Origin of the sequence: Acidithiobacillus sp., assembly GCF_023229925.1 — a bacterium.
Classification (GTDB): Bacteria; Pseudomonadota; Gammaproteobacteria; order Acidithiobacillales; family Acidithiobacillaceae; genus Acidithiobacillus.
Map to the genome: position 1 here is coordinate 222,879 of NZ_JALNYM010000001.1, position 57,671 is coordinate 280,549.

The window sequence follows — 57,671 nt, forward strand, 5'->3', positions numbered from 1 at the left end:
TGTACAGCACCAGAGATCTCCTGCAAGGCGGAAAGTACTTTGAGTAGTGTTTTACTGTCTTTACTGGACCACATGTCGCCAAGTGCCAGAATCACATAGCGCCAGTTCTTGATGCGAATGCGCAAGGCATGAAAACTGGCGGCGGTCTTGGCCGTAGCTCCCGCAGCCATTAATCGGCGATCCTGACGTCGCAAATGTATTTCCACGTAGTTTTGTAAGGATTGGTCACTATATAGCGCCGCACGCAGCAGCAGTGCCCACAGTTTTAGGATCGCGGCGGCAAACTGGCCGAGCTGTGCAGGTGTGGTCTCGGCTTGCGCGCTTAGCCAACTGCGCAGGGGGGCTATCTCGGTACCTGTCTCGGTGGCCAATGTCTCCCAATAAGTGGCGAGCACTTCATGGTCACGTCGTATATTTTGCTGATGAAACCAGTCCGCCAATTCCTGACGGGCAGAGTCGAGACGCTTGTCAGGATCCAGGGCTCGGCAGAAACGCAGCAGGGCGCGCAGGCTGCGGACGGTTTTGCGCAACTGATGAAAGGTATCCAGACTGCCGTCGGTCCAATGCTGCCTGGCAGCGGTGAGTGCCTGCTGAGTTTGCTGGATCAGCAGTTGGCTGAGTGCCTTTCCGGCATTTTCGTGATGGCGTAGCGGTGTTTTGTCCTGTATCGCACTAGTATCGACCGGTATTAATCCGGCGAGACGCAAGCCCCGGAACATCTTGCTCTCCCCGTCGGGCAGCAGTGGCAGATCACGGCACAGCTCCGCGCCCATCTCCAATACCGCGGCAGCCTCTCCTGTTACCAGTTCCAGCTCTACTTCGAGGATCGGTTCGTGCAAGCTGTTGGCAACGATTTCTCCACGATCCAGCGCGACCGCTATCTGGCTGCCATCCGCGCGATCCACCAGACTTTCCAGCCGTTCAAAACGGGTTTCGAGAATAACGTGCAACGCGGAATCCAAAAAAGGTGCTAGTAATGCCGCCGCATCTGTATCAGTAAACACCCGAAGATCCGCTTCGGAGGAGGAAACAGTGACGTTCCATTCGGGACGCTGATGCAGTCCGCCAGCGGATTGACCTTCGGCCTTGAGAGTGGCTACCCACTCTTTCCCTTCCCGACGCACACGATAGGCCAGTTTGGCGCGCCGCAAGACACCATCACGGCTATCATAGTAGAAAGCGTGAAGTGATAAAGGGGGGAGGGTGCCTAACGCCAGCAGGGGATGTCGGCAAATCTTTTCCCAGGCGGCAGGGGAGGGGGTGAGTATCTGCAGTTTAAGCTCTTGTTCCACGTTCTCCCTCCGTTACAAAGCGCAGGATCCGCGCCCATTGCGGTAACTCCGCTTGGGTTTCTGCTGCCCGTAAATCCGCTATGCCCGCGCCTAACTGCGCGGCCCGCACATAGAGTTGGCTTTCGCGCAGGGTGGCCACCACCGGCAACTGCAAATCTGCCAAAAATATGTGCAGTTGCTGTCCGCCCTTGGTACGCGTATTCACGCGGTTCGCAATAATGCCCATGCGCACTTTACCCTTACGAAAGCGTTTAATCGCATCCAGTTTTTCCAGGAAAAGACGGCTGGCGTCCATGTCGAAAGAAGAGGGGCCGATGGGTACCAGCAGCGCTTCCACCTTATCCAGCATGTCTTCCAAGCGCCCTTTTTTGAGACCAGCAGGGGCATCAAAGACGACGAAATCACTTGGCGGATAATCGCGAAAATCCCGATCAGCATCGGCAATGACAGATAGCTTTGGTAAGTGCGCCGACCGCCGCTCCGCCCAGGTGCTAGACGAGCGCTGCGGATCCAGGTCGGCGAGAAGTACCGAGCTGCGCAGCGCCAGCAAACTGGCGAGGTTTGTGGCGACTGTCGTTTTTCCAGTACCGCCCTTACTGTTGAGCACCAGAACCCGGATCACGACGAAACCCTGTCAGGCATGGTGACTACTCCTGTCATAGTGTTCCAGTAAGCGGTCCTGAGCGGATTTACAAGCGGTATCTGGGGTCTTACGCAGAAAATCATAAGCACCATCGGCACGCATGGCCCAAGCATTACAGTCATCCTCCAAGTATAGCTGAAGGGTTTCCCTGAGCACGCGTGCGCGCAAGTCGGGATCTAAAATGGGTATCGCCACTTCCAGGCGGCGAAAGAAATTGCGTCCCATCCAGTCAGCACTGGATATCCAAAGCTTGGGATGTCCGCCATTCCCGAAGTAATAGACGCGGCTGTGTTCGAGAAAACGACCGACAATGGAACGTACCCGGATATGCTCAGAAATGCCCGGTATGCCGGGACGTAAGGCACAGGCACCGCGTACCACTAGGTCAATTTCTACTCCAGCCTGGGAGGCCAGGTACAGGGCGCGGATCAGGTCTGGCTCGACCAGCGCATTCACCCGCGCGATGATGCGGCCTTTCACGCCGTGCTCGGTCTCCGCCACAATGGCATCACGTATCCCGCTGAACATTGTAAAAGGACTTTGCAGCAGGCAACGCAGTTGCGGCGCTTTGCCCATGCCGGTGATGTGCATGAACAGGTCATTCATGTCCGCCGTGATGTCAGGATTCGCGGTGAGCAGGCTGAGATCGGTATAAATCCGCGCATTGCGGGGATGATAATTGCCAGTACCCAGATGGCCGTAAAGGCGAATCCCCTCCTCTTCACGGCGCAAGATCAATATCATCTTGGCATGGACCTTGTGGTTGACCACGCCGTATACCACCTGCACACCCACCTCTTCCAAGCGCTCCGCCATGCGGATGTTATTGGCTTCGTCAAAACGCGCCTTGAGCTCGACCACGACCGTGACCTGTTTGCCCGTCATGGCCGCTTCTATCAGCGTATCTATAATGGGAGAGTCCGGGGTGGTGCGGTACAACGTCTGCTTGATACCGATGACCTGCGGATCGTTGGCCGCTTGGCGGAGGAAATCCAGAACTGGATTGAAGCTCTGGTATGGGTGGTGGAGAAGAATAGGTGCCTCGCGCAGTTGCGCGAATATATCCTCCGGGCGGGAACAAGCTGATGGTAGCCCTGGTACGAAAGGTGGGAAAAGCAGGTCTGGGCGGGGGACCATGTCGATGATGGCTGCCAGCCGTGACAGATTCACGGGTCCCAGCAGCGAATAAAGATTATCCTCACCAAGCTCAAAATGTGTCAGAAGATAGTCGACCACCGCGCGCGGACAGTTATTGGCGACTTCCAGTCGTACGGCCTCGCCAAAAGGGCGCATCGGTAATTCATCGGCCAACGCATTGAGGAGATTGTCCACCTCCTCCTCATCCACAAAGAGTTCACTGTTGCGAGTGACTCGGAACTGATAAAAACCCTGAATGGTCAGGCCCGGGAAGAGCGTTTGCACATGTTCATGAATGATAGAGGAGAGAAACACGAAATCATTGGGGCCCGCCAGATGTTCCGGAATCTGGATGATGCGCGGGAGAACGCGCGGCGCCTGTACAATGGCGATAGGGCTGCGTCGGCCATAAGCATCCTGCCCCTCTAGAACGATGGCGAAATTCAGCCCCTTATTCTGTACCTTGGGAAAAGGATGAGCCGGGTCGAGACTCAGCGGGGTGAGCAGGGGCATCACCTCGGTCTGGAAATAATTGCTGATCCAACGTTTTTGGGCGGCCCGCCATTCGCATCGACGCAGTAGGCGGATACCTTCTTTGGCCAGGGCGGGTAGCAGTCGTTGATTCAGGCAGCGATACTGCGCAGAGATGATTTCGTGAGCCATTTTGGCTATGGCTTCAATTTCGCGATTAGGTCCGAGCATATCCGGCCCCGAAGGGCCGGCGCCGAACTTGCGTCGCTGGAGAAGCCCGGCCATGCGTACTTCAAAAAATTCGTCCAGATTGTTGGAAACGATAGTCAGATACCGTAAACGCTCCAGCAGGGGCACGTGCGGATCATCTGCGAGGGCCAATACCCGCCGGTTAAATTCAAGGACGCTGAGATCACGGTTGAAATAGAGGTCGGGATTATCCAGAGAGGGCGCCGCATCCGCTTTTTGCGGGGCAGAGGTCTCATTCATGAGCTTGTTCCCATGCGTTGCTCTGCCGCAATCAGGGTGTTCTGCAAGAGTGTGGCTACTGTCATGGGGCCGACCCCACCGGGGACCGGAGTGATCCACGCCGCACGTTGTTCCGCACCAGCAAAGTCCACGTCGCCGGTAAGACGCCCGTCCGGCAGTCGATTAATTCCTACATCGATGACCACGGCTCCCTCACGAATCCACTCACCGGGTATCAGTCCAGGTTTGCCAGCTGCCGCGACGAGCAGTTCGGCGCGTCCCACATGGGCTGCGAGATCGCGGGTGAAGCGGTGGCAGACGGTTACCGTCGCCCCGGCCAAGAGGAGCTCCAGTGCCATAGGGCGCCCGACAATGTTGGATGCGCCGACAATCACAGCTTCTTTCCCCCTGAACTCTATGCCTGTTTCCTGGAGCAAAGTCATGATGCCGGCGGGCGTACAGGAGCGCAGCAAAGGCGCACGCAGCGCAAGGCGGCCCACATTATAGGGGTGAAAACCATCGACATCTTTTTCGACGGCAATGGCCTCAATGATTTCTTCAGGATCAAAATGCGACGGAAGCGGCAACTGTACCAGAATGCCATCCACGGCATTATTAGCGTTTAGTTCGGTTATATGGGCCAAGAGCTGTTGTGGCGTGCTGTCTACAGGAAGATTGGCAGAAAAAGAGCTAATACCTACAGAAGCACAGGTATCCCGCTTTTTTTTCACATAGACCTGAGACGCAGGATCGGCCCCGACCAGCACTACCGCAAGACCGGGGGAGCGTCCATAACGCTGGAGAAATGCCTGGCTGCGACGGGTGACATCCGCCTGTATTTTTTTTGCTATGGCTTTGCCATCAATGCGTTGTGCGGTCACCAGGACCTCTTTGCCAAGGTCTCAATGCTCGGGAAGAATTCATGACCCATGAAAAATTTACCTGTGTGCGAACAGCGAACGAGCAAACCCAGCAGCGGGCAGCGAATCGGGGTGCTTCTCAAAAAAGCTCCGCGAGAATGTTTGCTGGTATTCTTCTGACCACCTTCCGTCTTGTCAAGCTAAAAAAGCCGGAACCCTAATAGGTGTCCCGGCCAGATCCGTCGAGCAGAGCAGCAATCTCCCGTCAGGCATCCTGAGTGTTGCGGGGTTCGCGTAAATCCTTAGCGAGTATCATATACATGGCCGGCACGACGAAAAGCGAGAAGAAAGCGCCAATACTTAAGCCAGAAAATATCACCAGACCCATCTGGAAGCGACTGACCGCGCCAGGTCCGCCCGCTACCAGCAGGGGCAGAACCCCCAGTACCATTGCCCCCGTAGTCATGAGGATGGGGCGCAAACGAATGCTCGACGCCTTCTGCACTGCTTCACGCTTGTTGAGTCCTTCTTTTTTCTGGATCTCGTTGGCGAACTGCACGATAAGAATACCCTGCTTGGCAATCAGACCAATCAACGTGATCAACCCGACTTCCGTATAGATATTGATAGAAGCCAGCCCCAGGCTGATGAAAATCAGCGCCCCACTAATGGACATGGGTACGGTAATCAGCACGATCAGCGGATCGCGGAAACTCTCGAATTGTGCGGCCAGTAGCAAGTAAATCAGGATGATGGCCAACGCAAAGGTGGTCAGCAACCCACCCGTCTCTTGTATGTATTGACGGGATTGGCTCGCATAGTTCAGAGAAAAATCCTTGGGCATGACCTTTTCTGCCGCAGTCTTCAAGAAGCTCAAAGACTCACCCATGGTAACGCCGGGTTTGGGCACCGCCTCGATGGTTGTCGAGTTGAGTTGCTGGAACTGCGGCAAGAATTGCGGTTCCACCTTGGTCTCAATAGAAACCACGGTAGATAGGGGCACCATCTGACCGCTGCCGGTCGCGATGTAATATTGCTTCAAGGCTGCCGGATCGAGGCGGAAGTGGTCCGGTACCTGGGGAATGACCTTATAGCTGCGGCCTCCCATATCGAAGCGATTGACGTAGTTGCCACCTAAGAGGGGCTGCAAGTCCTCGGCGATTTCCGCCATGGTCAGGCCAAGATTGGCGGCCATATTACGATTGATCTTCAACACGACCTCAGGATTATCAATGCGCAAATCCTTGGTCACATAGAAAAACAATCCACTTTTATAGGCTGCTGCGATCACCTGGTCAGCCACTTGATCGATTTTGCCATAGCTGCCCGGGCTTTGAAGCACAAATTGCACCGGTAGACCGCCCGCCGAACCGGGCAGGGACGGCCGTAAAAATGAGGCTACCTGGAGTCCCGGGACGCTCTGCAGGGCCTGCTGGATTTGCGGTTGCAATTGCATCGCCGTGGTGGAGCGTTTGTCCCAATTTGTCATGCGCATTCCGGCGAACAGACTGTTGGAGCCGCCGCCGCTACCGACCGAAATGCCGGTGACCATGAAGGTTGCCTTTTTCTCCGGATATTTATCCAACACCTTCAGAATCTGTTTTCCATAATGGGCCAGTTGATCAGGTGTAATGGTTGGGCTGCCCGTGCCGGCATTAAAAATAATGCCCTGATCTTCCGCTGGCGCCAATTCTGATTTCGAGGTGCTATACAGAAAGTAGATACTCCCAAACACCACCGCGGCAAAGAGCATGGTGACTGGCACATAATTTAGTGTGCTACTTAAGACATGGTCGTAAGAATTACGCAGCGTAGTGAATCGCTGCTCGATAAAGTGTTCAAAGCCATGTTCCTTTGTCGGGCGCAATATCTTGCTGGAAAGCATCGGCGATAACGTCAACGCTACGATCATGGACATTAAAACCGCAGCTACTAGCGTAAACGCGAATTCACCAAACAGACTCCCCGTCAGTCCCCCCATAAATCCGATGGGGGCGAATACGGCGACGAGCGTAGTGGACATGACAATGATCGGCCCTCCTAGCTCTCGTCCGGTCATTAAAGCCGCTTCAAAAGGCGATTTTCCTTCATCCATATGCCGGAGCACATTTTCAACAACGATAATGGCATCGTCTACCACTAGCCCGATGGCCAAAACCACTGCCAACAGGGTCAGCAGGTTGATGGTGAAGCCCATGGACCAAGTAATCAGACCGGCGCCCACGATGGACAGCGGGATAGCGATCGCGGGTATGAGCACCGCACGGAATGAACCCATGAAGAGGAAAATTACCAGCACCACTACGGCAAGGGTAATTGCTATGGTGAGGACGACTTCATCGATAGAGGCCTTGATGAAGGTGCTGGCGTCGTAAGGAATCGCCATGTGCACACCAGGCGGCAGGCTTTTTGACAACTGAGCCAGCGATGCTTTTACCCCGGAAGCTACATCCAGAGAGTTGGCCGAAGGCGACTCCTGAATACCGATGAATGCTGCCGGCTTACCATCAAAAAAGGCCTGTGAGGTGTAATCCTGTGCACCGAGTTCTATTTTTGCCACATCTTTGAGCCGGATGAGGGTGTTACCAGACTGACGCAGAACCAGATTGCGGAATTCATCTACATTATGCAGGTTAGTGGTCGCGACAATGGTGTTTTGTACCGTCTTCCCCCGCGTTTGTCCGACTGCGGAGATGAAGTTGTTCGCGATTAACGCTTGTGAGACCTGCGCGGCGGTAATGCTCAATGCCGCCATTTTCTGTGGATTCAACCACACCCGCATCGCATAGGTATTCCCGTTGCCAGCCCCCGGCGGCAGTATTTGCGCTTGGCCTACGCCATGTACCGAGGCCAGTCGCGGCTGTGCTACGCGCAGCAGGTAGTCGGTAATTTGCTGCTGATTGAGTTCTTTACTGTAGAAGGCGACATACATCAGGTCCGTCGTGTCACCGACTGTTACGTTGATAACCGGTAACTGACTACCTGTCGGCAACTGATCCGTCACCTGTTGCACTTTCGATTGAATGTTGGCGACCGCCGCACTGGGGCTGTAATTCAGCTTCATGTACACGGTAATGGTCGAGTTGCCCTCCGAGCTGTTGGAGGTCATGTAATTTATATCCGGTGCGCTGGCAATCACCTTTTCCAGGCGCGAGGTGATGAAGCCTTGTACGATATTCGGGCTGGCTCCGGGATACGCGGTGGTTACGGTGACAACGGTGTTGACGAGAGCCGGATACTCGCGGACAGTCATCATCGAATAGGCATGCAAACCCAGTAGAAAAATGATGAGGCTAAGGGCTGTGGCCAGTACCGGGCGGCGAACAAAAATATCGGTAAAAGTCATGTTCTGCGCCTCACGATTCTTTCTCGTCGCTGACTTTGACGAGACTACCATCCACCAGTTTTACCTGCCCCGCAGTGATGACCATATCACCCGCTTTAAGGCCGGAGACGATGCTTACCTGTCCGTTGCGCTCCGGGCCAGGCTTGATGACTTGTTGATGGGCGACTTCCACTGTCTTGCCATCCTGCGTATTCTTTTCGATCACATACACATAATCGCCGAAGGTGTTATATGAAAGAGCGGAGACGGGCACCGTCAACACCTTTTCCTCGACGTCGCGGACTACCGTGAGTTCGCCAAAAAGTCCGGGGCGCAACACACTTTTCGGATTGGCAATGGTGGCCTGCACATCAATTTGTCGCGTCGTACTGTTCACGGAAGCCCCCAGCGCGGTGACTTTTCCGCTAAAAATCTGACCAGGGAGCGCATCTGTCTCCATTTGCACCGGTGTGTCCACATGAATGTCCTGTAGCGCACCCTGCGGCAAAGTGAAATTTGCATGCAGTGGATCCCAGGATTGCAGGTCGACAATCTTGGTACCGGGGGTGAGATATTGCCCGATATTTACTTGGCGGATACCCAGATAACCGCTGAAGGGCGCACGGATGGCCAGCTTGTTCAGCGTCGCGTGAATGTCTTTAAGCGTAGCCACACTACTTTGATACGTGGCCACAGCGGTATCCAGTTGCGATTGGCTGGCAGCTTTGGTGACGATCAGTTCGCGGGTCCGGCGTAGGTTGATCTGTGCCAGATGAAGTTGTGCTTCATCGCTCGCCAACTGAGCAAGCTGATTGCTGTCGTCAATCTGCACCAGTACGGTGCCTGCCCGGACATACTGACCAGAATGAAAATGAATGGCGGTCACATTACCGGCTATCTGCGGGGTGATATCCACCCCTTGCACAGCTGCCAGAGAAGCTATGGCCTGCAGGTGGGGATGCCAAAGTTCTATCTTGGCCGTTGTGGCGCTGACGGTCACGACGGGTTTTGGCAGATGCGCCATGGCCTCGGAAATCTTCTTGTTAACGAAAGCCTTAAAGCCAAAAATACCACCAAAAACAATGATCAATATGATGGTTACAATAATGAACGCTTTTTTCATGACCAGTCTCCACTGCGGATGGCTGTGCTGAATGCATAATGGCTCATGGGTTAGCCTGCGTCACCGGCAATGAGCCGGCATCTGAATGGGATTCCTTTTTGTTCCACCAGCCACCACCCAGAGCGACGAGCAGAGCCGCGGTATCCTGATAGCGCTGTGATTCTGCCTTGATTTCAGCAATCCTGGCATTGTCATACTGCACTTCAGAAGTCAGCAGGGTGAGATAATCAGCGGCGCCTGCCCGATAACTCGCCTGGGCCAACTGCAACGCCTGCGCGGCTGCCTGGAGAGCCTCTCGTTGAGCCGCGAGGGTCTGCGCATCATGCTCCACCGCGCGCAGAGCATTCGCTACTTGATCAAAGGCGTTGAGCACCGTGCTTCTGTAAGCGGCATACACTACGTCATAAGCAGCGTGCGCTTCGGCCTTCTGCGCCTCCAGTTTGCCGCCCTCAAAGATCGGTTGCGACATGGCGCCGACCAAGCTCCAAATGCTGCTGGCAGGGTTAAAAAACAGCCCCGGATGACTCGCTGTGGAACCGAATGCGGCGCTGAGTTGGACGGTAGGATAAAACTGCGCCCGTGCCTCACCGATGACCGCATTCGCCGCCCGCATCTGCGCGAGAGCGGCGCGAATATCCGGACGCTGCTTCAATAATTGCGAGGGGAGGCTTACCGGCAATTTCTCCGGGAGTTGCAACGCTTCGAGGGTAAAGAGTTGGCGTCTGGCGTTCGCAGGAAAGTCTCCCACCAGAATGGCGAGTTCATGACGATAGACGGCGAGTTGTTGCTCCAGCGTTGGAAGGGTCGCCATTTCGGTGGCCAGTTGACTGCGCTGATTGACCACATTGACATAGCCGATAGCCCCTGCCTGGTACTGGTTCTCCGTAAGCTCCAGAAGCTTCTTCTCCTGCGCAACGATGGCCATGGTGGCACGAACCTGACCTTCCGTCGCCGCCTCACTGATAGCGGTGGTGACGATATTGCCGGTTAGGGTCAGTCGTGCCGCTTCCAACTCCCACTGTTGATACTTCACCAAGGCTTCACTGTTGCGGTAGACCAGACGATTAACACCGAATATATCCGGGTAGTAGGAAACGCCGACACTGCCAGTGATCAGGGAATAGTGAAAGCCGCCGCTTCCACCAAAGGCCGCTGAACTGGACTTGCTACGATTGGCCTGGAGATTGCCCGTTATCTGCGGGTAGAAAATACTGGAGTTCACGCGCGCTGTGGCCTGAGCCTGTTTTAACTGCGCCTGAGCCTGAGCGATGGTCGGACTGTTTTTCAGGCCCGTGGCGATTAACTCGTCAAGGGCTGTGGAGTGAAAGAGTTTCCACCAGTCTTCATGCAGTTCTTTGCCATACTCAATCTCCTGAGCGTGGCCAGCAGGGCCGCCGGGCGCCACAGTTTGTTTGACACTTGCACCAGCGGTATAGGATGTTTTGTTCGGCGGTGCCTGGGGTACACGCAGTGGCGGCTCAAAGCTACAGGCCGCCAGGCCTCCCGCCAGCACAGTCGCCAGCGCCGCAGCAATGGGTCTTGGCAATGGTTTTTGCACAACAATACCTCTCACGAGCCTATACCGACCGGTCAGTATAATGGCGACAAACCCGCCTGCTGTCAAACGTAACGGTATTTTTCTTATACAACTGCAGGGAACCAGCGGCACGGTAATGCGGTCAAAGTTTCCTGATGAACGCTGTGTGTGAAGCCGCTTGATTTAGACGGGGTTTCACCGCATATTCAAACTACAACGTCTTAGTTGGAGGAGCGTATGCAGTTAAAAATTTTTGGAGCCATCGCCATTGCCCTGATGTTTGCGGCGCCGGCAGCGTGGGCTGAACCCAGTGTAGCGCAAGTCACGCAGGCTGTGCAGGCGGGACGTTTGGACCAGGCACAGAGCATGATGCAGGAAGTATTGGTTGCTCATCCGCAATCTGCAGAAGCACAGTATCTAGAAGCGCGTATTTCGGCTCGGCAGGGTAACTGGGCAGCAGCGGCAGCGGCCCTGCAGAAATCCGAGCAACTTGCACCCGGCATGCCCTTTGTAAAACCGCAGGTGCTGACCGCTTTTAAAAAGTCAGTGCAAGGTCATATGAACAACCCGGTCGGTAAAATCAGCAAAGAAAGTCGCTGGGGTACAGTGCTGGCTTTTTTCCTGGGGCTTGTCGCGCTTATCGCGCTGATATCCATGCTTTTGCGCCGCCGTCAGCGGGCGAACATGATATACCGCGGGCAGCCTTTCGGGGGGGGGGTGAACGGTTATGGTCCGATGAATCCCGGCGGAGCCATGGGCGGTATGCCGCAGCAGGGTGGTGGGCTGGGATCCAGTCTGGCCTCTGGTATTGCCACTGGTGTGGGTGTTGGCGCAGGACTGGCAGCCGGGCAGGCACTGGCCGGAAGTCTGTTTGGACACGGCAACGAATCGGACAATACCGCCAGTGATAACAACAATAATGATCTGGGGTTGACAGACGATTCCTGGGGCAACGACCCATTGGCGTCTAATGATGACTTCGGACTGGATGACGGCGGAGATAGTTGGGGCTAACCAGTTGGCTTGCGCAATCGGAGGGGCATCACTGCGATGCCCCTTTTTTTATTCTTTCAGGAGGTTATGGTAGCGGGTAACCGAGCTTGCGCAACCCCCGGCAGAGGGCGATCAGTGGCAATCCCATCAACGCATGAGGGTCCTCTCCTTCCATACGCTGCACCAGGCTGATGCCTAGCCCCTCGGAGCGGAAACTCCCGGCGCAATCCAGTGGCTGATCTCGCGTCACATAGTGCTCAATTTCCATGCTCGTTAGAGTGCGTAGGACGATCCGATAGGGTACCAGGAATATTTCCGTGCCGGATGCGGCGATGATGGCCATGCCGTTGAGAAATTCGACGGCTTGGCCCTGCATCCAGCCCAGTTGTTCCACGGCCCGTTGGGTATTCCCCGGTTTGCCGAGAATGCGGGTGCCGCAGACCGCTACCTGGTCGGCGCCGATGACCACTGCCTGGGGGTTGCGGCATGCCACGACCTGTGCCTTGGCCTTTGCCAGCCGACAGACGAGGGCTTCCGGCGTCTCGTCCGGCAGAGGGGTTTCATCGACCGCCGAACCTTCAACGCGGAACGGAATTTGCAGATGTTGCAACAATTCCCGGCGGTAAGGGCTGGTGGACGCGAGGATTAATTCTGGCAGCGGCACGCACCTTCCTCCTTATCCGGTATTGCGCTGGCCGGCAGAAATAGCATTGATGGTGCGCAACAGAGGGTCCAGCCATATCTCGCGGAACTCGGGCGGTGCGTCATCGTTGCGATAACGACGCAGCAAGGCGAGCTGAATATGGTTGAGTGGCTCCATGTAGACGTTGCGTCGTTGCAGGGAAAACGCCAAAGTCGGATTGTCGGCGAGCAGTTGCTCTAATCCTGCCATGGCGAGCATCTCGGCTAGGCTGCGCTCAAATTCCGAGCGAATTTTCTGATATATGCCGGCGGCAATTTCCCGATCTTTGGGTAAACTGGCATATTCGCCGGCAATAGCCATATCCGTTTTGGCCATGGCCATGGCGATATTGCTCATGAGCGCCCGAAAGAATGGCCACTGTTGGTACATGTCCCGCAAAGCCTGCAAGCGCTCCGGCTTGTCCTTCCGCCACTGGGCGAGCGCCGAACCTAGTCCGTACCAGGCTGGCAGAATATGCCGCGATTGCGCCCAGGCGAAAATCCATGGGATAGCGCGGATAGAAGACATGGAACGGTCTCCCCGCTGGCGATGGGAGGGCCGCGACCCGATGTTCATGTGGGCAATTTCGTTAAGAGGAGTGGCCTCGTAGAAATAATCCATAAAACCCGGCGTATTTTCGGTTAGGTCGCGGTAAACAGCCTCTCCGGTGCGAGTCAGTTCGGCCATAATCCGCAGGTAGTCCGGGTTGTCGCTCGATACGGACCGGACCAGACCCATACTCGCCTTGATGAGGCCGGCCGTGCCCACCGTTAGTTCATAAAGTGCTGTCTCCAGATTGGCATACTTAAAGGAGAGCACCTCACCCTGTTCTGTAATTTTGATTTGCCCACGTACGGTATCCGGCGGTTGGGCCAGAATGGCCTCGTAGGTGGGACCGCCGCCACGTCCCACGCTGCCGCCGCGGCCGTGGAAGACGCGCACCTGAATCCGTCGCTTGTCTGCCAGGGCAGCCAGCCGCATTTGCGCCTGATACAGGGACCAACTGGAAGAGAGAATGCCGCCATCCTTGCAGGAGTCCGAGTACCCCAACATGACCTCCTGGGTATCATCCTGGCTGCGGAGGATTTCGGTATAAACCGGATTGTCCAGCAGAGTGGACATCACCTTATCCATGCGTTCGAGATCGTGGATGGTCTCAAAGAGTGGGGTGACGGCAATCTCACTGTAGAGCCCCTGCCGTGACCAACCGGCCAGGCCGAACTCTTTGGCGAGTACCAGCACCTCCATGATGTGGCTGGCCTCGTGTGTCATGGAGATCACGTAGTTGCCAAAACCGGATGCGCTCACTTCACGACGCAATTGGGCGATGCAGCGGAACATGGCGCAGGTCTCGCCGGCCATTGGTGACAGCTCGGGCTGAATTTCCACCAACGGGCCGGGTCGGCGCAGCGCTTCGGAGAGCGTCAGCAGACGCGTCTCTTCCGGTAGTTCCAGGTAGTTGGCAAAGCCAGGCACTGCCGCGAAAAGCTCAGCGATAGTGCGGGTATGTACGCTGGATTCCTGACGGATATCCAGGTGGGCCAGATGAAAACCGAAGGTCTGCACCAGCCAGATAAGGTCCTGCACGTCGTGGTCGGCGATGTAGTCGTCGTTGTGGCCCCGCAGGGAGTCACGCACCAGCAAAAGATCATCAAGGAAATCCTCCGCGACCGCATAAGCCGGACCAGAGGACTCGTTGAGGACCTGGCCGTTTTCTAGTTGCCGGAGACGCAGATCAAGTCGAGTCATTATGTAGCGCAGCTTGCGCCGATAAGGCTCGCTGGGAAAACGTTGATCCACCCATTCGGCGAGTTCCGGGAAGTCATCGGCATCCCGCTCCAGCGAGGCCAGCAAGACGGGAGAAATAGCGCAGAAGCGACTGGAATGCCCGAGCAGTTGATAGAGATCGCTGAGTCGTCGCTGATATTCTCGCAACACTTCGATGCTCTGGGTGCGCAAGGCCCAACCGGTAATGGCCGCTGTCACATTGGGGTTACCATCGCGGTCACCACCGATCCAGGAGCCGAAGCGGATAAAAGCCGGGATATCGATATCGTCATTGCCAAAGACCCGTCGCGCTGCACGTCGTGCCGCCTGATAGGTGCGCGGCACCGCCTCAAAGAGGCTGTCGCGAAAGTAGAAAAGGCCATTCTCGACCTCGTCCTGTACCTGTGGTCGGTTGGTACGTACTTCTTCGGTTTCCCAGAGAATCTGGATTTGCGCCTTTAGATTGTCGATAATTTCTCGTTCTTCTTCATCATTGAGAGATGGGTCGTCGAGCATTTTACTGGCCACGAAGATGCGGCGTAAACCGTGAAGTACCGTCCGTCGCTTGGACTCGGTGGGGTGTGCGGTGAACACCGGTAGGTAGCGCGTCTGATCCAAAAGAAATTGTATTTGTCCGGAGTTGATGCCCTGATTTTGCAGTTCGCGGAAGGTTTCTTCAAAAGAACCGATCCACAGCCCATCCCTCTTTTGCAGCAGACGGAGACGATGCAGATGCTGGAACTCTTCTTCCGCAATGTTGACCAAGCTAAAATAGGTGTTGAATGCGCGTATCACCAGCACGAGATCATCTTGGGGCAGCGCGTCGATGAAGCGCGCAAGACGACCGCGCAGGCGAAGGTCTTCTCTTTTGTGCAAACGGATATATCCCTGGCGAAGCTGCTCTACGGCATTGAACACTCGGGTTCCGGCCTGTTCGCGCAGGACCTCGCCCAGCAAATTGCCGAGCAGTTTGACACGGGCACGGAGCGCCTTGTCGTCGATGGTCGTCTTTTCCACGGTTCCGTCTCCTATGAATGCCACATTCAGGGGCGATGACCATCGGGTCGTCCACTGAAACTGGGGGTGTCTTGGGGCCGCCTGGGAAAGGTTCCCGCTGCGGCCTTCTGCTCAGGCTGATGGAGCGGAATGGCGGCGAGAAATCGCTTTTGTCGGCTGGCTTTGCTTCTAACGTAATGGGAAGCGTGCTACAGGTCAATTCATAACAGCAGTTGATCTCTGCACAACCCCCAGCAGATGCAGCGTGTCGATGCTGCACAAGCATGGCATTCGATTTGTTTTTGAGTTAGTCTAATTGCCACGCAGTGTAAGGAGTCCCGCAGGCTTTTTCACTACCTAGAAGCGCCATGAAGCATAGTCAAGGAGATAAAAAATGGCCGGACAACAAAAAGGACAGATCCTTCAGGATCCTTTTCTCAATCTGTTGCGTAAAGAACACGTTCCTGTCGCCGTTTATCTGGTGAATGGCATCAAGCTGCAAGGCTTTGTGGAGTCGTTTGACCAGTTCGTCGTATTGCTTCGCAATAATGTGAGTCAGATGATTTACAAGCACGCCATTTCTACGGTTGTTCCTGGTCGCGATGTGCGTTTGCCCTTGCCGGAAGGTGAAGGCGAGGGCAGTGCTGAAGCAGAGGCCTGATTCTGGCGAATGCCGTGGTTGCTGTAGCCGCGCCCCAGGAGAGGATTTTGCTCGTCCATGTAGTGTTACATGGTGAGGCCGATCCCGACAATGGGGCGGAATTTTTTCATTTGGCCACGGACAGTGGTGCAGATGTATTAGAATCACTTTCTGTTCAGCGCGACCGTCCCGATCCAGCGACTTTTCTGGGGCGTGGCAAGGTGGTGGAGCTTGCGGAGCGGGTTTCTGAATTGTCTGTGGATCTCGTTCTTTTCGATCGGGTTTTGAGCCCCGTGCAGGAGCGCAATCTGGAGCGAGCCCTCCAATGTCGGGTCGTTGACCGAGTGGGTCTTATCCTCGATATTTTTGCGCGACGAGCGCGTACCCATGAAGGTAAACTGCAAGTGGAGTTGGCACAGCTGACGCGTTTGCGGACACGCCTCATCCGTGGCTGGACCCATCTTGAACGGCAGCGCGGCGGTATCGGGCTGAGAGGCCCGGGCGAAACCCAGCTGGAAACAGATCGCCGTCTCATTGGCGAGCGTATTCGCTCTCTGCGCGGACGTCTGGTCAAGGTGGCTTCGCATCGGGCGACCCAGCGGCGGGCGCGGCAGCGGGCCCCACTGCCAACAGTTGCCTTGGTCGGTTATACGAACGCTGGCAAATCTTCTCTCTTCAACGCCCTCACGGAAAGTTCCAGTTATGCCGCGGATCGCCTTTTTGCTACCCTCGATCCGGCCATACGACGTTTGCAAGTCGCGGGGCACGACGCCATTCTCTTGGCCGATACTGTCGGGTTTCTGCGTGACTTGCCAACGGATTTGATTGCCGCCTTCCGTGCCACTTTGGAAGAGGTGAATCAGGCGCAGCTACTCCTTCACGTAGTAGACGGGAGCGCTCCCGATCGCGATGCCCAGATTGCCGCGGTAGACGCGGTTTTGAAAGAAATTGGTGCCGATGACATCCCGCGCCTGCTGGTGCTGAACAAGGTGGATCTGACGGGCGACGCACCGGGGAATGTTTATGAAGGCTCTGGCAGTCTGGCGGCGGTGCGCGTCAGCGCCCACTCAGGTGCGGGTATAGCCGAGTTGCTTCAGGCTATGACGCAGCGGGTAGGGAGATCCATGCTGCGTGCTGAATTAACATTGACACCTGAAGAGGGTGCCTTGCGTGCAAGCTTGCACCGGATGGCCAGTATTGTTGAGGAAAGTTTTGATGATCAGGGTATGACGCATCTGATTTTTGATATTGATGATCTCACTTGGCGACGCTTGCGTGCGCAAATGCGCAATAGCGGTTGTCAGGCGATGGATGCGCCCCCTACAATACCGGCTGATGGCTAAGGAAGGAGAGCGGTATGCCGTGGAGTGATCCGGGCGGAAACGGAAACAAAAACGATAACAACCCTTGGGGACGCCGTCCCAATGCGCAAAAGCCGGTTTTTGATATCCAGAAAATCACCCAGGAGTTGAAAAAAATGGGTGGTATTTTTGGCGGTGGCCGTGGCGGCGGGCCGAAGATGGATCGCAAGTGGTTGCGCTTGCTACCGCTTCTGGTGATTGCGGTGCTGCTCCTGTTCTGGATTGCCTCTGGCATTTATGTCGTGGGACCAGATGAAGAGGGTGTGGTGCTACGTTTTGGCAAAGAGGTTGGCATCAGCCAGCCCGGTTTACACTATCGGCTCCCTTTCCCTTTTGAGCGTGTGTATCTACCCAAAGTAGCGCAGAGCCGACGTCTGGTTTTGGGCTATAGTGGCGCCGCTGATTCACTGAACCCCGGCATGATGCTGACTGCAGACGGGAACGTGGTGGATGTCCAATTTACTGTGCAGTATCGCATAACTAACGCCAACAATTATCTGTTTGCCACCACAAATCCGGATCAATTGATTTCGTATTGTGCGGAATCCGCCATGCGCGAGCTGGTGGGGCGCAGCAAAATGGACGATCTGCTTACATCCGGTAGAGGCACGATGGAGCGACAGGCGCAGCAAATCACCCAAAACTTGCTGAGTCGTTACCATGCGGGTGTTACCGTTGAGGCTGTTCAACTGCTGGAGGTCGGCCCCCCCAAGGCGGTCCAGCCAGCGTTTACGGAGGTGACGAGTGCGCGTGAGGACATGAAACGGGCGCGTAACGAGGCGCAGGCCTATGCGAGCTCGGTGATTCCCAAAGCCAAGGGTGAAGCCGCGGCCATGGTGACGAAAGCCGAGGCCTATAAGCAGCAGGTAGTGGATCGTGCCAAGGGGGATAGCGTGCGCTTTACCGACATCCTCCAGGCCTATCAGAAAAATCCCAAGGTAGTGAGTGAGCGTATGTACTTGCACACCATGCAGGATATTCTGAGCCATACCCAGAAAGTGATTATTGAAAGCAAGGGGCAGCCCGTGATTTATCTCCACATGCCCGCCAAAACTCCGGTGGCGGTCAATAGCCCGACGAATTCGGCGGCGGTCACTGCATCCGGCGCGTCCGTCACCCCGCCGGTAGCCGCGACGACCAGCCCTGCGGCTTTGCCGATCGCTGTGTCGGGAGCTCGCTCATGAAGAACCGGGCCTGGAGTTTGGTTATTGTGGCACTCACCTTGTTGTTACTGGCTTCCGCGAGCTTTTTTTCGGTGCGTATGACCCAGACTGCAGTAGTGTTGCAGTTTGGTAAAGCGGTACAGGTGGTGGAAACTCCGGGGCTCTATATGAAGTGGCCTCTGATACAAAATGTGGCTTTCATCGACAAGCGTTTGTCAAGCTATAGTACGCAGCCAGAATCGTTTTTGACCGCCGAAAAAAGGCCGGTGCTCATCAACTTTTTTGCCGAATGGCAAGTGGTCAATCCTCTGGTTTTTTACACCCGCCTGCATAACGATGTCAGCGCACAGAGCCGCATCGGTGACATTGTGCGTTCTTCTTTGCGGGGTAAAGTCGGTAAGATGACCCTGGAGTCAGTGATACAGGGTAACCGTAAGGAGATGGTTGATCCAGTGCTGGAGGAAGCCAACCAGCGTCTACAGTCTCTTGGTGTGCGACTAGTGGATATGCACATTCTGCAGGTGGGGCTGCCCCCTGAGGTGCTACAGGCAGTCTACAAACGGATGGAGGCTGAGCGTAAGCAGGAGGCCAATGCATACCGCTCCCAAGGTGCCGCGGATGCCGCCAAAATCCGCGCTAGCGCGGACAAGGAAAAGACCCAGATCATGGCAGATGCTTATCGGCAACAAGAAGAGCTGAAAGGGCAGGGGGATGCTGACGCGGCTGCCATCTATGGTGCGGCATATGGCAAAGATCCGGCATTTTTTTCTTTTTATCGCAGCCTGGAAGTTTATCGTCACAGTCTGAGTGGCAAGGATATTCTCGTGCTCAGTTCGGATTCGCCATTCTTCAAATATTTTCGGCATTCGCTGGGGTCGGCAGGCAAATGACGCATCCCGAAACACAGCCAGCCTGGCTCCTACCCAGCGGTTTTGAGGACGTTCTCCCCGCACGTACAGACGCGCTGGAGCACTGTCGCCGTACTCTGCTCGATCTTTACGCACAATGGGGTTATCGCCAGGTCATTCCACCGCTGGTGGAGCATCTCGAGAGTTTGCTGACCGGAAGTGCGGCCGACCTCGATTTACAGACCTGGAAACTATTGGATCAGGACAGTGGTCGGCTGGTGGGTCTGCGTTCGGATATGACTCCGCAGATGGCCCGGATAGACGCACAAACCTCCTCTGCGCGGGAGGTTCGGCGCCTGGCCTATGCCGGTACTGTGCTGCGCGCCCGGCCTGATCTGCTCGGTGGGAGCCGTGCCCCTTTTCAGATAGGGGGCGAGCTTTTCGGAGTGGATGGGCCGGAGGGAGATCTGGAGGTCCTTTCCCTGATGGTAGAGAGCCTCATTCATTGCGCGGTACCAAACCTGTTGCTGGATATTGGTCATGTAGGTATTTCTCAGGCACTCGCGAACGCGGCAGGTCTGGAGGGCACGCTACGTGCGGAGCTGCTGCAGCATGTCGAGCGCAAGGCTTGGCCGGATGTGCGGGCGTGGCTGCGAGAGCACCATTGCGGCACGGAACTGAGCGCAGATTTTGATGCGCTGTCGCATTTACAGGGTGAATTCGACGTGTTGGAGCAGGCTCGTCAGCGTCTCGGACATCACCCGGTGGTTTGTACAGCCCTGGATGAACTGCGTTTTGTCTGGGGGGCATTGCGTGGGCGTTATCCTGATCTGGCAATTCAATGTGACCTTTCGGAGATTCACGGGCATCGGTATCATACCGGCTTGCTGTTTTCGCTGTTTGGTCCGCAGCGTGGTGAGGCGCTGTCCAGTGGTGGTCGCTACGATGATATTGGCGCCGCTTTTGGCCGACGGCGGGCAGCGACGGGCTTCAGTTTGGATCTCAAGCCGTTGCTGCGCGAATTCCCGGAGGCGGAGAGAGCGCGGCAGATTTGGGCTCCGGCGGGTACCGATGATCTTTTGTGGCAGTCGATACAGGAACATCGCCGGGCCGGTTATGCGGTTTTACAGGACTTGCTGTGCCAGGAGGTGCCTAGCCAACAGACATTGCAGGCACAGGGATTTGATGCTGTTTTGATCAAAGAACAGACGGGCTGGAAGATGCGGCCGCTTGATTCGTGACTTTTTATTTTCCAGTGACCCATTTGCGGAGTCGTTCGTGGCTATGAATACAAACGTTGTAATCATCGGTACCCAGTGGGGCGATGAAGGTAAAGGTAAAATTGTCGACTGGTTGACAGAACGCTGCCAGGCGGTGGTACGCTTTCAGGGCGGGCACAATGCTGGGCATACCTTGGTGATTGGCGCGCGGAAAACCGTTCTACATCTGATTCCCTCGGGTATTCTTCATGCAGGGGTGTCCTGCTTTATCGGTAACGGTGTGGTGCTGGATCCACTGGCCTTGTTTTCCGAACTGGATGAGTTGCGGCCAGTGGTGTCTGATGTCCATGAGCGCCTGTTCATTTCCGACGCCTGCCCACTGATTCTGCCCTACCACAAGAGTCTCGACCTGGCGCGGGAGCGGGCGATGGGTGCGGCCAAAATCGGCACTACCGGCCGGGGCATTGGGCCCGCTTATGAAGATAAGGTGGCGCGACGTGCTTTGCGTGTCGCCGACTTGTTTCATCGCGAACGTTTTGCCGCCAAGCTTGGTGAGGCCCTGGATTACCATAACTTTGTGCTCCAACATTACTTCAAGCAGGAACCGGAAGACTTTCATGCCATCCTGGAGCAATATCTGGGGCTTGCGGAGCGTCTGGCACCGATGGTGGTAGATGTTTCGGTGCGGCTGGCGCGCTTGCAGGCGGAGGGCGCACGGATTCTTTTCGAGGGGGCCCAGGGTACCCTGCTGGATGTGGATCATGGTACGTATCCTTATGTGACCTCCTCTAACACCGTGGCGGGAGGCGCTTCCGCCGGAAGCGGAGTAGGACCGGCGGATCTGGGCTATGTGCTGGGTATTACCAAAGCCTATACCACACGTGTCGGGGCGGGACCGTTTCCTACCGAGCTCTTCGATGAGACGGGGGCCTTCCTCGCTGAACGTGGTGCGGAGGTGGGCGCAACCACCGGCCGGGCGAGGCGCTGCGGCTGGTTTGATGCGGTGGCCCTGCGTGCCGCTTGCCGGGTCAATGGGGTGACGGGCTTGTGCATCACTAAACTGGATGTACTGGACGGCCTCGCGGAGATTCGCGTTGCCGTCGGCTACCGGGTCAATGGAGTGGTTCAGGAGAATTTGCCGGGTGGCGCCGAAGCGCTTGCCGCTTGCGAACCAGTCTACGAAAGCTTCCCGGGATGGACTGAGTCCACCGCAGGCGTGCGTCGCTGGGACGATCTTCCCGACGCGGCCCGTCGTTACCTGGAGGCCATCGCCGAGCGCGCCGGGCGACCTTTGGCTATTATCTCCACAGGGCCGGATCGGGATGACACCATTTTACGCACGGAGATTCTTTAAGCTGACGCCTGCGACTAAAGTTCACGACCTTCGGCAAAAATATTCCATGCGCCGAAAATGATATGAACAATGACGTGGGCGGCAACCCAGAGCACCGAAAAACGCAGGATCTCCAGGCCGATAGGGACCCAGAAGGGGTTGCCGGTACCAGATAATCCAGGGCTGGCGAGAAAGTCGCCGCGCATAGCGAGAATGGCCAAAACCCACGTAATTGCCCAGGGTTTTATTCGGCCATTTTTTTTGGCTTTGCGCGCCATCAGGTGAGTCTTCCTCCGGCCACCGGGGTCAGCGGGTCAGGATGCGGCCGCGCAGTTTGTCGAGTTGCTGTTGTACCATCGTACTGAGGCTTTTGATCTGTCCGGCACCCTTGCGAACGGTATCTTCATCTCCCTTTTTCAGAGCGGCCATGATGGCGAGGCCAAGTTTGTGGAGCTGGGGATGCACTTGCTGTACGGCCACAAACTCCGGCAACTGCGCCAATTCACTTTGTGCCATGCTGTCCATCCAATTGCCGAGGGGACACTGGTGGTGATCGGAAAGCTCGGCCGGAGAGATGGCGGAATTGTTGGTACGGATCCGCTCTAAAATGTGGGAGACCCATTGGACGTGATCCGCTTTGGCGATGGTCAGGCGGGTAGCTAGTGCCGCTTCTCCCTGCACCGCTGCGTCGCTGGCCTCAGCGAGTTCTCCGCGCACGCTATCCAGACAACGCTGAATTTCACCGAATTGTGCAGCGAATCGATCCATAGACAGTTGTAAGGCGTTCATGTGATTGTCCATGGCGTCAGCGGCTGTGACTCCCTGAGTACTGCCGTTAAGGATCTCGCTCAGATTGCCCCGTGATTTTTGGGCGGATTGGTTGGCCATACCGAGCACTTCGGCAACAGTTTCCAGTGTGTCGCCACCGCGGCGGAGGTGGACGATGCTGGCTGCCACTCCCGATTCGACCTGACCAGCGCCCTCGTTGATGGTGACCGCCGAGCTGCGAATGTCCGCAGCTGCTGCCGCGGAGTTTTGGGCAAGCTTTTTGACTTCATCGGCGACGACTGCGAAACCGCGACCGTGCTCACCCGCGCGAGCCGCCTCAATGGCGGCATTCAGGGCTAACAGATTAGTCTGTTTGGCGATTTCCTGCACTTTGCTGGCGAGGCTGGTGATGTTACGGGTCTGCTGTAAAAAAGCCTGTACTGTTTTGCCCATGGCGGTAACCGTCTGCTCGACGAGATCCATTTCGCCAATCAATTCAGATAGCCGTTCATTGCCCATCTGTACCTCGCGCAGCGTGTTTTCGGAGAGGTCCTGGTTTTCGGCAATACTCTCGGCAGTGCTGCGGACTGCGACAACGACGGCGTGCGCCTGGGCTTGGAGAGACTGCCTCTCCATCTGAGCCACTTCAAGATTTTGATGGAAGTCGATGCCAAGCAGATGGCTCTCGGCAGCGTGTTCCAGCGCCGTGACTTGGTGGTCGAGGACAAGACAACTCTGCCGCAGGCGGTCTTTCTGCCAATTGCAGATGGGGGCGACGGTGGTTTGCAGTTCTTCATCATCGGCGATCAAGCGCGCGGCATCCGCATCACCATCCATGCAGGAAGAAAGAAGAGAAATCAAAGAGTTAGTATCAGCAGGCATGAGGCTGTCCTCTTAATTGGGCTGAATGGCTTTAGCGACGGCGCGGGCCAGATCGTCTGGCAGGAATTTGGCGACGTAGCCATCGGCCCCGACGCTGTGGGCGTGGGACTCGTTGGCCGTGCCGGATAATGAGGAGTGGATGACTACCGGGATTTCACGCAAGGCTTCATGCTCTTTGATTCGGCGGGTTAGGGTGAAGCCATCCATCTCCGGCATTTCAAGGTCGGTGAGTACCATGGCTACTTTATCGCGTAAAGGAATGCCTGCCGCCTTGGCATCATGCGCTAGTTGTTGCAGGCGGTCCCAGGCCTCCTGACCCGTCTTGGTACCGATGAAGGGAAGACCAAGGCTGCGTAGTGTCTTTTCGATCTGGTTGCGGGCGACGCCGGAGTCGTCTGCATAGAGAATGACGGCGCCGTGGGGAATGTTGACTATATGCTGCTGGACCAGTTCGTCGCCAGTCTTGAAGCGGGAGGGGAGCACTTGGCGCAGGATGTGCTCGACATCAAGGACGAGCGCCAAGCGGGCAGTTTCTTCATCCTCGTCGAGACGCGCGAGACTCGTGATCAAACCGCCGACGGCAGCGCCTTCGGCGGAGAGAACCCGGCTCCACTCCAAACGAACGATTTCTTCAACTTCTTCTACGGCAAAGCCCTGAATAGACCGCTCATACTCTGTAACCAACAGGATGTTGAGCCCGTCGGCGCGGCAACCGACCACGGTGGGAAGGTCAATCACGGGGATGATCTGGCCACGGATGTTGGCGACACCCATCACATGCTCGGGCGCACCGGGCATGGGGGTGATTTTTGGCATCACCAGCGCTTCGCGGACCTTGAAGACATTGATGCCGAAAAGCTCACGACTGTTGTTCTGCTGATCTTTGCCGAGGCGAAAGACCAGAAGTTCAAATTTGTTAGTGCCGGCAAGCTGGGCTCTTTCATCCACTTCACGTAATACCTGGCTCATAGGTTTGGTCCTTGGTGACTTTTCTGGGTGGCGACAGACAGTGCGTCTAAATTCTGGAAAATCACATCACGCAGCGCCAAAATACGTTCCAGAAGTTTCTCGGTGTTTGCTTGATCTCCGCGGCTATAGGCGGAAATTAACTCCCTGGCGGTCTGGTGGAACTCGCGATGTGGCTCTGATAATGCGACGAATTCCGGCAGTGCCGCGAAATTTTCCCTGCCAAAGCTATCGTACCAGTGCCCCAAGCTGCAGGTATGGTGATCTTTGAGGTCTTCGAGACGTACCTGATGACTACCTTCCGTAATTTCATTCTGAAGTCGACGTACAAATATTTCATGATTCTGGCGCGCGCTCTCCATGGTCATAGACGCGGCGATCCTGCTGAGATTACTGATCTCGCGGTTGAGACTGCTGGTTACTTCGATAGACTGCTGCGCCTGCGTCTGGTTTCTCTGGGAAGCGGTATCAATTGTTTTTGCGGTGTTAGTGATGGCGGAGATATTGGCTTGCACTTCGCCAGTGGCCTCCTGCACCCGTCTGGAGAGATTGCGTACCTCGTCGGCGACCACCGCAAAGCCGCGTCCATGCTCACCGGCACGCGCCGCCTCGATAGCCGCATTGAGCGCCAGCAGATTGGTCTGGTAGGCAATTTCGCGGATGGTCTGGGCAATCAGGCTGATGGCCGCCACTTGCTGAATGAGCGATTCGGAGGCCTGGTGATTTTCCTTGATCGTTTTGACTAGATGCTGCAATGTTCTGCCCACCGTTTCCATTGCTTTTTGCGCTTCTGCGGATGTCCGGGTCAGCGTGTTGGCGTGTGCGACTGTGCTTTCGGAGACGGATACAGAAATCTCGTCCACACGGCGACTGACGGTTAAATCCCGCCAGGAGGCGTGATAGGCGATCGGGCTGTCGGAGTTGTCTCGGATCACGGTAAAATGCAGGGCAAGTGTTATTTCACCCAATTCCAGTTCAGCACTGTGCTCAGAAATGCTGCCGGCAGCCAGGTCGCGGAATATCTGACGAATACGTTCCGGTTCTCTATGAAACTGATGGATAGAGCGACCAAGTGCCTGACGCACATCCGCGCCGCGGAGGAGCGGATTCAGTTGCTGGTGATGGTGCTGCATGGCCCGCAATGCGGCCGGGTTCATATAAAATATGGCGTTTTCCATAGCGGGATCTGCCTCACAGAGCATCTCCAGGCTCGAGAGAGGATCCAGCAGGCCGCGAGCATATTCCGCCAATGCTGTTCTGTTCAATTTATGGCTCCCTCATTCTCATGCTTATTCGTTAATGGCGATGCCGACATTCAGGCCATCAAACCAGTCGAGAAAACGCTGCACGTTATCCCCACTATAAATGGCGCCATGTTGTGGGCAAAGGTAATCAATTTCCAGCTTGCGCACACGGTTGATCCAGTCTTTTTTGGCCGCATTGGATGGCATCCAGCGCTCATGAAAGTATTTGGCTTGGATAATGTGCTCTGCGAAAGCGCGGCCGCTTTTATCGCGACGATCCACCCAAGCGCCATGTCCCGGAGGTAAGAGAGCAGCGCCGACATCACCAGAAAACAGCACCTTGGCCTCCGGATCATACACATGGAAGTTTCCTGAAGAATGCAGGTAATGAGCAGGAATGAGCTCCAGGCGATGGCCGCCAATCAGCATATCTCCGCCTTCATCCGGAATGTCCTGCAGGGGGGCGTCCAAAGCGCCATAATGGCGGATGAAACCGTCCCAGAGCTTGGGGATATGCCACTGAATCTGTTCATTGCAGGCATGCCAAAGCGGCAGGCTGGAGGCCGTATCTGGATCCTGATGGGAAACAAAGGCCGCCTTCAGGCTACTTGGCGGGACCACCTCGACGAGGGCAGCGAAAACCTGCGGAAAAACTTCAAATCCACCGGGATCGAGGATAAGGCTTTGCCCATTCGATTCCATCACGTAGACATTGGCGTCGATAACGCGATGCTCATCCTGATCATAGAGAATCCACCAGCGATGGTTGCCTGCTTCAAATATGGGTGCTGCTTTCATGCTCTAGGCTCTCCAGTTGATGGCGATAAGTGCGGATGGCGTTGGATACGGTGCGCACTGCCTCACCCATATCGCGTGACACACGCATGAGGGGGGCGCCCGTATCTTCTGCTAAAGCCGCTTCGATACGGCCATTGGTCACCACGTACTCCTGTTCCTCAATGCCTTCTTGCAGGGTATCCACAGTGGCGAGGAGACGAAGCAATATTTTTCGCGCCTCAGTCTCTTCCTGGGTGATGATCTTTTGCGACTGCGCCTGGGTGTTCTTGAGAAGGGCGCAATCCTGACCATGCCGCGCCATGGCCTGGACCATGGCGCTAAATGATGCCGCGAAGCGCTGATGCTGGAGAATACGCATGTGCGCCTGAATCAGGGGGGCAATAGTCTCCTGCAGATGTGATGCGGATTCTTTGAGGGTGGCGGCACGTTCGCGGAAAGCCTGGGCGACGATGCCATATCCGGCCAATGCGTTGCCATGACGTTTGACGAGCACCATCGCATTCAGGGCCCGGCGATCTATCTCGTGCAGGGATTTTTCGATGCTCTGGCGGGCGGCAAAGGAGGCGTCGACGACCTGCATGATGCGTTGGATATCCATCAGGCGGCACCCCGTTGGTTGGGGGTCGTCCTGCCGGAGCTGGGGTAATCCAAGGCGTGACCGATCAGGGCGCCCGGATCAAGGATGAGGACGACATTGCCCTTGCCGGAAATGGTCGCCCCCTGATACCAGGTTTGCTCGGCGAGAAAATCAATGGGTTTGACCACTGAGTCCTCATTGCCGAGCACCTCCGAAACCATGAAAAGGCCACGTTCGGTGAGGACCCCTTCGATGGGTTCGGAACCCAGACGCAAGGGGCGATCATTGAGCAGGGCCCCGAGGTCTACCATGGGGGTGACCTGAGTGCCATCCAGGCGGTAAACGCTGCGGCCGCCCATACGATGAATACGACTTTCCTGGATGTCCAGCAGACTTTCGATACTGGAGATGGGCAGGGCGTAGATTTCCCGACGCAGGCGCAGGTAGAGTACGGGCAGTACCGCCATGGTCAGCGGAAATTCCATGGCAATCGTGGTGCCGAGCCCGAGGCGCGTCTGAATGTCCAGATGCCCGCGCAGTTTGCGCACGGTTTCCTTGACCACATCCATACCGACCCCACGACCGGAGAGATCAGTAGCCTGATCCTTGGTGGAAAAACCGGCACGGAAGATCAGTTCTAGCGCTTCCTGTTCCGAGAGCCGGGCGGCCTGATCCGTCGTAATCACCCCTTTGTCTATGGCCTTCTGGGTGACAAACTGGCGGTCTATGCCGCGGCCGTCGTCAGATACTTCGATGCGTACTTTGTCGCCGAGGTGTACTGCGGCTACCCGGATCGTTGCGCTGCGCGGTTTACCCGCCGTCTGCCGTAATTCGGGGGGCTCGATGCCATGGTCGAGGCTGTTGCGAATCAAATGTGTCATGGGGCCGGAGAGGGCGTCGACGACAGCTTTGTCGATTTCGACTTCCTCGCCGATGATGTCGAGTTTGACTTCCTTGGCGAGCTGCCGGGAGGCGTCGCGTACCACGCGGGGCAACTGCTGGAAGAGGCGCTTGCAGGGCTGCATCCGCAGGCGCATGACCGTGCTCTGAATGTCGTTGACGGTGAGGTCCACCTCACGGGCAATGCGCGCCATATCCTCGTTTTCTTCGCCCAGGCTGCTGACCGCCGAAGCCAAACGGTTGCGCAGAAGGACCAGTTCGCCGACCTGATTCATGACGGCGTCGAGGCGCAGCGCGTCAACGCGGAGAGTGGTGTCGGCGGCTTCCGGCATGTGCTGAGCGCGCGCACTGGGGCTTGCTATGGGCGCTGGCGTTGCGGACAGCGGTTGCGCCTGAGGGTTCTGGACTGGAAGACTGATGCGCGATGCGGGCGGGTCAAGCTCAAGTGCAACACTCGCCGGTTGCGTCTGTGTGGCGCGCTCCAGGACGTCATAACCCGGCGCCTGGCCGCCATGGAGTTGATCCAGCACCCGCTCAAACTCTTCTGGGCTAATCTCGTCTCCAACGGGGCAGAATGGTTCCGGCGGGTCGACCAGACCGGGCGCCTTATTGCCGTATAGGGCGTCGAGGGTGGCTTCAAACTCGGCCTCACTGATTTCGTCGCTGCCGCTTGGCGTGAATTGGCTGCTTGTATCGGCACGCTCAATGTAAATGCCGCTGTGACCGTCCACAGTGATCCGCTGACTGGCCAACAGAGTGGCATCTGTCGCCGGACAGCAGGTTGCGTCCGTGCTGGACGTATCCGTTTCTGCGGTGGGGGTCCGCAGATAGAGCGTTTGACCAGCGGCGAGTTGCTGAATGACCTGGCCCAGATCCTCAGGTCCAGCTGCCGGACTTTCGCCGTGGGCCAACTGCTGCAGCATGTCATCGATGACGTCCAGGCCCTTGAGGATGGCGTCGATCATGCTGGCGGAGATGGTCAGGGTATGGGAGCGCAGCTTGTCCAGAAGGTCTTCCAGATGATGCGTCCAGCTGACGAGGTGGTCTGCTTCCAGGAATCCCGCGCCCCCTTTCAAGGTGTGAAAGGCGCGAAATACTGATGCCAAAATTTCGTCACTGCCGGGTTCAGATTCCAGGCGAAGGGTGTCCTCCTGGGCTTTTTCGAGGAGCTCGCGGGCTTCGGGAAGGTAGTCCTGCAAAATCTCCATGTCCATGATCAAATCCCCAGTTCGGCGAGCAGGGCGTCTACTTCGTCTTGATTGACGCTGGGATTGGAACTCGCAACGTCATCCGCTTGGGGCGCGTAGTCCGGGCTGGTCTGCATCCCGATTTCGGCGAGGGTCAGACGGATACGTTCCTCGACCGCCTGCAGGAGGGTGATGGCCTTTTTCAGCCGCTGACCGGCAAGATCCTGCCCTTGCTGGCTGGTCAAAATGGTGAGTAAGGCGTTGTCGATGTGGTGGAGCGATTCGTCGATAAAGCGGTTATGGGCGCTACGAATGTCATTTACGGCATCCTGGGCACGTTCAACGGCCGACAGCGTGACCATGGTCTGCTCTTCAGTGAGGCGCAAAGCTTCCTCCAGCGGATTTTGCGCGCCCGAGAGGCTTTCTTCTGCCGTATTGGCAATGCGTTTCAGGCCTTCACGGAGAAGCAGTTCGGCCTCACTCAGCAGGCGCCCCGGGTTCAGCACATGGTTATTCATGACTGAGCCCCCTGAGCGGCTTGCAGGCGTTTGAAAACGGCATCGAGCTTTTCCTTGAGTGTGTCGGCGGTGAAGGGTTTGACGATATAGCCGTTCACCCCGGCTTGAGCCGCTTCAAGGATGTTCTCGCGTTTGGCCTCTGCCGTGACCATGAGGACCGGTATGTGCTTGAGTTGGGCGTCTGCACGAATAGCACGGAGCAGGTCGATGCCCTGCATGTTGGGCATGTTCCAGTCAGAGACCACAAAATCGAAGGGTCGGTTGCGCAGCTTTTGCAGTGCCTGTACCCCGTCTTCGGCTTCATCAAAATTGCTGAAACCCAACTCCCGCAACAGATTGCGCACAATCCGGCGCATGGTGGAAAAGTCGTCCACTACGAGGATGTGCATGCTTTTGTCGACCTGATCTATTCCCATATACCCCTTTTCTCCTCCCTGAGTGGCAGCCTCTCTGATCGCTTGCCGAGAACTCGCCGCCCGCACAACGGAGGCCTCCCTCATTGGTGATGGTTTTAAGCAAACTCTATACCAGCAAGAATGTCCTGCTGGTGAGTTGCGCCCTTGTCGAGGTATACGGCACGAAAGCGTGGAAACTGAAGGGGCTCTGCCGCCCGGATCATCAGCGGACGGGTGACCAGTATTGGGGATAGCCCTGATGTTTGGTGAGGTTGGCGATGCGTTGCGTGACGGTATCGGCGGCAATCCGGTTGGGCACGGGGCCCACTAACACGCGGTAAAGATGGTTTTGTGGCAAGGTGCCGATGCACGCGCTGAAGCCCGTGCTTTTGAGCAGTTTTGCCAGATCAGTTGCCATGCCGGGGCGTCCGAAAGCTCCCAGTTGCACATACCACCCAGCGTTGCTGCAGCTATTGTCAACGGTTGGGGCGGGAGCTGTTGGTGCTTTATGGGTGGGTGGAGCAGATTTCTGCGTCAGGGTGGGGTGAGTCAAGTCGGGCATTGGGACGAGTGTCGGGCGCGGGTTGGCCGCAACAATTTTTTGGCGAACTGGAGACTGCTTGGATCCTTCGGCAACAAACGTGGATGAAACAAGTGGGTTCGCACTGGTGTTGATGGCGGTTGCTGACTGAGTCGAGATCGTCGGGGTAATATCTGCTGCGGTGGGTTGCGGCAGGCTCAAAAAAACGGTGGCCCCACTGGGTTGAAGGGCTTTGGGAGCGCTTTCGCCGTGTCGTTCGGAGTGATCCCGGTATACCCCCGTGGCGACGACGACCAGCAGAAGGAAAGCGATGAGGATGACGCGATTGAGGCGCTTCTGCTGCTCTTGCGTTTTGTTGATCTCGTCGGGTGTCATTGATCGAATTTTTCCTGATATCTAACCGCGCTGATCAATGGCGCCCGCCATGATCGGATCGGTTCCGGCCTTGCTCGGATTCTGTGGGGCGACTACCACGATGCTTACTCGTCGATTCATGATGAGGCCCTTCGCCGTATCGTTGGGTGCTACCGGATGATACTTGCCGTAGCCCGCCGCGACCAGATTCTGCGGATTTACGCCACGCTGGATGAAGAGCTCGACTACGGAAACTGCACGTGCGGCGGACAGTGCCCAGTTGGATGCAAATTGGGCGGTGCGAATGGGTAGATCGTTGGTAAAACCGTTTACCTGAACTTGGTAAGGCACCTGACGCAAGACCTGTGCAATAGCCCCGAGAGTGGCGGTGGCACTGGGGCTGAGCCGCGTCTGTGCCGAGTGAAACAGGATTTTGGCGTTCAGATCGATGACGACGCCCAGGTTGCTCCGATGAATGGCGACGCTACCCTGCGCGATCAGAGGCTTAAGCAGTGTCTCCATTTGTTTTTCAATTCGCCGCATGGCGGTGGCGGGATACGGTGGTGTTTGTGGGTCGTTCCTTGCCTGGGGCGAAACCTGGCCTTTTTGCACATGAGGAACGGGTGCTATGTCGGCGACTTTAGGCAGGGCGGGCAGATCTACAGGCGTCTGGCTGAGGGACGGCCCTGCGTCAGAACGGATGGGTACCGGTGACCAGGGTTGTCCGCTGAAGGCCGATACCAAAGTTCTCGACAGGACTCTGTATTTGCCTTCGTTCACCGAAGAAATGGCATACATCACCACAAAAAAGGCGAAGAGCAGAGTAATGAAGTCGGCATAAGACACCAGCCAACGTTCATGATTTTCCCATTCCTCTTCTTTTTTGCGGCGCGCCATGGCGATCTCCTGTTACTAAACCAATCGGGGAACATAGACGATTTTTCTGATCCTGCAGCGATTACCTTGGCAAAGCGAAAACCGTGCCGCGAAAAAGCCCGCAGTGATACGGCATGAATCATGCTTTTGAGATGTTATCCGCAGAAATGCACCGTTACGATCGCCCGGATCTGACGGTCTTCCGTCAGGATCGTCAAAAGCTTGACGACTAAAATGGCAAAGCACGAGGACACGATGTTTTCAAACCAGAGATTCCTGGATCAACTGTTCACTGACAAAAATCGGCAAACGGGGAAAGGGCAGATAGAGCGAGCCCTTGCCGAACTGATCGCGAGCAGTGAAACGCTGGCGGTGATGGTTGGGCGTAATGGCGGCATTTTGGCCCAGGCGACGCTTCTTCATGCTGAAACAGACATCGCGACCCTGATCCTCGATGAACTGATGCCAGAAGCAGAAAATAGCCGCTTGCTGCGCGGAGAGGATTTGCTCCTGTGGAGCACGTCGACGTTGCCCTTGGGGTTTCAGAGCACGGTGGTCGAGAGATTACTGTGGCAGCGTTACGGGGCGGTGCGCATCCAGTGGCCGGATGCACTTTACCAGTTGCAGCGCCGCGCTGCACTGCGCGCGGCGCCTGCTGAGGCCAGTGGGTTGCCGCTGTCACTTCAGCGCCACGGTGCGCGCAGTTGCGAGGGACGCTGTGTGGATCTGGGTGCCGGTGGCGTGCGCGCACGAATTCATGCGCCCAGTGACTATCCGATGACTGCCGGCGAGGTGCTGGCAAGCGTGCAGTTCAGTTTCCAGGGCAAAGCGTACCGGGTGGGGGCGCTGGTTCGTTATGTGGAACCGGCAGGTCACTCCCGTGGTACCGACTCACAATACATTGGCTTGAGCTTCGTGCAAGCCCCTGGCGCCTTGCAGGAGCAGATTATCCAATACGCCTTGCGCTGTGATCGCGAACGTTTACGCAGCACCCATCGCTAAGGGGCTGGCGGTAGCGGAATCGCAGCGGGCGAGTCCGAGTTGGATGATGGGTACACCGAGGGTTGCCGGAGGCGTCTGCGCTTCGGAAATGTTTGTCAGGCTGGGTTCGGCATGCTCGACAATCCACTGACCGAATTGGCGGGTGTGGGGTAAGAAATACAGCGGAGCCAGGGCATTGGCCTGTAAAGAATCATTGGTTATTTGTGGCAGGATGACCATGACCATGCTGATTCCATTCGGGTCTTGCGCCGCAAACTGTGGGCGTTGCGGGTAGTGCAGGCCGAAATGTTCCGGTGCAACCAGCAAAAAGGCGATCAGCGGCTCATCCAGAGATTGCAGCCAGACGAAGGGGCCTTGTTCCTGAACGTGAAGAAGCGTAAATCGCTGCAACTCCGCAAAGCCCGGCAGGGGGGCGACACAATGCCACACCTGCGCATCAGAGATAGGCAGAAGGCCAAAGCGGGTGGAGTAGTCGGTCATTTTTATTCCTCCTGAAAGCTGGCCGCGTCTTGGATAGACGGGCGATGAGACTGTAACCACTGGTCGAATTGGGCAGGGGCTACGGCTTGGGCAGACTGGTTGGCCTGCCGAACGGATTCTAGTAATTCTTCACGGAGGATGATCACGTCGTGGGCACTCTCTATCCCCAGCCGCACCTGACCGTCTTCAATACGGGTAACAACGATACGGATATCGTCGCCGATGCAGATGGCCTGGCCGCGGCGTCGGGTGAGCACGAGCATCTCAGGCGCTCCCGATCAGGTGCCGCTGGGGAGTGTTCTGAGTAGTTCCGCCATCGGTGTAGAGTGACTCATTGATCCCGAAGAGGATTTTCCAGGCGCCTTGGTTAAAACGCTCCAGGGCGCCGATGATCTGACCATTCTGCTGGTTGTACTGAACGATCTTCTCCAGCAAATCTCGGCGTTGCGCTTGCAGACCCATGTGGGTGACAGCAGATGGCGGCGTACGGCGCTGGGATTCGAGGGCGCTGATGGTCTGGTAGAGCCGCTCTTTTTCTGCAGCAATGGGTTCCAGTTCTGTCATGATCCCAGACTGCAGACAATGCCCTTCGTGACGCAGCAACTGGAGCAAGGCCTCCAGCGCGCCGATTTGGAGTTGCAGTGCCGTATCCATCTGGCTATCCACTCATCAGGCCTTGTTGTTGGTGGCCAAGGGCAGGAACTGCTGCGCGTCCTGGGTGAGCCCTTGTCCGATGCGCTGCGGCGAGATCTGGTAAGTGCCGTTGGCGATGGCTGTTTTGATGCCCTGCAGGCGCTCGGTGTTTGCGGAGGTCTGCGCGGCGAGCAGGCTGCGCGCCGCGGGAGACAGCGTGACATGGTCCTGCGCCACGACCGGACCTTTGGCGGTCCGCGTGGTACCGACCCCGGAGGTCGGCTGATTCGCCGTGACCAACGGATCGGTGTTCGTCTGCATCTTCGTGCCGGGTAAGCCGGAATACTGGTTGATCGGGTTCATGACGGCATGATTCTCCTCTTTACGTCTAAATTTGTAATACGGCACATTGAAGCAGGAATTGAAGGGCAATACAAAAAAATTTCGGAAAACAGATCGTTAGTTAGAACGGTACCACCACAGTGCCCCTGGCCGTAACGGTACCGCGGATCACTCTGCCGGATTGCACGTTGCGCACCAAAATAGCCTGTCCGGGGCGGCCATTTTCGATGGCGTTGGCGATGGTGGCGATGCGAATGCCATCCCCCTCGGCGTACAAGGTAACCTGTTCGCCCGCACGAACAACCTCCGGCGCATTGAGCATGGATGTGGTAATGGGTTGTCCTGCCAGTGTGCCAAAACGCAGAACCTGGCCAATCGCTTGCTGCGGATTGGTCAGCGCATAACCACCAAGACCATTCGTGTCGCGTTGAACCACAGTGAGATCCGTGGCGCTGAGCACCCGATCGGCGCTCAGCGGCCGAGCCGCGACTACGACGTTTTGGTTGATGGCGAGCTGTACCGGTAAATAGAGCTTCCAGGGCGAAGGGCTTGAGCAGCTTACCGCTACGGTTTGGCTGCCATAGGGATTGCTATAGCCGAAGAAACCGAGTTGCAAGTGGCCGCAGGCGGGAAAGCGCAAGCCCGGTGCCGGGCCGTCTATATGAATCTGGGCGTTGCGGGTATTGGCGGGAAGGTGGTTGCGCACAAAATGCCTAACGGTAGCACGGATGGTTTCGGCGCTTTCCGTCGCGGCGTTCACTGGTAGCGAGGCAGCAAGCAGGAACAGAACGGTGCAGGATGCCGCCGCGTTGCTCCCCAAAAGTTTTGCCAGTTTGCTCTTCTTCATCATCGCGCCCACGTCTGCCCGGCAATTGCCCATGCCATAGTCACGAAAAGCAAATAACGGGCCATGCCAGAAGTGCTTTGGAATGGGAAGCGGGGGGGCTGGTTTTGGCGGTGTCGGCAAAATCATGCCGCTCCTATGGTGTGCAGCGCTGTCCCCGGTATGGTTGTGCCGGTTTTGGCGCCCGTTGGTTTTTTTAAGCTGAGCCTGACGTAAAAAGTCCCACAAAACTCACTGGTTGGTTCGGGTGCACTATCTAGGCATGTGTTTTGCTAGCAATGTCACATGATGATTTGGGTGGAGGAGGAGGCTGGTATGGGTGGTTTTCTGGATCAGGCACTCAATCCCCTTGCGGATGCCTTACGGGTCAGTGGTTACCGGCAGCAACTGCTGTCGGCCAATATTGCTAACGCCGACACACCGAACTACAAGGCGGTGGATATTCCATTTAGCAAAACCTTGAAAGCGGTTCAGGCGGGCGATCGGGGGGGGCTGGCCCTGCAGACGAATAATGCGCGACAACTGGCGGGATCGCCTGCCAGCGTGGGCTTGGCTGCCTTTGTGCATTACCAGCGCGGTAGTCAGGTGGGCCTGGACGGCAATTCTGTGGACATGAACCGCGAACAGGCCAGTTTTTTGCAGAATAGTGTCGTATATCAGGCCGATTTGACCTTTCTGACCGGTACAATCAAAACCTTGAACTCAGTTATCACCGGCAACGTGATTTAAAGTAAGGGGAGTTTCGATATGTCCATGTTTTCAGTGCTCGATGTGGCCAGCTCGGCGCTTACCGCGCAGAGTTATCGCTTGAACGTGGTGGCGAGTAATCTGGCCAACGCCAATTCTGCGACGAGTTCGAACGGGCAGCCCTATCGCGCCCGGGAGGTGGTATTTGCTGCTCAGCCACTCTCCGGTAACACTGCGCCTGCCGGTGTCAGCGGTGTGCAGGTGGCGGGGGTGGTGACCAAGCCCGGGCCTTTCAAAATGGTATATCAACCAGGCAATCCCCTTGCGGATAAGGCGGGCTATGTGAAAATGCCTAACGTCAATCCAGTGGATGAGATGGTGAATATGATCTCGGCATCCCGTGCCTACCAGGCCAATGTCAATGTCATGAACACCGCCAAAATCCTGCTGCAAAAAACACTTACCCTATAGGAGCCTGATCATGAGCGTCAATTCTCTGACATCCAGCGTCAATCCCTTTTACGCCTCGCTGCAGAGTAGTTCGGCGGCAAGCTCGGGTAGTGCAAGCAGCGGCGCCAGCGGGCTCGCCAGCGAGAATACCTTTTATAATCTGCTGGTCACCCAGTTGACTAATCAGGATCCGCTCAATCCGATGAGTAATTCGCAGCTTTCGTCACAGCTGGCGCAGTTCAGTGTCGCCAACGGGGTGCAGGCTATTCAGGGGTCGCTGAGTTCGTTGATGGGGCAGATCAACCAGAATCAGGGTTTGCAGGCGGCCTCCCTGATCGGCAAGTCGGTCACGACCTCCGGCAATCAACTGACTCTGAATGGTGGCACGTCAATGGGCGCCTACGACCTCAGCAGCGGTGCCAGCGCTGTCGACGTGTTAGTACAGAACAGCGCTGGGCAAACCCTGGCGGTGTTGCCCCAGGGAGCGCAGGCGGCGGGGATGCAGAGTTTTAGCTGGAATGGTGCCGATGTCAGCGGCAACGTCTTGCCGAGTGGAACGTATCAATTTTCGGTGCAGGCGAGTGGAGCCAACGGCCAGACTGTCAGCAGTACGCCCTATATGGCGGGGGTCGTCAACGGCGTGACTTTAGGCGCTGCAGGGCCAAACCTGGAACTGCAAGGTCGGCAAGGTTCAGTACCCTTCAGTGCCGTTCAGAATATCATTTAAGAGGTGGTGATATGGGAACTTTCAATACAGCGTTGAGTGGTCTGCAAGCGGCGAGCACCAATCTGCAGGTGCTCGGCAATAACATCTCCAACGCTAATACCGTAGGTTTCAAGGGCTCCAATGCCCAGTTTGCCGATGCCTATGCGGCGGCCATGGCCAACGCCGCGCCGACTCAGGGGCAGGTGGGTATTGGTACCCAGGTGCAGACCATCGCCCAGCAATTTACTCAGGGCAATATCCAGACTACCAGTAATCCGCTGGACGTCGCGATTAACGGCAATGGTTTCTTTCAGTTCAATTACAACGGCGCCACGGTCTATGGTCGCAACGGCCAACTGCAATTGAACCAGAACGGGGTAATGGTGGATGGCAATGGTGGCGAACTGGTCGGCATTCAGGCGCAGAACGGAAAGCTGACGGGGGCCAGTGGGCCGCTGACTATCAGCCAGAATGCGTTGCCGCCGCAGGCCTCTTCCGGGCTGAGTATCGGGTTGAACCTGGATTCGACCAATACGCCGATCACCGGAACGGCCATCAATCCCAATAATCCCAGTACGTACAACTACTCTACGACGACGACGGTATACGACAGCCTGGGCACCCCACAATTGTTAACCACGTATTATCAATTGTCTTCGGCCAGCTCCACCAGCGGCCAGACGTGGAATGTGGGTTACTCCGCGACGGGAACGGCCAGTGGTACGGCAGCCAGCGGGACGCTTGCAACCCCCCTTCAATTCAATTCAAGCGGGCAAGTTCAGCCACCCAGTAGTGGAACTGTCAGCCTCCAGTGGGCAGATGGGGCCGCCCCCAGTACCCTCGCCGTCAATTTCAGCGGCAGTACTAACTACAACTCCGCCAATGCGGTCATCAATGCCAGCAGCAATGGCTACGGCACCGGCCAGCTCTCCGGCCTCTCCATCGATCCCAGCGGCAATATTTTCGCCCGCTACAGCAACGGCCAGTCGCAGGTCATGGGGCAGATTACGCTCACCCGCTTCGCCAACAATAACGGTTTGCAGAATCTCGGTAACAACTACTTGGCGCCGACCTATGTTTCCGGGCAACCCCTGTCGGGATCGCCGGGCAGTAGCAATCTGGGGGTGTTGCAGTCGGGTGCGGTGGAGCAGTCGAATGTGAATTTGTCGCAGTCTCTGGTGAATCTGATTGTCGCGCAGCAGGCCTATCAGGCTAACGCCCAGACCATCAAGACCCAGAATGCCGTGGTTCAGACGCTGTTAAGCCTGTGAGATAACGGACTATGGATACCCTCTACATTGCCATGACTGGAGCCCGCGCGATTCTGCAGCGGCAGACGGTAACCGCCAACAATCTGGCCAATGCCAACACCACCGGTTTTCGCGCTGACGAGGCCCAGTTCAGCGCCTTGCCGGTGTACGGTCAGGGCCTGCCAACCCGCGCCTATACAGCGACAGTGAACCAGAGTGTGGATTTCCAGTCCGGGCCGGTGGTGCATACGGGGCGGCCATTGGATGTGGCGGTCAATGGCCAGGGCTGGCTCGCGGTGCAGGGTCCCAGCGGACAGGAAGCGTATACGCGTGACGGCAATCTGCAGATCAGCGGACAAGGTATTCTGACGACGGCCACAGGTCATCCCGTGCTGGGCGTTAACGGCGCGCCCATTTCTCTGCCCCCTATGCAATCTCTGGTGATCGGTGCCGACGGGGTAGTCTCCGGCGTCCCCGTGGGGAGCCAGCCCGACGCGGTCATGGCCATTAACCAGATCAAGCTGGTGAATCCGCCGGAAAAGACTTTGCAGAAAGGCGCCGATGGCCTCTTTCAGACCAGCGGCGGCAAATCCGCGCCGGAGAATGCCAACGTCGTGCTGGAGCCGGGCGCGCTGGAAGGCAGTAATGTCAATCCGGTGAATAGCATGATCCAGATGCTGCAGGACAGTCGTCAGTTTGAAATTCAGACCAAGCTGATGCAGACCGTTTCGCAAGACCAGCAAAGCGCCACTCAACTGCTCGTGGTGCCATGATAAACAGGAGCAATGCCCAATGATGCGATCCCTCTATGTGGCCGCTACCGGTCTGGAAGGCGAGCAAACCAAGATGGACGTCATCGCCAATAATCTGGCGAACGTGAATACCACCGGTTTCAAACAATCCCGGGCGGTCTTTCAGGACTTGCTGTATCAAAATTTGCGTCAGCCCGGTGCGCAGTCTTCCCAGACGACGCAGTATCCTTCCGGTCTGCAACTGGGTACCGGGGTGCGGATAGTGTCCACAGAGCGTCTTATGACCCAGGGTAATCTTACTCAGACGGGTAATTCCCTGGACGTGGGCGTCAATGGGCAAGGTTTTTTCCAGGTCATGCAGCCCAACGGCACGATAGCTTATTCTCGGGATGGCACCTTTCAGATGAATAATCAGGGACAGTTGGTCACGTCCAACGGTTATCTTTTGCAGCCGCCAGTCACCATCCCGCCCAACTCGCAATCCATCACCATCGGTAGCGATGGGACGGTATCGGTGGTGTTGCCCGGACAGGCGCAGCCGCAGCAGGTGGGTACCATCCAGCTCGCCAATTTTATCAATCCCACGGGTCTGCAGAGTATCGGTGACAATCTCTACTTGCAGACGGGCTCTTCCGGTGCGCCCCAGACCGGCCAGCCGACCCTGAATGGTCTCGGTTCCGTGCAGCAGGGTTACCTGGAATCTTCCAACGTCAATGTGGTATCAGAACTGGTAAATATGATCTCCACCCAGCGTGCCTACGAGATTAACAGCAAGGCGGTGTCCACATCCGATTCCATGCTGCAGTATCTCACCCAGAATCTTTGAGGACAGTTGATGCGCGCGCGGGGAGGCGAAATGATGATCCTGGGCGGCCTGAATGGCCTCCTTTCTAATGGTTGGCGCGGCTTTGCCCGTGTCGTCATGGTCGTCGGATGCCTGTTCAGTCTTGGCGCCTGCGCTACGTTGAAGGGCCACCGCGACCTGAAGCCGCTGACGCCTCTGCCCATCCCGGCAAAGCCGGAATCTCTTGCCGCGCACCCCGCCAACGGGGCTATCTGGCAGACGGGGACCAATGTTTCCCTGTTTAATGACAACCGGGCCAATCGCATCGGAGATCTCATCACGGTGCTGATTCAGGAGAACTCCAGCGCTTCCAATAATACCAACACCGCCATCAACACCTCGGATTCGCTGAATGCGGCGCTGACCAATTTCTTCGGTATCACCCCCGCCTTTGGCAGCGTGGCGGGCAGCCCTTTCAGCCCCAGTATGGGAGCTACCAGCGGCCAGAAATATGGTGGTACCGGTGCCACGACCCAGAGCAATACCTTTACGGCGATGCTGGAAGTGACGGTGGTGCGGGTGCAGGGGAATGGCAATCTGGTGATTGAGGGATCCAAAGAGGTGTTGCTGAATGGCGGGCATGAATACATTCGGGTGGCCGGGATCGTGCGGCCCGCTGACGTGACGCCGCAAAACACTATCCTCTCGACCCAGATTGCAGATGCACGGGTGGAATATAGCGGCGACGGCAGTATTTATTCGGCGGCGCGGATGCCCTGGCTGGCGCGCTTTTTCCTGTCGCTGTGGCCGTTTTAACCGATAAGGTCCGATCATGAGAACGCTTCGTTGGAAAGGACTTCTGCTGATACTGATAACCATGACACCAGCGCTCGGGTATCTGGTCGGAGCGCATGCGGAAACCGTGCGCAATCTGGCTACGGTCGGCGGTGTGCGCAGCAACCAGTTGGTGGGCTACGGACTGGTGGTGGGGCTGAACGGAACAGGCGACCAAGCTACTCAGGTGCCCTATACCACACAGTCCCTGCTGAATATGTTTCAGCGCCTCGGTATCAACCTTCCGGCTTCCGTAGCCACCAATCTGCAGCCCAAAGATGTGGCCGCAGTGATCGTGACGGCCCATCTGCCGCCCTTTGCGCAACCTGGGCAGACCATTAATGTCACGGTGTCGGCAGTCGGCAATGCCAGCAGCCTGATGGGGGGCACCTTGCTGATGACGCCGTTGAAAGGTGCGGATGGGCAGACCTATGCCGTCGCTCAGGGCAATCTGATCGTCAGCGGTTTTGGGGCCAGTAGTAACGGCGCCTCGGCACAGGTCAACGTGACGACGGCCGGTACCATCCCCAATGGGGCGAATGTGGAGCGCACCGTCTCCAATGGATTCGATCAGGCCGGACCCATGACCCTGGAACTGCATACCCCGAGCTTTACCACCGCCGCGCGGATTGCGGACGTCATCAATCAGCAACTGGGCTCTGGCATTGCCGAGGCGATGAACGCAGGGGAGGTCACAGTGCAGGCCCCGACATCACCGGGGGCGCGGGTGACCTTCCTTTCCGAGATCGAGAATCTGGACGTCACCCCGGAAACCCCGCTCGCCAAGGTGATTATTGACGCGCGCAGCGGGACCGTGGTGCTGGGCCAGAATGTGACCTTGGGTTCCTGTGCCGTCGCCCACGGTAACCTCTCGGTAACCATCTCTCAGAAGTATCTCGTCAGTCAGCCGAATCCGCTGGGAGCCGGCCAGACCGTGGCAATTCCGCAAGCCAATGTGAACATTAACCAGTCCAACGCCAAGCTGCTGATGTTTAAGCCGGGCGTGAGTCTGGAGGCCGTCGTGCGTGCCTTGAATGCGGTGGGTGCGACGCCCACCGACCTGATCGCCATACTGCAGGCCATGAAGGCTGCAGGCGCACTGCATGCGCAACTGGAGGTAGTATGAGTGGCCCCGTAAGTCTCAGCGCCAGCACCCAGGCGGTGAATATCAACCCGAAAGCGGCATCCGCGGCGGCCAGCGATGCCCTGAATTTCTCGGGTCTGGCGCAACTGCGCAGTGATGCGCAGGCGCACAACCCACAGTCTATTATGGCGGTCGCTAAACAGTTTGAGGCGGTGCTGATGCAGGAAATGCTTTCGGCGATGTCTGCCACTTCATTTGGTTCCGACCTTACTGGGAAAAATGCCGGGCCGATGTTCAAGTCGATGTTCAACCAGCAGATCGCGCAAACCGTCAGTCAGGGTCAGGGGATGGGTGTCGCGCAGACCCTCGCCAGGGAGATCGCCAGTCGTTACCACTTGCACTGGGGTGAACATGGCAAACCTGCGCTGGCCGAAGGGAACATGCCGGTTCCAGGGCGCAATGCCGCCCTGCCATCTCCCGCAGCGGCATCGCCGTCCTGGGTCAAACCATCGCGGGCGCTGGTCCGGCAGGCCACCGCCTTTGTCGCCGCCATCCTGCCGGCCGTACAGTCCGTAGCGCGGAAACTGGGTGTCGCGCCCAAGGCCATCATCGCTCAGGCCGCTCTGGAAACCGGTTGGGGCAGCCATGTGGCCGGAAATAACCTCTTCGGTATAAAGGGGTCTGGTAGCTGGCAGGGACCATCGGTGAGCAGTCTGACTCACGAATTTGAGAATGGCGTGAATCAGGTGGAAACGGCTGCTTTTCGCGCCTATGGCAGTTTCCGCGCCAGTGTGCAGAACTACGCCCAACTGCTGCTCGATAATCCGCGTTACCAGTCCGCGCTGGGGCAGGGGAATAATGTTGCGGCTTTCGCAGAGGCCCTGCAGCAGGGCGGGTATGCCAGCGATCCACAATATGCCGGCAAACTGGTGGCAGTGGCCGATAGCCCATTGATGGAACAGGTGATGGCCGGGCTTCCGCAAGGCGCTGCCGGTGGCTAAACTCCGGCAGTTTTTGTGTCGTTAATGATGGAAAGCAGGGTTTTCTGCGATCGGGAGAAAGAAGGCGGCATGGGCGAGATGACCCCAGGGCAATATGAGCTGGAAACGGTGCAGGCGTTGACCAGCTTACTGCAGCTACAGAAGGCATGCTTGGCGCGCGCTGACTGGGGACAGGGTTTACCCGATTCGGAGCGGAGAAATTTTCTGGCCCGGCGTTTATTGCAATTGCGTGCGGAAATGGTTGGTAATGCGGCACCCGCTCCGGATCTGAATCAGGCGGTGCTAGGCCTGCAGGAAGCATATAGCGAACTGGATCATGCGGTGCGCCTTGCCAGTGCCGCGTTGCGGGATGCGCTGGCGCTTCTGCAGGGGCAGAAGACCGCCGTATATGGTGATCATGCTGGTCCGGGTCGTTCCTTGGGGAGTGCGTAAGATGTCGGGAATCAGCGGAATCGTCAATACAGCGCTTACGGGACTGCAGGCCGCGCAAAATGCGCTGCAGGTAACCGGCAATAACATCGCCAACGTCAACACCCCCGGCTATAGCCAGGAAAACGTAGTGCAGTCTACCACCACGCCCACTTTCATCGGGGGGCAGTACTATGGCAACGGCACCCAGATCACGACGGTGCAGCGGAGTTACAGCAGTTTTCTGCAAGGGCAGGTATGGTCGGCGACCGCCAGCGCGAGTGGCCAGGCCACGCTTTCCAGTTCGTTGCAGCAGGTTCTCGGCATACTCAATAACGGCGGCGTCAGTTCACAGGTCAGCCAGTTTTTTTCCGGGGTGGCGCAGGTGGCCGCCAGTCCCAGCGATATGCCCGCGCGTCAGAGCATGCTCAGCAATGCCCAGAACCTCAGCCAGACTTTTCAGTCCCTCGGTCAGCAATTAAGCAGCATCGGTGCCGGCGTCAACCAGCAAATCGGTCAGTCGGTCACCCAGATCAATGATCTCAGCCAGCAGATCGCCCAATTGAATACGCAGATATCCACCTTGCAGGGCGCGGGTAATGGTGCGGCCAACGACCTCCTCGACCAGCGTGACCAGCTCCTCACCCAGTTGAACGGCCAGGTGGGCGTGCAAGTGCTGCATCAGAACAACAGTCAGATCAACGTCTATCTCAGCAACGGGCAGGTGCTGGTGGCGGGCAGCAAATCCTTCGAACTCAAAACCCAGCCCAGCGCCTACAACCAGCAGACCATGGACGTCGCCTACGCCGGCAATGGCGCGAACATCAGCCATAACCTCAGCGGCGGTACCCTCGGTGGCCTGCTGCAGTTCCGCAGCCAGTCCCTCCACCCTGCCCAGAATGGCTTGGGGCAATTGGCCGACGGCTTAGCGGCGGCCCTCAACGCGCAGCAGGCGCAGGGGCTGAATCTCAACGGCAGCAGCGGCACGGCGCTCTTTGCCACGGGCGGTGTGCAGATTTTTGCCAATCAGGCGAATGCGGGTAGTGCAATCATCAGCGGCAGTATTACCCATGGCGGCGCGCTGACCGCCTCCGATTATATTCTGACAAATGCGGGCGGCGGTAACTGGACGCTGGCGGATCGCGGCAGTGGACAGGTAGTGGCCACCACCAGCGTCAGCAGCGGTGTGACTACCTTGAACTTCGGGAGTTTGGGCTTCAGCGTCAGTGTCTCGGGCGCGGTCTCCGGCAATAGCTTTCTCATCGAGCCCACCCGTTTGGGCGCCAGCAATATGCAGACCGTAATGACCGATCCCTCGGGCATCGCCGCCGCCAGCCCCTATGTCAGTAGTCCGGGGCAGGTGGTCAGCGGCAGCCTGGTCAACACCAATCTCGGCAATATGACCCTGTCTGCGGGTCAGTATGTGAGTAGCAAGAGCGCCGGTGCCAGGCTGGTCTCCGGGCTGGCCAGTTTCCCGACGCCATTGCAGGTCACCTTCACGCAGGGAGGGTCGGGCAGTGCAGCCGTCAGTTTCCAGATCAGCTCGGGGAGTGGGGGCGCCGGGGTGATCACCAGTGGCCGCGTGTCTCTGGGCGGGTCGGGTACCAGCATCGCTATCCAGAATCCCAACCCGCCCGGCGGCTACTGGCAGGTGAATCTCAGCGGCAGTCTGGCGGCATCGGGCGACGCCTTTACCCTCAGTCCGGGCGGCGTGGGTAGTAATGGCAATGCGCAGGCCATGGCCGCGCTGGCTACCGGCAAGGTCATGAGTAATGGCAGCGCGACCTTCAATGGCAGCGCGGCGCAATTGATCACCCAAGTGGCGTCCCAGGCCGGGCAGGCGCAGACCAGAGCGCAAGCCCAGGCGACGGTCCTGCAGCAGGCACAGGCCTCCCAGCAGTCGGTGTCTGGAGTCAATCTCAATCAGGAGGCCGCCAACCTGATCCTCTATCAACAGGCCTATCAGGCCGCCGCCAAGGCCATTTCGGTGGGAAACACGCTGTTCACGTCCCTCATTCAGGCCCTATAAGGAGATTCAACATGCGTGTCAGCACTTCTGAATTCTTTCAAAGCAGCTTAAGCGGCATGCTGAATCAGCAGAGCACGTTGAACACCCTCAGTCAGCAGCTTTCCACTGGCAATGCGTTGATCAACCCGGCGAGCAACCCGGTGGCTAATGCCCAGGTGCTCAACCTCAACAGTCAGATCGCCAACCTCAGCGGCTACCAGCAGAGTAATCAGTATGCCCAGCAGAACCTGCAACTAAGTTCCAGTGCCCTGCAGGGCGTTGGGACCCTGATCGATCAGGTGCAGCAACTGGCGGTGCAGATGAACAACGCCACCGTCAGCCCCAGCGATCTGCAGAATGCGGTGACTACCATGCAAGGTAACTTGCAGCAACTGGTACAGATGGCGAATACCCAGGATGCCAATGGCACCTATGTCTTTGCGGGTTCGCAGTCGGGTGTGACGCCATTTCAATTGCAGAGTAATAACCAGGTGCAGTATCTGGGTGATTCCGGCCAAAAAACCCTCGAGATTGGACCGGGGCTGACGGCGCCGGTGTCGCAGGCAGGGAATTCGGTTTTTATGAATATCCCGGCGGGAAATGGCAGTTTTACGGTGAGTGGTACCGCCACCGATGTGGGGACCACCACTTTGGGACCGGGAAGCGTTTTGAATCAGGCCGCCGCTAATGACCAGTTCGTGGTGAATGGCGCACAGTATCAGGTGACGATCAGCAATAACGGTTCCAGCGGCCTGACCTATAGCGTGAGCAGCGGCACGGGGCAGGTGGGTTCATCAGGCTGGAGCGGCAGTTCCGGGACGGTGGTATCCGGCAGCTACACGCCGGGCCAGAGCATAGCCATACCCAGCACACCAGGCAGCAGCCCCTTTATCAGTGTGCCCACCAACGGGCAACCGGGCGTCGGGCAGAGCGCTTCGTTTACCCTTGCCGCCGCTCAGCCGCAGAGCTTGTTTCAGACCTTTAATCACCTTATCACGGCCTTTCAGGCGGGCGGAGGATCGCCGGGCGCCAACACGCAACGCGCCCAGGATATCAGCAACGTTCTCGCCAATCTCAGTCAGGCGCAAACCACTCTGCTCAGCACGCAGAGCCAGATCGGATCACAACTGCAACAGGCCCAGAGTGTGCAGACCATGAGCGCCAATCTTACCCAGCAATTTCAGACCACGCAGGGCAGCCTGGCTGATATCAGCTACCCACAGGTAATCACGCAATTTCAGCAAAGCACCACTGCTCTGCAGGCGGCGCAAAAGGCCTTTGCGCAGGTGCAGGGGTTGAGTTTGTTTAATTACATCAGCTGACCGCGTTTTTCTGAGGGTGACTATTATGACTCCTGTTATAAGCATTGTTGTTGGTGGCGGGGAAGAGCAAAAAAGTTTTGGGGACGTGGTGGAGTTGCTGTCGGCTGCTTTGCAGGACCTTGGGTTTCATATCTTGACGGGAAGTCACATCCGGAAAGGCTGCTTTCTAAATATCGTTTTGTGTGCACATCTTCTGGAACGCTTTGATTTCTCGGAAGATAATATAGTTATATATAACTTTGAGCAGGTCGATGGAAATTCCCAATGGTTTGATACTGGGTATATGGATTTATTAAAGAAATATATTGTTTGGGATTATAGTCAAGTAAATATAAAAAACCTAGAAGCTCACGGAATAGATAATATTGTGCATGTTCCTCTTGGCTATCATAGATGCTTGGAAAGAGTAGAGAAGAAAAATAATAAAGACATAGACATTCTGTTTTATGGGGCTGTAAATGCCAGAAGAAAAAAAATAATTGATGAACTTTTAGGAATGAATGTTGCGGTTGTTGCAGTAACCGGGGTGTATGGAGTAGAACTTGATAAGTTATTAGAGAGATCTAAGGTGGTGGTTAATATTCATTATTATGATGCGAAAATATTCGAGCAGGTTAGGGCATGTTACCTTTTGAGTAATGCCTTATTTCTCTTGTCGGAAAGTGGCTCTGATCCGATAGAGACGGAATTTTCCGAGGGTGTAAGATTCTGTTCCTATGAACAGATAATTGATGTAGCGCTGGAGGCCCTTTCGGATGATGAAATGAGATGCCGTGTTTCTTCCAATGGTTATGAGTTGATAAAAAGAAAAAGTGAATCTAAAATTTTGGAAAAAGCCATTTCTTTCTATTCGAAAGAATTAGATAAATTTGTTGATATTCCATCTATAATAAATCTTGGTAGCGGAAAAGATTGGCGTGATGAATTTCTAAATATTGATATAAACGATCTATTTCTTCCAGACATTAAATGTGATTTTTCTGAGAGCATCGTTGGACAAACGTTTTCGACATCGCGTTTTGGTCCTGTTGTTCTCGGTAGGAATATGTTTGAGCAAATCATGTGCAATGATGTGCTGGAGCATGTTCACGATCTCGTCATGGTGATGACCAATTGTATTGAAATTTTGACTTGTGGAGGGATCCTGCAAGTACATGTTCCTTACGATTTATCCTGGGGTGCTTGGCAAGATCCTACTCATGTTCGTGCTTTCAATGAGAGAAGTTGGCTGTATTACACAGAATGGTTTTGGTACATAGGTTGGAATGATTACCGCTTTGACGTGGTGGAGTTGGAATTTCATTTAAGCGACGTTGGAAGGTCATTGTCTTCTGCTGGTATAGATTTCGAGGAAATAAAAAGAACAGCACGTGCAGTAGATTCCATGACTGTAACGCTGCGAAAAAGATTTCTTACAAGACAAGAAATTGAATCTATTCCTCTCTTTAGAGGTTCTTTTGAACGATCCAGAAAAAAGCAAGAAGTGTTCTCCCCTTATGAGGCTCAGAAAACGACTGAGTTTTGTGATGAAGATGCTTTGTATGAAACAAATCCGCTAGTTTCAATAATTATTTTGACGCTCAATCGTCCTGAAATGTTGCGGCGCGCGTTGCGAAGTGTTTATGCTCAGTCATATCGAAATCTAGAGGTAATGGTGTTAAATGATGGGGGCGAACCAGTTGAAAGCGTTTTGGTAGATACGCTTCATGAGGTCAGATTTTCCTATCTTTCGTTTTCTGAAAACGGGGGGCAGGCGCTCAGAAGAAATCAGGCTATTCAGGCCTCGCATGGGGATATCATAGTTTATCTGGATGACGATGATGTATACCAGAGAGAGCATGTAGAAATTATTATCCAGCATATGCGGTCTGGGAAATACGATTTTTGCTATACTGAATCGGATTATGTAATTGAGAAAGAAATAGCTGGAGAGTTCAGAGAAATTAGTAGGGCCAAGCAATTTGGTAATTGTGGATATAGTCGAGACCGTCTGCTCGTTGCGAACTTTATTCCTATTTGTTGTTGGGGGCACACAAGGAAAATATTTGACGATACTGGTGGCTTCTGCGAAGACTTTGGAGGTAATCATGAAGACTGGGAGTTTTTGCTGCGTATATCAGAAAGATTTGTGGTTTCTCATGTTCCAAAAATAACTGTTGAGGTTCACCATCGCGTAGAGGCGGATAATAGTCTTTCTAAGATTGCCAATTTTTCAGAGATATACGAAAAGGTATATCGAAAGTTTTCTGATATTACTCCTGAGGTGGAATTGGAAAGACAGAATACACTTTCGCGGTTATGTTCTAAAGTTTTTGCAGGTTCATATCCGCTCCAGAAAAGACAGGTTAGTATCTTAAATTCGAATGTTAAATACTGTAATTATGATGAATCTTTTTCTGAGGGGTTAGGCCATGCGGCGTTTTCTGTCATCCTGCACCTTTATTATGTAGATTTGTGGCCAGAATTTCTAGCTTATTTAAAAAGAATAGATGTGGAGTTTGAGTTGTTTGTTTCCTTGACAAGAGAGGGGGAATTCTTTTTAAATAAAATAAAACAAGATTTCCCTTCGGCCCATATTTTTGTTTTTAAAAATATTGGGAGAGATATTCTTCCACGCTTGGAGCTCGCGCGTTCGGCAATAGCCAATGATGCAAAATACCTTCTCTTTCTTCATAGCAAAAAATCTCCGCATTTAAAGGATCTTTCCGAAGAGCAAGTGCGAGGATGTATTCTCGAACATCGCAATGGTGATCAATGGCGCTTCGATTTATTGCAAAGGCTGGCAGATCCAGAAGCAGTTGAGAAGATCCTCGCACGGTTTGATAAGGATCCCAAGCTTGGATTGGTCGGTCCTGCAGGGTACTGGTTACTGTTGGCCAATCAGCCGCTTTTTCCTGCTTTTCAGAAGCTCAAAGCAGATCTTGCGTTGGCGGACAGAGGAGATGACGGTTTTTTTGCTGGGAGCATGTTTTGGGCAAGAAGTGATGCTCTCCGAGCATTGTTCGACTTACCGCCGCAATCACTTGCGTTTGAGGAAGAGCGTGGGCAGGTTGACCATACGTTAGCGCATGCCTTTGAGAGGGTTTTTACCTTGGTCGCGGGTCAGGCTGGGTACACCGCTGAGGATACGGCAGGCCGAGTTCTGTGCCATGCGGAACCTGCTATCGTACCGTGGCTGCATGATCAACCCTGGTTCCTACAGGGAAAGCAATGGGCGCAAGCATGGTTTGATTCGCATCCGCAACCTACGCGCCTTGGTTGCGTGCTTGTTGGCGATAAAAATAAAAAGAGCGCATGCATTGAAGAGTATCTGGTTACGCAGTGGGCATCTTTTGCTGATGTTGTTGAGTGTCCAAAAAAGAGAGATCTCCTTCTGACATTTAATATCGCGCTGAAAGCACTCGATGCCGACTGGATCTCTCTTCTCGACGCCGGTGATCAACTTTCTCCCGATGCCAGCTTTCGCATTCAGCAGGCTATTGCCAGGCATCCCGAGTGGCAACTGATTTATACCGATGAGGATTCTCTGACTGCCGACGGGCAACACGTCAATCCGCATTGCAAGCCGGACATGAATATCGATTATCTACGTAGCTTGCCTTATGTGGGTGGCTTGTTGGTAATCAAAAAATCGCTCTTTGAACAATTGGGCGGTTTTGATCCGCAGGCAGATGGTGCGGAGGATTATGATTTTGTTCTGCGCGCCTGGGAGTTGTTGGGAGACGTCGGCATCGGCCACATTCCGCAGGTACTCTATCATCGCTTACAAGGCAGTGGGCATTGCGATAAATCCATTGTAGAAATCCTTGCCGCCAGCAAGGCGGCGTTGGAGCGCCATCTCGCGCGCCTGGGTATCGCCGCCAGTGTGGAGTCAGGGCCGTTTCCGCCCTCTACGCGGGTGCGCTATCCTTTGCCACGGCAACCGCTAGTCTCGATCCTGATCCCGACCCGCAATCAGGTGGAGATGTTGCAGCGTTGTGTGGAATCAATTATCGAAAAAACGCACTATCCGCACTATGAAATTCTCATTATCGATAACGATAGTGACGAGGCCGAGGCGCGCACCTATCTCGATTTGCTGCGTCAGCAAGAAGCAATCCTCAGTGATCGGCTGCAGGTAATTGCCTACCCTGGTCCCTTCAATTTTTCGGCGATGAACAACGCGGCGGTAAAGCAGGCGCGCGGCGAATTTATCTTGTTGTTGAACAATGACACGGCGGTGCTGCACGAAGATTGGCTGGAAGAAATGATGAGCCACGCCCTGCGCCAGGAGGTCGGTATTGTTGGTGCAAAACTGCTTTTTCCTGATAGTCGCATTCAGCATGCCGGGGTGATTCTCGGGATGCGTGGTCCGGCAGAACATCCCTTTATCGGGCAGCCAGCGGACTCTCGGGGGTACTTCGGGCGGGCGATGTTGACCCAAGATCTCTCGGCGGTGACTGGAGCCTGTTTGCTGATCAGTAAAAACCTGTATGAGCAGGTGGGTGCCCTAGACGAGCAGGCATTTCAGGTCTCCTATAACGATGTCGATCTCTGTCTGAAGGTGCGCGAGCAAGGCAAAAAAATCATCTTCACCCCTTGGGCGATACTGCTGCATGAAGGGTCGGCCAGCCAGCGCGGTGCAGTAGAGCAGAAACCCAGCCCGGAAAAAGAAAAACGCTTTGTCGGCGAAAAAATGGCCTTTTATCGCAAGTGGTTGCCGCAACTGGCCTTCGATCCGGCCTATAACCGGCAACTCAGTTTGGCGAGCACCGACTTTCTTATCGAGGGAGAGGCGGCTCTGACTTGGGACCCGGAATGGCGGCCACGCCCGCGCATCCTGGTGCATCCCGCCGACCGGGAGGGTTGCGGTGAATACCGCATCATCTCGCCCATGCGGGCGCTGCGAGCGGCCGGAAGAGTGCAGGGCTGGGAGACCATGCGGATTTTTGAGCCCGCCGAGATGGAGCGATTTTCCCCCGACAGTATTGTCCTCCAGCGGCAGATGGAATGGCCGCAAATCGAAGCGCTGGAGCGCCACAAGCGTCTCCATACGGCCTTCCGCGTCTTCGAGATTGACGACCTCATCACCAATCTGCCCGTAAAAAGCGTACACAAGGGACAGATTCACAAGGACATCGCCAAGCGTTTCCGCAAGGCGGCGGGTTTTTGTGATCGTCTGGTGGTGGCTACCGAACCGCTGGCGCAGGCCTACAAGGGTTTCAGCGATGAAGTGCGCGTACAGCCCAACTGCGTCGAGCGGGCGGTCTGGGGTGATCTGCTACCGCGTCGCCGTGGTGGCGCCAAGCCGCGTGTCGGTTGGGCCGGCGGGGTAGGGCATACGGGCGATTTGGAGTTGGTGGCCGACGTGGTGCGTGACCTCGCCAACGCGGTGGAGTGGGTGTTTTTCGGACTCTGTCCCGAAGCCCTGCGTCCTTATGTGCATGAATTTCATCCCGGTGTACCGTTGCCGCAGTATCCCGCCAAACTGGCCAGCCTCGATCTGGATTTGGCTATCGCGCCGCTGGAAGAAAACCCCTTTAACGATGCCAAGAGCCATCTGCGAATACTGGAATACGGCGTGCTGGGCTTTCCCGTGGTCTGCTCGAATATCACGCCTTATCAGGGAGATTTTCCGGTCTGGCGGGTGGCCAACCGGTATCGCGACTGGATGAAGGCAATCCGGGAGGCTATCTCGGACCGGGCAGCGCTTGCCGCCGCCGGTGATGCTCTGCGCGATCAGGTGCGGGCACGCTGGATGCTGGAAGATCGCCTCGACGATTGGTTGCAGGCGTGGTTGCCTTGAGCGGCTCAAGTTTTTATGCCATGTGCCGTTATGAATGACATGTGGGATTCACCCGCATGAACGGCAAGGATGCCACCTAATCCCTAAGAAAGGAGCATTACCATGGCAATTTCAGGAATTATCAATACCAATACCGCAGCCTTGAACACGATCAATGCCTTGAATGGTACCCAAGGCAGTTTGAACACCTATCTGCAGCAACTCTCCACCGGTAAGAGCATCAACAACCCCGCCGACAACCCCGCCGGCTACGCTATCGCCCAGCGTTTTCAGACGCAGATCAATGGTCTGAATCAGGCGGTGTCCAATGGTAATCAGGGCGTCTCCCTGGTGCAGACGGCCACCGGTGCCATTCAGAACCAGACGAGCCTCCTGCAGCAAATCCGTACCACGGCGGTGCAGGCCGCGAACGGTTCTAATACCACTCAGGACCGTGCCGCTCTGCAGGGCGTGGTCAGTCAGTTGCTGGCCCAGGTCCAGACCATTGCGACGCAGACCCAATTTAATGGGCAGAATATTTTGGATGGCACTTTTTCTGGTTCGACTTTTCAGGTCGGGGCGAATGCCAACCAGATCATCAATGTGTCGGTCGGCAACACGCAAACCAATGCGATGGGGAATTACACGACGGCAACGTCTGGTGCTGTTTACGCTAGTGAGGGTTCTTTCCAGACGGGTGGGTACGCGGTCGGAGGTGCCTTTACCTTGAGTGCGAGTGGGGTCGGTAACTTTGCCAGTGGGACGGGTACCAGCGGCATCGATGTGCAGGGCTCAGCCGGAAATGCCTACGTCGGAGTGAGTTCCACCACGGAGTCGGCGGCGAATTTGGCCTCTGCGGTGAACGCGGTCTCTTCACAGACGGGAGTGTCGGCACAGGCGACCACGAGCGTTGCATTCACGGCGAGTTCCGGTACGTATACCTTCACCCTGAGTAATGGTAGCAGTGGCAGCCCCACCAATGCGGTAAATATTTCCGCATCGGTGACCAACGGCTCTAATGGCCAGGCGAATTTGAGTTCGCTGGTTACGGCCATCAATAATCAAGCAGCGATCACGGGTACCTCTGCCACTACCCAGACGGTAAATGGAACACAGGAGTTGGTGCTTACCAACGCCAATGGTAACAACATCAACATCTCCGCGGGTGTGACAGCGGGCGGAGCCTTGTCTGGGGCGGGCTTGACTTCGGGTTCCACGGGCAGTTTGCAGGCGGTGAGCGGCAGCAGCACTATATCTAATGTTGGCAAGGCGATCACCAGCGGCTCGGCCAATGTCCTGATCCAGGGTGCGGTGCAGTTTAACTCCTCCAGTTCCTACGCCATCGGGAATGGTGGGAATATTGGATTCGACACCGCAGCTACGGGAATCACCAATTCGTCGGTTGCCTCGGTCAATGTCAGTACGGCGGCTGGAGCGCAGCAAGCTATCAGCATCATGGACCAGGCGATCAACTATCTGAATCAGCAAAACGGTGCTCTCGGTGCCACCCAAAACCGGATTCAGGCCTCGGTCGCCAACGATCAGACCACGGCGACCAATCTGCAGTCGGCGCAGTCGGTGGTGCAGGATGCGAATATCGCGCAGGCGACGTCGCAGATGACCAAGTACCAGATTCTGCAACAGGCCGGTATTTCTACCCTGGCGCAGGAAAACTCTTTGCAGCAGAGCTTTCTCAAGCTCATACCGTAAAAGTTAAAGGGCTTGGTGATTTTCCTCCCGGCAAACGCCGGGAGGGGTTTTCGCCCGGCGGAGGTGTCTCATGGATGCAACGCATATCCGTAATGGTCATGCACCTAATCCGCAGACTGCGTCTGGAAACGGCGCTGCGATTGCTGCGGGAGAATCGCAAAAAAACGTGGGGTTGACCGCCGTGGGTAGGCCACCAAAAGGTCAGGCATCCACCACATCGATCCCGAAAATCACGTCAGAACAGTTGAATGCCGCGGTTAAAAAACTGCAACAAAACATACCGAAAAGTTCTTCGATCACCTTGGAAGCGGGTCTTGATCCGAATGGTAATCACCCCGGTCAGGTGTTGATCATGCTCAGTGATAAGGCGACCAAGCAAATATTTTTTAAATACTATGTGCCCGTGCAGCAAATATTAAAGAGCGCAGCAACGGGGGGCACCATACCACCGGGCAGTTTGATGAGTGAAAAGGCCTGAGCGAATTAACGCAGGCAAGGAGCAACGATCATGTCAGTGTCATTGTCGGGTCTGGTCAGTGGAATTAACGTCCAGCAGCTGATCAGCAACCTCAGCGCGGCGTATCAGCAACCGATCATGGTGCTGGAGGGTCAGCAGCAATCCTATCAGACGACGCTGAGCGCCTGGGGCACGTTGCGGAGCAGTTTGTCCAGTCTGCAGTCTTCCATGAGCAGTTTGCAAAACCTGGGCAGTACCAATAACCGTAGTGTCAGCCTTTCCAATAATAATGTCGCAACAGCCTCGGTGAGCGCCAATGCCGCCACGGGCAGTTATAGCCTCAGCAATATAGTGCTGGCGCAGTCACAGAGCATCTATTCCCAGGATTTCAGCAGTGCCAGCAGCGCTGCGGTGGGTACCGGGACCCTGCGGATACAGGTGGGCAGTGGGGCGATAACGAATGTGGCCATCGGCTCCAGCAATAATACGCTGGACGGTATCGCGAGCGCTATCAACACGGCCAATACCGGCGTCAACGCGGCGGTGGTCTATGATGGCACCGGCTATCGACTGACCCTCACCGGGACCGGCACCGGAGCCAGCAGCGCCTTCAGTGTCACCACCAGCGGGGCGACGGGCAGCTTGGCGAATCTCAGTTACGGTTCCAGTAGTTCGGGCAGTTCGGGTATGACCCTCAGCCAGGCGGCACAGAATGCCGGGGTGAGCATCAACGGGCTGGCGGTGACCAGCGCCAGCAATACCATCTCCGGCGCCATTCCGGGGGTTTCCCTGAATCTGCTGCAGGCCAGTGGTTCAACCACGCTGCAGGTCAGCGCCAGCAATTCCGCTTTCGTCGGCGCGGTACAAAGTTTCACCACCGCCTTCAACCAGACCATGGGCACCATCAATCAGCTGACGGCGTACAACGTGCAAGCCGGTTCCGGCGGGCCGCTGCTCGGCGATGCCTCGGTGCAGGGCTTGCGCACCCAGCTACTGAACCTGATCTCCGGGCAGGGGGTCGGAGTGGCTTCCGGCAGCGCTTATAACTCCCTGGGGAGCGTCGGGCTCGGTCTGACCAGCAGCGGTACCATCAGCCTCAACACCAGCACCCTCAGCACCGCGCTCAACAGCGATTTCAACGGTGTCGCCGGGCTATTCGGGCAGGTCGGCAGCACCAGCAATGCCAACGTGCAGTATGTCGGCGCTGGCAGCAGTACGCAGGCGGGCACCTACGCCCTCAACGTCAGTCAGGTGGCGACCCAAGCTACGGTGTCAGGTAGCGCGGCAGTACCGACGAGCGGTATCGCCCAGAGTGAGAGCCTGACCATCAGCTCCGGCTCCAGTTCGGTGGTGGTGTCGCTGGCTTCCGGAAGCAGCCTCGCCACTATCGTCAACACCATCAATGACACGTTGCAGCAATCCGGGGTCACCGGACTCACCGCCAGCAACCAGAATGGCTATCTGCAGATTCAGTCCAACACCTACGGCAGTGCGCAGATTTTCAGCGTGGTTTCCAACGTGGCGGCGGGGGCCAGCGGGACGGGTATCGGTACCAGCAGTCTGGCGGCCTCCGGGACGGATGTGGCAGGTACGGTCAATGCCGAGACCACCAGTGGCGTCGGTCAGAATCTGACGGTGACCGGCCCCGGAAACGCCTTGGGGCTGCAGCTGCAGGTGAGGGGATCGACGACCGGCAATCTGGGTACGGTGACCGTGAGCCAGGGCCTCTATCAGCAGATGAACAGCCTGCTCACCCAAGCGCTCAACAGCCAAAACGGTTTTGTGGCGGCGGCGCAGAACGGCATCGCCTCCTCCATCAATGGTCTCAGCGCGCAAATCACGACGCTGCAACAATCGGCATCGAACCAGACTTCCCTGCTGACCCAGCAATTTGCCGCGATGCAGTCGCAGCTTTCACAGTTGCAGTCCATTGGTCAGTATCTCAATGCCTTTTACTCCACCGGTTCGAGCTCTAGTTCTACCAGTGGTTAATTCGAGGAGAATCACGTCATGAGTGTAGCAACAGCGGCTATGCAGGCCTATCGGCAGGTGGGAAATCAGGGCTTGTCCAGCGACCGGCTGGTCCTGCTCGGCCTGGACGGTGTTCTCGAATACCTGCGGCGGGCGCGGCTGGCTATTGAGCAGGGTAACCTGGCGACCAAGGCGCAATCCATGGACAAGGCCTATCAGCTCACCGCTCACCTGCTGGCCAGCATCGATTTCGAGAATGGCGGCGAAATTGCGCAGAACCTCGACAGTCTTTACCGTTTCCTGTTAAATCAGCTGGCACAAGCCAATATTTTTGATGATCTGCAGGCGCTGGATGCCTGCCGTCCGGTGGTGGAGGATTTGCGCGACGCTTGGCGAGGATTGCTGGAGCGCGCCTGACGCATGGTCCTTCCCGCCGCGGGAGGGATAATGACCGAACATGCTGTAGTGCTGCAGGGCCATTTGCCCCTGGCCCTGGGCGAATGGCCCCACGATGCGGGCACCCGTAATACCCTGATGGCAGACAATCTCGCCTTGTTACGCGCGTTGCTGGTCATGGATGAGCACATCGTCACCAATGATGAGGAGGGCCATGAAGGACTCAGCAATCTGGAGACGAAGGTCGACCTTTTGTTGTTGCTGGTCAGCGCAGGCGTCCAGGGGCTGGGGCCGACGCCGCCGAGCTACTTTTGCATCCTGGGCTCCGAGGACCTCTACTGGGATTGTCCCGATCCTGCCCTGTTTGTGGGTGCACAGAATGAAACCTGCATAGCGCTTTTTTTGCGTCCGCGCATTGCCATGCCCTTGCTGCTTCCCGGTTCTATGCAACCTCTGTCCGGTCCTTCCGGCGGCGCTTCAGGTGCAAGCACCCGCTGTCATCTGCACTTTCATCTGGATAGCCGTGTGCAAGAATCACTGGATCGGCTAATATTCCGTCATCATCGGCGTGCGGTAGCGCGCCGTAAGGATCAGCACCATCCACCAGATGTATGACAGGCCACTTCATGTGCAGTGAAAAAATACAAAATGTCATCCCCGAAACAGACCGGCGTAGTCTGTCTCGGCAGAGTTGCGGCTTGATTGGCAACAGCCCGGTGTTGCGGCGTATCACCGCCATGCTGGGAAAGGTGGCGCACACCGACAGTACGGTCCTGATCCTCGGTGAATCGGGGACTGGTAAAGAAGTCATCGCGCAGTGTCTGCATCGGCACTCGGCGCGGTGCGATGGGCCTTTTGTGGCGATTAACTGTGGTGCCATCCCCGAGGAGTTGATGGAAAGTGAGCTCTTCGGCCATGAGA

The 57,671-nt window shown here is 56.2% G+C and carries 52 protein-coding genes and 1 pseudogene (2 of these 53 cut by a window edge); 28 read left to right on the forward strand and 25 right to left on the reverse strand.

Going from position 1 to position 57,671, the window contains the following annotated elements; all coding sequences use genetic code 11:
• The 4 genes in view from M0P56_RS01205 to folD are tightly spaced (at most 12 nt apart) and all read right to left on the reverse strand, a layout consistent with a single transcriptional unit that may run on beyond the window.
• Nucleotides 1-1,292: the 5' portion of a CYTH and CHAD domain-containing protein gene (locus M0P56_RS01205; protein ID WP_291508227.1), read on the reverse strand. 175 nt of this gene lie to the left of the window's left edge; the window shows 1,292 of its 1,467 coding nt (coding positions 1-1,292); its start codon is at nucleotides 1,290-1,292; its stop codon lies off the left edge, out of view.
• Entirely contained in the window at nucleotides 1,276-1,914 is a 639-nt protein-coding gene (locus tag M0P56_RS01210; protein WP_291508228.1) for a ParA family protein, read from the reverse strand. Before M0P56_RS01210 ends, M0P56_RS01205 begins: the two co-directional genes overlap by 17 nt.
• Before the next feature lie 12 nt (nucleotides 1,915-1,926).
• Complete coding sequence (gene ppk1 / locus M0P56_RS01215) at nucleotides 1,927-4,032, reverse strand: polyphosphate kinase 1 (RefSeq protein WP_291508229.1); 2,106 nt, start codon at nucleotides 4,030-4,032, stop codon at nucleotides 1,927-1,929.
• A complete protein-coding gene (gene folD / locus M0P56_RS01220; protein WP_291508230.1) occupies nucleotides 4,029-4,892 on the reverse strand; it encodes a bifunctional methylenetetrahydrofolate dehydrogenase/methenyltetrahydrofolate cyclohydrolase FolD in 864 nt (287 codons plus the stop codon). Before folD ends, ppk1 begins: the two co-directional genes overlap by 4 nt.
• A gap of 41 nt (nucleotides 4,893-4,933) precedes the next feature.
• Here folD and M0P56_RS01225 point away from each other — a divergent pair, with 41 nt between their 5' ends.
• On the forward strand, nucleotides 4,934-5,092 hold the full coding sequence (locus M0P56_RS01225; RefSeq protein ID WP_291508231.1) for a hypothetical protein: 159 nt from the start codon (nucleotides 4,934-4,936) through the stop codon (nucleotides 5,090-5,092).
• 44 nt (nucleotides 5,093-5,136) lie between these two features.
• On the opposite strand, the gene M0P56_RS01230 is transcribed toward M0P56_RS01225, so the two are convergent.
• The 3 genes from M0P56_RS01230 to M0P56_RS01240 are packed head-to-tail and all read right to left on the reverse strand — an operon-like array spanning nucleotide 5,137 to nucleotide 10,877.
• Nucleotides 5,137-8,217, reverse strand: a complete 3,081-nt coding sequence (locus M0P56_RS01230) for an efflux RND transporter permease subunit (RefSeq protein ID WP_291508232.1) — start codon at nucleotides 8,215-8,217, stop codon at nucleotides 5,137-5,139.
• A gap of 10 nt (nucleotides 8,218-8,227) precedes the next feature.
• A complete protein-coding gene (locus M0P56_RS01235) occupies nucleotides 8,228-9,319 on the reverse strand; it encodes an efflux RND transporter periplasmic adaptor subunit (RefSeq protein ID WP_291508233.1) in 1,092 nt (363 codons plus the stop codon).
• Nucleotides 9,320-9,362: 43 nt separating this feature from the next.
• Nucleotides 9,363-10,877: an efflux transporter outer membrane subunit gene (locus M0P56_RS01240; protein ID WP_291508234.1), complete on the reverse strand. Its 1,515-nt coding sequence runs from the start codon at nucleotides 10,875-10,877 to the stop codon at nucleotides 9,363-9,365.
• A 216-nt stretch (nucleotides 10,878-11,093) separates the two neighbouring features.
• Between M0P56_RS01240 and M0P56_RS01245 the strand changes: the two genes are divergently transcribed.
• Nucleotides 11,094-11,870 (forward strand): tetratricopeptide repeat protein, encoded by a 777-nt coding sequence (locus M0P56_RS01245; protein ID WP_291508235.1) that lies wholly within the window; start codon nucleotides 11,094-11,096, stop codon nucleotides 11,868-11,870.
• A gap of 64 nt (nucleotides 11,871-11,934) precedes the next feature.
• Here the strand turns inward: M0P56_RS01245 and M0P56_RS01250 are convergent, their stop codons facing one another.
• Nucleotides 11,935-12,513 carry a nucleoside triphosphate pyrophosphatase gene (locus tag M0P56_RS01250; protein ID WP_291508236.1) on the reverse strand — a complete coding sequence of 193 codons (579 nt, stop codon included), beginning with the start codon at nucleotides 12,511-12,513 and terminating at the stop codon, nucleotides 11,935-11,937.
• A gap of 12 nt (nucleotides 12,514-12,525) precedes the next feature.
• The gene (gene ppc / locus M0P56_RS01255) at nucleotides 12,526-15,315 is read right to left on the reverse strand and encodes a phosphoenolpyruvate carboxylase (protein ID WP_291508237.1); all 2,790 of its coding nucleotides are present in this window, start codon (nucleotides 15,313-15,315) and stop codon (nucleotides 12,526-12,528) included.
• Nucleotides 15,316-15,688: 373 nt separating this feature from the next.
• On the opposite strand from ppc, the gene hfq reads away from it, so the two are divergent.
• From hfq to M0P56_RS01285, 6 genes are read left to right on the forward strand one after another with little or no spacing between them, the layout of a single operon-like run.
• Complete coding sequence (gene hfq / locus M0P56_RS01260; RefSeq protein ID WP_291508238.1) at nucleotides 15,689-15,955, forward strand: RNA chaperone Hfq; 267 nt, start codon at nucleotides 15,689-15,691, stop codon at nucleotides 15,953-15,955.
• Between the two features lie 47 nt (nucleotides 15,956-16,002).
• Nucleotides 16,003-17,277 (forward strand): ribosome rescue GTPase HflX, encoded by a 1,275-nt coding sequence (gene hflX / locus M0P56_RS01265; protein WP_291508239.1) that lies wholly within the window; start codon nucleotides 16,003-16,005, stop codon nucleotides 17,275-17,277.
• Nucleotides 17,278-17,291: 14 nt separating this feature from the next.
• Nucleotides 17,292-18,479: an FtsH protease activity modulator HflK gene (hflK, locus tag M0P56_RS01270; RefSeq protein WP_291508240.1), complete on the forward strand. Its 1,188-nt coding sequence runs from the start codon at nucleotides 17,292-17,294 to the stop codon at nucleotides 18,477-18,479.
• On the forward strand, nucleotides 18,476-19,348 hold the full coding sequence (hflC, locus tag M0P56_RS01275; RefSeq protein WP_291508241.1) for a protease modulator HflC: 873 nt from the start codon (nucleotides 18,476-18,478) through the stop codon (nucleotides 19,346-19,348). Before hflK ends, hflC begins: the two co-directional genes overlap by 4 nt.
• Complete coding sequence (locus tag M0P56_RS01280) at nucleotides 19,345-20,547, forward strand: ATP phosphoribosyltransferase regulatory subunit (RefSeq protein WP_291508242.1); 1,203 nt, start codon at nucleotides 19,345-19,347, stop codon at nucleotides 20,545-20,547. The genes hflC and M0P56_RS01280 overlap by 4 nt, the downstream gene beginning before the upstream one ends.
• 43 nt (nucleotides 20,548-20,590) lie before the next feature.
• The gene (locus M0P56_RS01285; protein ID WP_366109886.1) at nucleotides 20,591-21,880 is read left to right on the forward strand and encodes an adenylosuccinate synthase; all 1,290 of its coding nucleotides are present in this window, start codon (nucleotides 20,591-20,593) and stop codon (nucleotides 21,878-21,880) included.
• Between the two features lie 14 nt (nucleotides 21,881-21,894).
• Here M0P56_RS01285 and M0P56_RS01290 read toward each other — a convergent pair whose 3' ends face one another.
• The 11 genes and pseudogenes from M0P56_RS01290 to motD form a co-directional block, all read right to left on the reverse strand.
• A complete protein-coding gene (locus tag M0P56_RS01290) occupies nucleotides 21,895-22,137 on the reverse strand; it encodes a hypothetical protein (RefSeq protein WP_291508244.1) in 243 nt (80 codons plus the stop codon).
• A 28-nt stretch (nucleotides 22,138-22,165) separates the two neighbouring features.
• On the reverse strand, nucleotides 22,166-23,509 hold the full coding sequence (locus M0P56_RS01295; protein WP_291508245.1) for a methyl-accepting chemotaxis protein: 1,344 nt from the start codon (nucleotides 23,507-23,509) through the stop codon (nucleotides 22,166-22,168).
• 12 nt (nucleotides 23,510-23,521) lie between these two features.
• Nucleotides 23,522-24,478, reverse strand: coding sequence for a chemotaxis protein (locus M0P56_RS01300; protein ID WP_291508246.1), 957 nt, complete (start codon nucleotides 24,476-24,478; stop codon nucleotides 23,522-23,524).
• Nucleotides 24,475-25,245 (reverse strand): annotated as a pseudogene (locus M0P56_RS01305) (methyl-accepting chemotaxis protein); the annotation flags it as partial. The pseudogene M0P56_RS01305 and the gene M0P56_RS01300, both read right to left, overlap by 4 nt.
• Nucleotides 25,246-25,764: 519 nt before the next feature.
• On the reverse strand, nucleotides 25,765-26,517 hold the full coding sequence (locus M0P56_RS01310; RefSeq protein ID WP_291508247.1) for an MBL fold metallo-hydrolase: 753 nt from the start codon (nucleotides 26,515-26,517) through the stop codon (nucleotides 25,765-25,767).
• A complete protein-coding gene (locus M0P56_RS01315) occupies nucleotides 26,495-27,115 on the reverse strand; it encodes a hypothetical protein (protein WP_291508248.1) in 621 nt (206 codons plus the stop codon). The genes M0P56_RS01310 and M0P56_RS01315 overlap by 23 nt, the downstream gene beginning before the upstream one ends.
• Nucleotides 27,115-29,208 carry a chemotaxis protein CheA gene (locus M0P56_RS01320; protein WP_291508249.1) on the reverse strand — a complete coding sequence of 698 codons (2,094 nt, stop codon included), beginning with the start codon at nucleotides 29,206-29,208 and terminating at the stop codon, nucleotides 27,115-27,117. The genes M0P56_RS01315 and M0P56_RS01320 overlap by 1 nt, the downstream gene beginning before the upstream one ends.
• Nucleotides 29,209-29,210: 2 nt before the next feature.
• On the reverse strand, nucleotides 29,211-29,699 hold the full coding sequence (locus M0P56_RS01325) for a protein phosphatase CheZ (RefSeq protein ID WP_291508250.1): 489 nt from the start codon (nucleotides 29,697-29,699) through the stop codon (nucleotides 29,211-29,213).
• Entirely contained in the window at nucleotides 29,696-30,088 is a 393-nt protein-coding gene (cheY, locus tag M0P56_RS01330) for a chemotaxis response regulator CheY (protein ID WP_366109964.1), read from the reverse strand. Before cheY ends, M0P56_RS01325 begins: the two co-directional genes overlap by 4 nt.
• 229 nt (nucleotides 30,089-30,317) lie before the next feature.
• Complete coding sequence (locus M0P56_RS01335; RefSeq protein ID WP_291508252.1) at nucleotides 30,318-31,010, reverse strand: SPOR domain-containing protein; 693 nt, start codon at nucleotides 31,008-31,010, stop codon at nucleotides 30,318-30,320.
• A gap of 21 nt (nucleotides 31,011-31,031) precedes the next feature.
• On the reverse strand, nucleotides 31,032-31,886 hold the full coding sequence (gene motD / locus M0P56_RS01340) for a flagellar motor protein MotD (protein ID WP_291508253.1): 855 nt from the start codon (nucleotides 31,884-31,886) through the stop codon (nucleotides 31,032-31,034).
• 234 nt (nucleotides 31,887-32,120) lie between these two features.
• On the opposite strand from motD, the gene M0P56_RS01345 reads away from it, so the two are divergent.
• Nucleotides 32,121-32,867 (forward strand): flagellar brake protein, encoded by a 747-nt coding sequence (locus tag M0P56_RS01345; RefSeq protein ID WP_291508254.1) that lies wholly within the window; start codon nucleotides 32,121-32,123, stop codon nucleotides 32,865-32,867.
• Here M0P56_RS01345 and fliW read toward each other — a convergent pair.
• From fliW to flgA, 5 genes are all read right to left on the reverse strand, one after another.
• Nucleotides 32,847-33,347 carry a flagellar assembly protein FliW gene (gene fliW / locus M0P56_RS01350; RefSeq protein WP_291508255.1) on the reverse strand — a complete coding sequence of 167 codons (501 nt, stop codon included), beginning with the start codon at nucleotides 33,345-33,347 and terminating at the stop codon, nucleotides 32,847-32,849. The genes M0P56_RS01345 and fliW overlap by 21 nt on opposite strands.
• Nucleotides 33,348-33,349: 2 nt before the next feature.
• Complete coding sequence (locus M0P56_RS01355) at nucleotides 33,350-33,610, reverse strand: carbon storage regulator (RefSeq protein ID WP_291508256.1); 261 nt, start codon at nucleotides 33,608-33,610, stop codon at nucleotides 33,350-33,352.
• 1 nt (nucleotide 33,611) lies between these two features.
• Nucleotides 33,612-34,001, reverse strand: coding sequence for a flagellar export chaperone FlgN (gene flgN, locus M0P56_RS01360; RefSeq protein WP_291508257.1), 390 nt, complete (start codon nucleotides 33,999-34,001; stop codon nucleotides 33,612-33,614).
• A gap of 15 nt (nucleotides 34,002-34,016) precedes the next feature.
• A complete protein-coding gene (gene flgM / locus M0P56_RS01365) occupies nucleotides 34,017-34,343 on the reverse strand; it encodes a flagellar biosynthesis anti-sigma factor FlgM (RefSeq protein WP_291508258.1) in 327 nt (108 codons plus the stop codon).
• A gap of 100 nt (nucleotides 34,344-34,443) precedes the next feature.
• On the reverse strand, nucleotides 34,444-35,295 hold the full coding sequence (gene flgA / locus M0P56_RS01370; RefSeq protein ID WP_291508259.1) for a flagellar basal body P-ring formation chaperone FlgA: 852 nt from the start codon (nucleotides 35,293-35,295) through the stop codon (nucleotides 34,444-34,446).
• Between the two features lie 156 nt (nucleotides 35,296-35,451).
• Here flgA and flgB point away from each other — a divergent pair, with 156 nt between their 5' ends.
• The 19 genes from flgB to M0P56_RS01465 form a co-directional block, all read left to right on the forward strand.
• Nucleotides 35,452-35,895, forward strand: a complete 444-nt coding sequence (gene flgB, locus M0P56_RS01375) for a flagellar basal body rod protein FlgB (protein ID WP_291508260.1) — start codon at nucleotides 35,452-35,454, stop codon at nucleotides 35,893-35,895.
• 18 nt (nucleotides 35,896-35,913) lie between these two features.
• Nucleotides 35,914-36,324: a flagellar basal body rod protein FlgC gene (flgC, locus tag M0P56_RS01380; protein WP_291508261.1), complete on the forward strand. Its 411-nt coding sequence runs from the start codon at nucleotides 35,914-35,916 to the stop codon at nucleotides 36,322-36,324.
• Between the two features lie 10 nt (nucleotides 36,325-36,334).
• Complete coding sequence (locus tag M0P56_RS01385; protein WP_291508262.1) at nucleotides 36,335-37,030, forward strand: FlgD immunoglobulin-like domain containing protein; 696 nt, start codon at nucleotides 36,335-36,337, stop codon at nucleotides 37,028-37,030.
• An 11-nt stretch (nucleotides 37,031-37,041) separates the two neighbouring features.
• Nucleotides 37,042-38,280: a flagellar hook protein FlgE gene (gene flgE, locus M0P56_RS01390; RefSeq protein WP_291508263.1), complete on the forward strand. Its 1,239-nt coding sequence runs from the start codon at nucleotides 37,042-37,044 to the stop codon at nucleotides 38,278-38,280.
• Between the two features lie 11 nt (nucleotides 38,281-38,291).
• The gene (gene flgF, locus M0P56_RS01395; protein WP_291508264.1) at nucleotides 38,292-39,032 is read left to right on the forward strand and encodes a flagellar basal-body rod protein FlgF; all 741 of its coding nucleotides are present in this window, start codon (nucleotides 38,292-38,294) and stop codon (nucleotides 39,030-39,032) included.
• 19 nt (nucleotides 39,033-39,051) lie between these two features.
• Nucleotides 39,052-39,837, forward strand: a complete 786-nt coding sequence (flgG, locus tag M0P56_RS01400) for a flagellar basal-body rod protein FlgG (RefSeq protein ID WP_291508265.1) — start codon at nucleotides 39,052-39,054, stop codon at nucleotides 39,835-39,837.
• A gap of 9 nt (nucleotides 39,838-39,846) precedes the next feature.
• Nucleotides 39,847-40,611: a flagellar basal body L-ring protein FlgH gene (locus M0P56_RS01405; RefSeq protein WP_291508266.1), complete on the forward strand. Its 765-nt coding sequence runs from the start codon at nucleotides 39,847-39,849 to the stop codon at nucleotides 40,609-40,611.
• 16 nt (nucleotides 40,612-40,627) lie between these two features.
• Nucleotides 40,628-41,755: a flagellar basal body P-ring protein FlgI gene (locus tag M0P56_RS01410; RefSeq protein ID WP_291508267.1), complete on the forward strand. Its 1,128-nt coding sequence runs from the start codon at nucleotides 40,628-40,630 to the stop codon at nucleotides 41,753-41,755.
• Entirely contained in the window at nucleotides 41,752-42,714 is a 963-nt protein-coding gene (flgJ, locus tag M0P56_RS01415; RefSeq protein ID WP_291508268.1) for a flagellar assembly peptidoglycan hydrolase FlgJ, read from the forward strand. Before M0P56_RS01410 ends, flgJ begins: the two co-directional genes overlap by 4 nt.
• A gap of 69 nt (nucleotides 42,715-42,783) precedes the next feature.
• The gene (locus M0P56_RS01420) at nucleotides 42,784-43,146 is read left to right on the forward strand and encodes a hypothetical protein (protein WP_291508269.1); all 363 of its coding nucleotides are present in this window, start codon (nucleotides 42,784-42,786) and stop codon (nucleotides 43,144-43,146) included.
• Between the two features lies 1 nt (nucleotide 43,147).
• Nucleotides 43,148-45,151 carry a flagellar hook-associated protein FlgK gene (gene flgK / locus M0P56_RS01425; protein ID WP_291508270.1) on the forward strand — a complete coding sequence of 668 codons (2,004 nt, stop codon included), beginning with the start codon at nucleotides 43,148-43,150 and terminating at the stop codon, nucleotides 45,149-45,151.
• A gap of 11 nt (nucleotides 45,152-45,162) precedes the next feature.
• A complete protein-coding gene (flgL, locus tag M0P56_RS01430; RefSeq protein WP_291508271.1) occupies nucleotides 45,163-46,452 on the forward strand; it encodes a flagellar hook-associated protein FlgL in 1,290 nt (429 codons plus the stop codon).
• A gap of 25 nt (nucleotides 46,453-46,477) precedes the next feature.
• The gene (locus M0P56_RS01435; RefSeq protein ID WP_291508272.1) at nucleotides 46,478-52,237 is read left to right on the forward strand and encodes a glycosyltransferase; all 5,760 of its coding nucleotides are present in this window, start codon (nucleotides 46,478-46,480) and stop codon (nucleotides 52,235-52,237) included.
• A gap of 102 nt (nucleotides 52,238-52,339) precedes the next feature.
• Complete coding sequence (locus M0P56_RS01440) at nucleotides 52,340-53,926, forward strand: flagellin (RefSeq protein WP_291508273.1); 1,587 nt, start codon at nucleotides 52,340-52,342, stop codon at nucleotides 53,924-53,926.
• Between the two features lie 70 nt (nucleotides 53,927-53,996).
• Nucleotides 53,997-54,404, forward strand: coding sequence for a hypothetical protein (locus tag M0P56_RS01445; RefSeq protein ID WP_291508274.1), 408 nt, complete (start codon nucleotides 53,997-53,999; stop codon nucleotides 54,402-54,404).
• Nucleotides 54,405-54,434: 30 nt separating this feature from the next.
• On the forward strand, nucleotides 54,435-56,375 hold the full coding sequence (fliD, locus tag M0P56_RS01450) for a flagellar filament capping protein FliD (RefSeq protein WP_291508275.1): 1,941 nt from the start codon (nucleotides 54,435-54,437) through the stop codon (nucleotides 56,373-56,375).
• An 18-nt stretch (nucleotides 56,376-56,393) separates the two neighbouring features.
• Nucleotides 56,394-56,771, forward strand: coding sequence for a flagellar export chaperone FliS (gene fliS, locus M0P56_RS01455; protein WP_291508276.1), 378 nt, complete (start codon nucleotides 56,394-56,396; stop codon nucleotides 56,769-56,771).
• Between the two features lie 30 nt (nucleotides 56,772-56,801).
• Nucleotides 56,802-57,365: a PilZ domain-containing protein gene (locus tag M0P56_RS01460; RefSeq protein ID WP_291508277.1), complete on the forward strand. Its 564-nt coding sequence runs from the start codon at nucleotides 56,802-56,804 to the stop codon at nucleotides 57,363-57,365.
• An 11-nt stretch (nucleotides 57,366-57,376) separates the two neighbouring features.
• Nucleotides 57,377-57,671 carry the start of a sigma-54-dependent Fis family transcriptional regulator gene (locus M0P56_RS01465; protein ID WP_291508278.1) on the forward strand. It continues 776 nt past the right edge of the window, so only the first 295 of its 1,071 coding nucleotides appear in the window; the start codon lies at nucleotides 57,377-57,379; the stop codon falls past the right edge of the window.

Bases quoted from the DNA above. Each gene is read 5' to 3' on its own strand.
- ppk1 (WP_291508229.1), bottom strand. From the start codon at position 4,032: ATGAATGAGACCTCTGCCCCGCAAAAAGCGGATGCGGCGCCCTCTCTG.
- M0P56_RS01225 (WP_291508231.1), top strand. From the start codon at position 4,934: ATGACCCATGAAAAATTTACCTGTGTGCGAACAGCGAACGAGCAAACC.
- M0P56_RS01230 (WP_291508232.1), bottom strand. From the start codon at position 8,217: ATGACTTTTACCGATATTTTTGTTCGCCGCCCGGTACTGGCCACAGCC.
- M0P56_RS01235 (WP_291508233.1), bottom strand. From the start codon at position 9,319: ATGAAAAAAGCGTTCATTATTGTAACCATCATATTGATCATTGTTTTT.
- M0P56_RS01245 (WP_291508235.1), top strand. From the start codon at position 11,094: ATGCAGTTAAAAATTTTTGGAGCCATCGCCATTGCCCTGATGTTTGCG.
- hfq (WP_291508238.1), top strand. From the start codon at position 15,689: ATGGCCGGACAACAAAAAGGACAGATCCTTCAGGATCCTTTTCTCAAT.
- hflK (WP_291508240.1), top strand. From the start codon at position 17,292: ATGCCGTGGAGTGATCCGGGCGGAAACGGAAACAAAAACGATAACAAC.
- hflC (WP_291508241.1), top strand. From the start codon at position 18,476: ATGAAGAACCGGGCCTGGAGTTTGGTTATTGTGGCACTCACCTTGTTG.
- M0P56_RS01280 (WP_291508242.1), top strand. From the start codon at position 19,345: ATGACGCATCCCGAAACACAGCCAGCCTGGCTCCTACCCAGCGGTTTT.
- M0P56_RS01285 (WP_366109886.1), top strand. From the start codon at position 20,591: ATGAATACAAACGTTGTAATCATCGGTACCCAGTGGGGCGATGAAGGT.
- M0P56_RS01290 (WP_291508244.1), bottom strand. From the start codon at position 22,137: ATGGCGCGCAAAGCCAAAAAAAATGGCCGAATAAAACCCTGGGCAATT.
- M0P56_RS01295 (WP_291508245.1), bottom strand. From the start codon at position 23,509: ATGCCTGCTGATACTAACTCTTTGATTTCTCTTCTTTCTTCCTGCATG.
- M0P56_RS01300 (WP_291508246.1), bottom strand. From the start codon at position 24,478: ATGAGCCAGGTATTACGTGAAGTGGATGAAAGAGCCCAGCTTGCCGGC.
- M0P56_RS01310 (WP_291508247.1), bottom strand. From the start codon at position 26,517: ATGAAAGCAGCACCCATATTTGAAGCAGGCAACCATCGCTGGTGGATT.
- M0P56_RS01315 (WP_291508248.1), bottom strand. From the start codon at position 27,115: ATGGATATCCAACGCATCATGCAGGTCGTCGACGCCTCCTTTGCCGCC.
- M0P56_RS01320 (WP_291508249.1), bottom strand. From the start codon at position 29,208: ATGGACATGGAGATTTTGCAGGACTACCTTCCCGAAGCCCGCGAGCTC.
- M0P56_RS01325 (WP_291508250.1), bottom strand. From the start codon at position 29,699: ATGAATAACCATGTGCTGAACCCGGGGCGCCTGCTGAGTGAGGCCGAA.
- cheY (WP_366109964.1), bottom strand. From the start codon at position 30,088: ATGCACATCCTCGTAGTGGACGACTTTTCCACCATGCGCCGGATTGTG.
- M0P56_RS01335 (WP_291508252.1), bottom strand. From the start codon at position 31,010: ATGACACCCGACGAGATCAACAAAACGCAAGAGCAGCAGAAGCGCCTC.
- motD (WP_291508253.1), bottom strand. From the start codon at position 31,886: ATGGCGCGCCGCAAAAAAGAAGAGGAATGGGAAAATCATGAACGTTGG.
- M0P56_RS01345 (WP_291508254.1), top strand. From the start codon at position 32,121: ATGTTTTCAAACCAGAGATTCCTGGATCAACTGTTCACTGACAAAAAT.
- fliW (WP_291508255.1), bottom strand. From the start codon at position 33,347: ATGACCGACTACTCCACCCGCTTTGGCCTTCTGCCTATCTCTGATGCG.
- M0P56_RS01355 (WP_291508256.1), bottom strand. From the start codon at position 33,610: ATGCTCGTGCTCACCCGACGCCGCGGCCAGGCCATCTGCATCGGCGAC.
- flgN (WP_291508257.1), bottom strand. From the start codon at position 34,001: ATGGATACGGCACTGCAACTCCAAATCGGCGCGCTGGAGGCCTTGCTC.
- flgM (WP_291508258.1), bottom strand. From the start codon at position 34,343: ATGAACCCGATCAACCAGTATTCCGGCTTACCCGGCACGAAGATGCAG.
- flgA (WP_291508259.1), bottom strand. From the start codon at position 35,295: ATGATTTTGCCGACACCGCCAAAACCAGCCCCCCCGCTTCCCATTCCA.
- flgB (WP_291508260.1), top strand. From the start codon at position 35,452: ATGATGATTTGGGTGGAGGAGGAGGCTGGTATGGGTGGTTTTCTGGAT.
- flgC (WP_291508261.1), top strand. From the start codon at position 35,914: ATGTCCATGTTTTCAGTGCTCGATGTGGCCAGCTCGGCGCTTACCGCG.
- M0P56_RS01385 (WP_291508262.1), top strand. From the start codon at position 36,335: ATGAGCGTCAATTCTCTGACATCCAGCGTCAATCCCTTTTACGCCTCG.
- flgE (WP_291508263.1), top strand. From the start codon at position 37,042: ATGGGAACTTTCAATACAGCGTTGAGTGGTCTGCAAGCGGCGAGCACC.
- flgF (WP_291508264.1), top strand. From the start codon at position 38,292: ATGGATACCCTCTACATTGCCATGACTGGAGCCCGCGCGATTCTGCAG.
- flgG (WP_291508265.1), top strand. From the start codon at position 39,052: ATGATGCGATCCCTCTATGTGGCCGCTACCGGTCTGGAAGGCGAGCAA.
- M0P56_RS01405 (WP_291508266.1), top strand. From the start codon at position 39,847: ATGCGCGCGCGGGGAGGCGAAATGATGATCCTGGGCGGCCTGAATGGC.
- M0P56_RS01410 (WP_291508267.1), top strand. From the start codon at position 40,628: ATGAGAACGCTTCGTTGGAAAGGACTTCTGCTGATACTGATAACCATG.
- flgJ (WP_291508268.1), top strand. From the start codon at position 41,752: ATGAGTGGCCCCGTAAGTCTCAGCGCCAGCACCCAGGCGGTGAATATC.
- M0P56_RS01420 (WP_291508269.1), top strand. From the start codon at position 42,784: ATGGGCGAGATGACCCCAGGGCAATATGAGCTGGAAACGGTGCAGGCG.
- flgK (WP_291508270.1), top strand. From the start codon at position 43,148: ATGTCGGGAATCAGCGGAATCGTCAATACAGCGCTTACGGGACTGCAG.
- flgL (WP_291508271.1), top strand. From the start codon at position 45,163: ATGCGTGTCAGCACTTCTGAATTCTTTCAAAGCAGCTTAAGCGGCATG.
- M0P56_RS01435 (WP_291508272.1), top strand. From the start codon at position 46,478: ATGACTCCTGTTATAAGCATTGTTGTTGGTGGCGGGGAAGAGCAAAAA.
- M0P56_RS01440 (WP_291508273.1), top strand. From the start codon at position 52,340: ATGGCAATTTCAGGAATTATCAATACCAATACCGCAGCCTTGAACACG.
- M0P56_RS01445 (WP_291508274.1), top strand. From the start codon at position 53,997: ATGGATGCAACGCATATCCGTAATGGTCATGCACCTAATCCGCAGACT.
- fliD (WP_291508275.1), top strand. From the start codon at position 54,435: ATGTCAGTGTCATTGTCGGGTCTGGTCAGTGGAATTAACGTCCAGCAG.
- fliS (WP_291508276.1), top strand. From the start codon at position 56,394: ATGAGTGTAGCAACAGCGGCTATGCAGGCCTATCGGCAGGTGGGAAAT.
- M0P56_RS01460 (WP_291508277.1), top strand. From the start codon at position 56,802: ATGACCGAACATGCTGTAGTGCTGCAGGGCCATTTGCCCCTGGCCCTG.